Source organism: Streptomyces sp. M-16 (genome assembly GCF_052114405.1).
GTDB lineage: Bacteria > Actinomycetota > Actinomycetes > Streptomycetales > Streptomycetaceae > Streptomyces.
In genome coordinates this window covers 1-50,590 of the sequence record NZ_JBFRER010000086.1, presented here as the reverse complement: position 1 = coordinate 50,590, position 50,590 = coordinate 1, and the positions used below count along the sequence as shown (strand labels likewise).

54 protein-coding genes and 1 tRNA gene are annotated in these 50,590 nt (G+C 72.7%); 28 read left to right on the top strand and 27 right to left on the bottom strand.

The features are described from left to right. The first annotated feature begins 284 nt into the window (after positions 1-284). The 6 genes from AB4039_RS30265 to AB4039_RS30240 all read left to right on the top strand — a co-directional run bounded on the left by AB4039_RS30265 (position 285) and on the right by AB4039_RS30240 (position 4,788). A complete protein-coding gene (locus AB4039_RS30265; protein ID WP_266840050.1) occupies positions 285-698 on the top strand; it encodes a DUF3151 domain-containing protein in 414 nt (137 codons plus the stop codon). 126 nt (positions 699-824) lie between these two features. Further along, entirely contained in the window at positions 825-1,673 is an 849-nt protein-coding gene (locus AB4039_RS30260; protein ID WP_266840049.1) for a tryptophan 2,3-dioxygenase family protein, read from the top strand. Next, on the top strand, positions 1,666-2,871 hold the full coding sequence (gene kynU / locus AB4039_RS30255) for a kynureninase (protein WP_266840048.1): 1,206 nt from the start codon (positions 1,666-1,668) through the stop codon (positions 2,869-2,871). Before AB4039_RS30260 ends, kynU begins: the two co-directional genes overlap by 8 nt. Before the next feature lie 186 nt (positions 2,872-3,057). Beyond that, positions 3,058-3,933, top strand: coding sequence for an alpha/beta hydrolase family protein (locus AB4039_RS30250; protein ID WP_442272282.1), 876 nt, complete (start codon positions 3,058-3,060; stop codon positions 3,931-3,933). Between the two features lie 247 nt (positions 3,934-4,180). Continuing rightward, entirely contained in the window at positions 4,181-4,351 is a 171-nt protein-coding gene (locus tag AB4039_RS30245; protein WP_442272281.1) for a DUF397 domain-containing protein, read from the top strand. After that, a complete protein-coding gene (locus AB4039_RS30240) occupies positions 4,351-4,788 on the top strand; it encodes a hypothetical protein (protein ID WP_266840045.1) in 438 nt (145 codons plus the stop codon). Before AB4039_RS30245 ends, AB4039_RS30240 begins: the two co-directional genes overlap by 1 nt. A 112-nt stretch (positions 4,789-4,900) precedes the next feature. Here AB4039_RS30240 and AB4039_RS30235 read toward each other — a convergent pair whose 3' ends face one another. After that, positions 4,901-5,419 carry a carboxymuconolactone decarboxylase family protein gene (locus AB4039_RS30235; protein WP_266840044.1) on the bottom strand — a complete coding sequence of 173 codons (519 nt, stop codon included), beginning with the start codon at positions 5,417-5,419 and terminating at the stop codon, positions 4,901-4,903. A gap of 285 nt (positions 5,420-5,704) precedes the next feature. Here AB4039_RS30235 and AB4039_RS30230 point away from each other — a divergent pair, with 285 nt between their 5' ends. After that, a complete protein-coding gene (locus AB4039_RS30230; RefSeq protein ID WP_266840043.1) occupies positions 5,705-6,187 on the top strand; it encodes a hypothetical protein in 483 nt (160 codons plus the stop codon). 78 nt (positions 6,188-6,265) lie between these two features. On the opposite strand, the gene AB4039_RS30225 is transcribed toward AB4039_RS30230, so the two are convergent. Further along, positions 6,266-7,549, bottom strand: a complete 1,284-nt coding sequence (locus AB4039_RS30225; RefSeq protein WP_266840042.1) for an adenylosuccinate synthase — start codon at positions 7,547-7,549, stop codon at positions 6,266-6,268. 184 nt (positions 7,550-7,733) lie between these two features. Between AB4039_RS30225 and AB4039_RS30220 the strand changes: the two genes are divergently transcribed. Beyond that, positions 7,734-8,525, top strand: a complete 792-nt coding sequence (locus AB4039_RS30220; RefSeq protein ID WP_442272283.1) for a diacylglycerol kinase — start codon at positions 7,734-7,736, stop codon at positions 8,523-8,525. A gap of 57 nt (positions 8,526-8,582) precedes the next feature. Here AB4039_RS30220 and AB4039_RS30215 read toward each other — a convergent pair whose 3' ends face one another. Continuing rightward, complete coding sequence (locus tag AB4039_RS30215) at positions 8,583-9,062, bottom strand: GbsR/MarR family transcriptional regulator (protein WP_051840640.1); 480 nt, start codon at positions 9,060-9,062, stop codon at positions 8,583-8,585. A gap of 75 nt (positions 9,063-9,137) precedes the next feature. On the opposite strand from AB4039_RS30215, the gene AB4039_RS30210 reads away from it, so the two are divergent. Both AB4039_RS30210 and AB4039_RS30205 read left to right on the top strand, forming a co-directional pair. Next, positions 9,138-10,040: an ABC transporter ATP-binding protein gene (locus AB4039_RS30210; RefSeq protein ID WP_266840040.1), complete on the top strand. Its 903-nt coding sequence runs from the start codon at positions 9,138-9,140 to the stop codon at positions 10,038-10,040. Then, entirely contained in the window at positions 10,037-11,611 is a 1,575-nt protein-coding gene (locus tag AB4039_RS30205) for an ABC transporter permease (RefSeq protein WP_266840039.1), read from the top strand. Before AB4039_RS30210 ends, AB4039_RS30205 begins: the two co-directional genes overlap by 4 nt. A gap of 77 nt (positions 11,612-11,688) precedes the next feature. Here the strand turns inward: AB4039_RS30205 and AB4039_RS30200 are convergent, their stop codons facing one another. The 7 genes from AB4039_RS30200 to AB4039_RS30170 form a co-directional block, all read right to left on the bottom strand. After that, the gene (locus AB4039_RS30200; RefSeq protein WP_442272280.1) at positions 11,689-12,906 is read right to left on the bottom strand and encodes a cytochrome P450; all 1,218 of its coding nucleotides are present in this window, start codon (positions 12,904-12,906) and stop codon (positions 11,689-11,691) included. Between the two features lie 166 nt (positions 12,907-13,072). Further along, positions 13,073-13,732: a response regulator gene (locus tag AB4039_RS30195; RefSeq protein ID WP_442272279.1), complete on the bottom strand. Its 660-nt coding sequence runs from the start codon at positions 13,730-13,732 to the stop codon at positions 13,073-13,075. Continuing rightward, positions 13,729-15,057: a histidine kinase gene (locus AB4039_RS30190; RefSeq protein WP_266840036.1), complete on the bottom strand. Its 1,329-nt coding sequence runs from the start codon at positions 15,055-15,057 to the stop codon at positions 13,729-13,731. Before AB4039_RS30190 ends, AB4039_RS30195 begins: the two co-directional genes overlap by 4 nt. An 87-nt stretch (positions 15,058-15,144) precedes the next feature. Next, positions 15,145-15,816 (bottom strand): response regulator, encoded by a 672-nt coding sequence (locus AB4039_RS30185; protein ID WP_266840035.1) that lies wholly within the window; start codon positions 15,814-15,816, stop codon positions 15,145-15,147. Further along, complete coding sequence (locus AB4039_RS30180) at positions 15,813-17,114, bottom strand: sensor histidine kinase (protein ID WP_266840034.1); 1,302 nt, start codon at positions 17,112-17,114, stop codon at positions 15,813-15,815. The genes AB4039_RS30185 and AB4039_RS30180 overlap by 4 nt, the downstream gene beginning before the upstream one ends. A gap of 10 nt (positions 17,115-17,124) precedes the next feature. Next, positions 17,125-18,351 carry an acyltransferase family protein gene (locus AB4039_RS30175; protein WP_442272278.1) on the bottom strand — a complete coding sequence of 409 codons (1,227 nt, stop codon included), beginning with the start codon at positions 18,349-18,351 and terminating at the stop codon, positions 17,125-17,127. Then, positions 18,344-19,273: an alpha/beta hydrolase gene (locus AB4039_RS30170; protein WP_442272277.1), complete on the bottom strand. Its 930-nt coding sequence runs from the start codon at positions 19,271-19,273 to the stop codon at positions 18,344-18,346. The genes AB4039_RS30175 and AB4039_RS30170 overlap by 8 nt, the downstream gene beginning before the upstream one ends. A 290-nt stretch (positions 19,274-19,563) precedes the next feature. On the opposite strand from AB4039_RS30170, the gene AB4039_RS30165 reads away from it, so the two are divergent. Next, positions 19,564-20,043: an HIT family protein gene (locus AB4039_RS30165; RefSeq protein ID WP_442272276.1), complete on the top strand. Its 480-nt coding sequence runs from the start codon at positions 19,564-19,566 to the stop codon at positions 20,041-20,043. 180 nt (positions 20,044-20,223) lie between these two features. Here AB4039_RS30165 and AB4039_RS30160 read toward each other — a convergent pair whose 3' ends face one another. The 5 genes from AB4039_RS30160 to AB4039_RS30140 form a co-directional block, all read right to left on the bottom strand. Beyond that, the gene (locus tag AB4039_RS30160; RefSeq protein WP_266840030.1) at positions 20,224-20,853 is read right to left on the bottom strand and encodes a LysE family translocator; all 630 of its coding nucleotides are present in this window, start codon (positions 20,851-20,853) and stop codon (positions 20,224-20,226) included. Between the two features lie 5 nt (positions 20,854-20,858). Next, on the bottom strand, positions 20,859-21,266 hold the full coding sequence (locus AB4039_RS30155; RefSeq protein WP_266840029.1) for a nuclear transport factor 2 family protein: 408 nt from the start codon (positions 21,264-21,266) through the stop codon (positions 20,859-20,861). A gap of 81 nt (positions 21,267-21,347) precedes the next feature. Beyond that, positions 21,348-22,913, bottom strand: coding sequence for a serine/threonine-protein kinase (locus tag AB4039_RS30150; RefSeq protein WP_442272275.1), 1,566 nt, complete (start codon positions 22,911-22,913; stop codon positions 21,348-21,350). A gap of 191 nt (positions 22,914-23,104) precedes the next feature. After that, positions 23,105-23,590, bottom strand: coding sequence for a MarR family winged helix-turn-helix transcriptional regulator (locus AB4039_RS30145; protein ID WP_442272274.1), 486 nt, complete (start codon positions 23,588-23,590; stop codon positions 23,105-23,107). Beyond that, positions 23,583-24,230: a DJ-1/PfpI family protein gene (locus AB4039_RS30140; RefSeq protein WP_442272273.1), complete on the bottom strand. Its 648-nt coding sequence runs from the start codon at positions 24,228-24,230 to the stop codon at positions 23,583-23,585. The genes AB4039_RS30145 and AB4039_RS30140 overlap by 8 nt, the downstream gene beginning before the upstream one ends. 176 nt (positions 24,231-24,406) lie before the next feature. Between AB4039_RS30140 and AB4039_RS30135 the strand changes: the two genes are divergently transcribed. The 3 genes from AB4039_RS30135 (at position 24,407) to AB4039_RS30125 (ending at position 27,346) form a co-directional block, all read left to right on the top strand. Further along, positions 24,407-25,759, top strand: a complete 1,353-nt coding sequence (locus tag AB4039_RS30135; RefSeq protein ID WP_442272272.1) for an aspartate aminotransferase family protein — start codon at positions 24,407-24,409, stop codon at positions 25,757-25,759. Positions 25,760-25,890: 131 nt separating this feature from the next. Beyond that, complete coding sequence (locus AB4039_RS30130) at positions 25,891-26,562, top strand: GntR family transcriptional regulator (protein WP_266840024.1); 672 nt, start codon at positions 25,891-25,893, stop codon at positions 26,560-26,562. Positions 26,563-26,695: 133 nt separating this feature from the next. Beyond that, positions 26,696-27,346: a hypothetical protein gene (locus tag AB4039_RS30125; RefSeq protein WP_266840022.1), complete on the top strand. Its 651-nt coding sequence runs from the start codon at positions 26,696-26,698 to the stop codon at positions 27,344-27,346. Between the two features lie 95 nt (positions 27,347-27,441). Here AB4039_RS30125 and AB4039_RS30120 read toward each other — a convergent pair whose 3' ends face one another. Further along, positions 27,442-28,173, bottom strand: coding sequence for an SLATT domain-containing protein (locus AB4039_RS30120; RefSeq protein ID WP_266840020.1), 732 nt, complete (start codon positions 28,171-28,173; stop codon positions 27,442-27,444). 269 nt (positions 28,174-28,442) lie between these two features. On the opposite strand from AB4039_RS30120, the gene AB4039_RS30115 reads away from it, so the two are divergent. From AB4039_RS30115 to AB4039_RS30085, 7 genes are all read left to right on the top strand, one after another. Next, positions 28,443-28,787, top strand: coding sequence for a YbaB/EbfC family nucleoid-associated protein (locus tag AB4039_RS30115; protein ID WP_266841738.1), 345 nt, complete (start codon positions 28,443-28,445; stop codon positions 28,785-28,787). 104 nt (positions 28,788-28,891) lie between these two features. Further along, entirely contained in the window at positions 28,892-29,491 is a 600-nt protein-coding gene (recR, locus tag AB4039_RS30110; RefSeq protein ID WP_030228593.1) for a recombination mediator RecR, read from the top strand. Next, positions 29,484-30,131 carry a DUF5063 domain-containing protein gene (locus AB4039_RS30105; RefSeq protein WP_266840018.1) on the top strand — a complete coding sequence of 216 codons (648 nt, stop codon included), beginning with the start codon at positions 29,484-29,486 and terminating at the stop codon, positions 30,129-30,131. The genes recR and AB4039_RS30105 overlap by 8 nt, the downstream gene beginning before the upstream one ends. 110 nt (positions 30,132-30,241) lie before the next feature. Then, on the top strand, positions 30,242-31,516 hold the full coding sequence (locus AB4039_RS30100) for an aspartate kinase (RefSeq protein ID WP_266840016.1): 1,275 nt from the start codon (positions 30,242-30,244) through the stop codon (positions 31,514-31,516). Beyond that, positions 31,513-32,586, top strand: coding sequence for an aspartate-semialdehyde dehydrogenase (locus AB4039_RS30095; RefSeq protein ID WP_442272271.1), 1,074 nt, complete (start codon positions 31,513-31,515; stop codon positions 32,584-32,586). Before AB4039_RS30100 ends, AB4039_RS30095 begins: the two co-directional genes overlap by 4 nt. A 169-nt stretch (positions 32,587-32,755) precedes the next feature. Then, a complete protein-coding gene (locus AB4039_RS30090; RefSeq protein WP_442272270.1) occupies positions 32,756-33,574 on the top strand; it encodes a SigE family RNA polymerase sigma factor in 819 nt (272 codons plus the stop codon). After that, complete coding sequence (locus tag AB4039_RS30085; RefSeq protein WP_442272269.1) at positions 33,571-34,731, top strand: hypothetical protein; 1,161 nt, start codon at positions 33,571-33,573, stop codon at positions 34,729-34,731. The genes AB4039_RS30090 and AB4039_RS30085 overlap by 4 nt, the downstream gene beginning before the upstream one ends. Before the next feature lie 84 nt (positions 34,732-34,815). Here the strand turns inward: AB4039_RS30085 and AB4039_RS30080 are convergent, their stop codons facing one another. After that, positions 34,816-35,613, bottom strand: a complete 798-nt coding sequence (locus tag AB4039_RS30080; protein ID WP_442272268.1) for an SURF1 family protein — start codon at positions 35,611-35,613, stop codon at positions 34,816-34,818. Positions 35,614-35,714: 101 nt separating this feature from the next. Further along, entirely contained in the window at positions 35,715-37,541 is a 1,827-nt protein-coding gene (locus tag AB4039_RS30075) for a prolyl oligopeptidase family serine peptidase (protein ID WP_266840010.1), read from the bottom strand. A 119-nt stretch (positions 37,542-37,660) separates the two neighbouring features. Here AB4039_RS30075 and AB4039_RS30070 point away from each other — a divergent pair, with 119 nt between their 5' ends. The 3 genes from AB4039_RS30070 (at position 37,661) to AB4039_RS30060 (ending at position 39,915) form a co-directional block, all read left to right on the top strand. Beyond that, complete coding sequence (locus AB4039_RS30070) at positions 37,661-37,828, top strand: hypothetical protein (RefSeq protein ID WP_158740609.1); 168 nt, start codon at positions 37,661-37,663, stop codon at positions 37,826-37,828. Positions 37,829-38,013: 185 nt separating this feature from the next. Continuing rightward, on the top strand, positions 38,014-39,312 hold the full coding sequence (gene codA / locus AB4039_RS30065; RefSeq protein WP_442272267.1) for a cytosine deaminase: 1,299 nt from the start codon (positions 38,014-38,016) through the stop codon (positions 39,310-39,312). A 9-nt stretch (positions 39,313-39,321) separates the two neighbouring features. Further along, positions 39,322-39,915: an HD domain-containing protein gene (locus AB4039_RS30060; RefSeq protein ID WP_266840006.1), complete on the top strand. Its 594-nt coding sequence runs from the start codon at positions 39,322-39,324 to the stop codon at positions 39,913-39,915. Between the two features lie 26 nt (positions 39,916-39,941). On the opposite strand, the gene AB4039_RS30055 is transcribed toward AB4039_RS30060, so the two are convergent. From AB4039_RS30055 to AB4039_RS30030, 6 genes are all read right to left on the bottom strand, one after another. Next, positions 39,942-40,109, bottom strand: coding sequence for a hypothetical protein (locus AB4039_RS30055; protein WP_442272266.1), 168 nt, complete (start codon positions 40,107-40,109; stop codon positions 39,942-39,944). A gap of 257 nt (positions 40,110-40,366) precedes the next feature. Further along, positions 40,367-40,774 (bottom strand): hypothetical protein, encoded by a 408-nt coding sequence (locus tag AB4039_RS30050; RefSeq protein WP_266840004.1) that lies wholly within the window; start codon positions 40,772-40,774, stop codon positions 40,367-40,369. Beyond that, the gene (locus tag AB4039_RS30045) at positions 40,771-41,256 is read right to left on the bottom strand and encodes a potassium channel family protein (RefSeq protein ID WP_442272265.1); all 486 of its coding nucleotides are present in this window, start codon (positions 41,254-41,256) and stop codon (positions 40,771-40,773) included. Before AB4039_RS30045 ends, AB4039_RS30050 begins: the two co-directional genes overlap by 4 nt. Before the next feature lie 393 nt (positions 41,257-41,649). After that, a complete protein-coding gene (locus tag AB4039_RS30040) occupies positions 41,650-42,093 on the bottom strand; it encodes a luciferase domain-containing protein (protein WP_442272264.1) in 444 nt (147 codons plus the stop codon). 367 nt (positions 42,094-42,460) lie between these two features. Further along, positions 42,461-42,534: transfer RNA gene (locus tag AB4039_RS30035), tRNA-Pro, on the bottom strand. A 122-nt stretch (positions 42,535-42,656) separates the two neighbouring features. Next, positions 42,657-43,595 (bottom strand): metallophosphoesterase, encoded by a 939-nt coding sequence (locus AB4039_RS30030; RefSeq protein ID WP_266840000.1) that lies wholly within the window; start codon positions 43,593-43,595, stop codon positions 42,657-42,659. Positions 43,596-43,662: 67 nt separating this feature from the next. On the opposite strand from AB4039_RS30030, the gene AB4039_RS30025 reads away from it, so the two are divergent. Next, the gene (locus tag AB4039_RS30025) at positions 43,663-44,124 is read left to right on the top strand and encodes a GatB/YqeY domain-containing protein (protein WP_266839998.1); all 462 of its coding nucleotides are present in this window, start codon (positions 43,663-43,665) and stop codon (positions 44,122-44,124) included. Between the two features lie 86 nt (positions 44,125-44,210). Here the strand turns inward: AB4039_RS30025 and AB4039_RS30020 are convergent, their stop codons facing one another. Further along, positions 44,211-46,574, bottom strand: coding sequence for a transglycosylase domain-containing protein (locus AB4039_RS30020; RefSeq protein WP_266839996.1), 2,364 nt, complete (start codon positions 46,572-46,574; stop codon positions 44,211-44,213). Positions 46,575-46,971: 397 nt separating this feature from the next. Here AB4039_RS30020 and AB4039_RS30015 point away from each other — a divergent pair, with 397 nt between their 5' ends. Further along, entirely contained in the window at positions 46,972-47,322 is a 351-nt protein-coding gene (locus AB4039_RS30015; RefSeq protein WP_030228569.1) for a WhiB family transcriptional regulator, read from the top strand. Between the two features lie 28 nt (positions 47,323-47,350). On the opposite strand, the gene AB4039_RS30010 is transcribed toward AB4039_RS30015, so the two are convergent. Both AB4039_RS30010 and AB4039_RS30005 read right to left on the bottom strand, forming a co-directional pair. Then, on the bottom strand, positions 47,351-48,667 hold the full coding sequence (locus AB4039_RS30010; protein ID WP_266839995.1) for an ArsA family ATPase: 1,317 nt from the start codon (positions 48,665-48,667) through the stop codon (positions 47,351-47,353). Then, positions 48,660-49,649, bottom strand: a complete 990-nt coding sequence (locus AB4039_RS30005) for an ArsA-related P-loop ATPase (RefSeq protein WP_266839994.1) — start codon at positions 49,647-49,649, stop codon at positions 48,660-48,662. Before AB4039_RS30005 ends, AB4039_RS30010 begins: the two co-directional genes overlap by 8 nt. A 46-nt stretch (positions 49,650-49,695) precedes the next feature. Between AB4039_RS30005 and AB4039_RS30000 the strand changes: the two genes are divergently transcribed. Both AB4039_RS30000 and AB4039_RS29995 read left to right on the top strand, forming a co-directional pair. Next, entirely contained in the window at positions 49,696-49,857 is a 162-nt protein-coding gene (locus AB4039_RS30000) for a DUF4177 domain-containing protein (RefSeq protein ID WP_007264966.1), read from the top strand. Further along, the gene (locus tag AB4039_RS29995; protein ID WP_030228566.1) at positions 49,854-50,327 is read left to right on the top strand and encodes a RidA family protein; all 474 of its coding nucleotides are present in this window, start codon (positions 49,854-49,856) and stop codon (positions 50,325-50,327) included. Before AB4039_RS30000 ends, AB4039_RS29995 begins: the two co-directional genes overlap by 4 nt. The last annotated feature ends 263 nt before the right edge of the window (positions 50,328-50,590 follow it).

Here is a 50,590-nt window from a genome sequence, read left to right as displayed (position 1 = left end):
CGCCGGGGCCCCGGCACCCGGCGGCGCGCCGCCCCGGCCCGGCCGCCGTCGGCCCGGCTCCGTCCGTGCGGGCGCCCGGGGGCGGGCTCGTACCGGTGAGCTCGTGGCGGTGAGCCCCTGCCGGTGAGCGCCTGCCGGTGAGCTCGCGCCGGTGAACCCCTGCCGGTGAGCTCGCGCTGGTGAACCCCTGCCGGTGAGCTCGCGCTGGTGAACCCCTGCCGGTGAGCGCCTGCCCGTGAGCGCCCCGGCCCCCGGGCGCGCGGCCCATCGGACACACTGAAGCCATGTCGATTCACCAGAACCTGCTCGGGGGCCCCGCCCCCACCCACCTGCCCGACGAGCCCGCGCCCCGCGAGGCCCTCGCCGCCGGGACCGACCCGGCCGAGGTCGCCGCCGCGCACCCGACCTCCTCCCTCGCCTGGGCCGCCCTCGCGGACCGCGCCTTCGAGGCGGGCCACACGGTCGAGTCGTACGCGTACGCCCGCACCGGCTACCACCGGGGCCTGGACGCGCTGCGCCGGGCCGGCTGGAAGGGCCACGGGCCGGTGCCGTGGGAGCACGAGCCGAACCGCGGTTTCCTGCGCGCCCTGCACGCCCTGGCCCGCGCCGCCGGGGCCATCGGCGAGAAGGAGGAGTACGAGCGCTGCTCCACCTTCCTGCGCGACTCCTCGGCCACGGCCGCGGACACGCTCGTATAACTGCCGGCGTTCGCCCTAGAGGGCTTCCGGATCCCCTGCTTATGATGCGAGGCAGGGGACCGGGGCTCCACTTACCTCACGGAAGGAGCGGACCGCTACCCGGAAGCACGTGTCGAGGAGACAGAAATGTCGCACGCCCTTGATGCCTCCGGAGCCGGTTCGGACACCCCGAACCTCGACTTCGCCGGCACGACCCCGTACGAGGACTACGTCCAGGCAGACGTCCTCACCCACCTCCAGCACCTCCGCTCGGACGACCCCGGCGAGATGGTCTTCCTGGTCACGACCCAGGTCATGGAGCTGTGGTTCACGGTCATCGTCCACGAGTGGGAGACGGCGGCCCGCGCCCTGCGCGAGGACCGCATCCCGGTCGCGATGGACGCGCTGAAACGATCCCTCCGCGAGCTGGAGGCCCTGAACGCCTCCTGGCGGCCCCTCGCGCAGCTCACCCCCTCGCAGTTCAACGCCTACCGCTCGGCGCTGGGCGAGGGTTCCGGTTTCCAGTCGGCGATGTACCGCCGGATGGAGTTCCTGCTGGGCGAGAAGTCGGCGTCCATGCTGGTCCCGCACCGTGGCGCGCCGCGCGTCCACGGGGAGCTGGAGAAGGCCCTCCAGGAGCCCAGCCTCTACGACGAGACCCTGCGCCTGCTGGCCCGCCGCGGCCTGCCCGTCCCCCAGTCGGTCCTGACGCGCGACCTCGCGCTGCGCTACGAGCCCTCGGCGGAGGTCGAGGCGGTCTGGACGGCCCTGTACGCCGAGCCCGACGGCGGCCACGCCGACCTGCACCGGCTGGGCGAGGTCCTCACGGACGTCGCGGAACTCGTCTGGCGCTGGCGCAACGACCACCTGGTGGCGACCCGCCGCGCGATGGGGGCGAAGACGGGCACGGGCGGCTCCGCCGGGGTGACCTGGCTGGAGAAGCGCGCCACGAAGAACGTCTTCCCCGAGCTCTGGACGGCCCGCAGCCATGTCTGACACCAACGCCACGGCCGACCTGGCGGAGCGCGCGGCGCGGCTCGACGCCCTGGACGGCCTCGCCAAGCTCCGTGAGCGCTTCACCCTCCCCGACGGGGTCGTCTACCTCGACGGGAACTCCCTCGGAGCGCTTCCGGCCGCCGTCCCCGACGCGCTGACGGACGTCGTCCGCCGCCAGTGGGGCGAGCTCCTCATCCGGTCCTGGGACGAGAGCGGCTGGTGGACCGCCCCCGAGCGGATCGGCGACCTCATCGCCCCGCTCGTCGGCGCGGCCCCCGGGCAGGTGACGGTCGGCGACTCCACCAGCGTCAACCTCTTCAAGGCCCTGGTCGGCGCCGCCCGTATGGCCGTACCCGGCCGGACGAAGCTGCTGGTCGACGCGACCACGTTCCCGACGGACGGCTACATCGCCGCCTCCGCCGCCCGGCTGACCGGCCTGGAGCCGGTCCCCGTCGACCCCGCCGACGCGCCGGGCGCGATCGACGGCGACACCGCCGTGGTGCTGCTCAACCACGTCGACTACCGCAGCGGCCGGCTCCACGACCTGCCCGGTCTCACCGCGGCCGCGCACGCGGCGGGCGCCCTGATCGTCTGGGACCTGTGCCACAGCGCGGGCGCCCTGCCGGTCGGCCTCGACGAGCACGGCGTCGACCTCGCGGTGGGCTGCACGTACAAGTACCTCAACGGCGGTCCCGGCTCCCCGGCGTACGTGTACGTGGCCGCCCGCCACCAGGGTGCCTTCGACTCCCCGCTCCCCGGCTGGAACAGCCACGCCGACCCGTTCGCGATGACCCCGGGCTACGAGCCGGCCGAGGGCGCGGCCCGGGCGCGCGTCGGGACGCCGGACATCCTGTCCATGCTGGCGCTGGAGTCGGCCCTCGGGGTGTGGGAGGGCGTGGCGGTCGAGGACGTCCGCGCGAAGTCCCTCGCGCTGACGGACTTCTTCCTGGAGTGCGTGGCCCGCTACGTCCCTGAGGGGAAGGTCGAGGTGGTCACCCCGGCCGGGCACGCCGAGCGCGGCAGCCAGGTCTCGCTGCGGACCGAGGGGGCCCGCGAGGTGATGGCCGAGCTCATCTCCCGCGGGGTCGTCGGGGACTTCCGGGCACCCGACGTCCTGCGCTTCGGGTTCACCCCGCTCTACGTCGGTTTCGCCGACGCGGAGCGTGCCGCGCGCACGCTGGGTCACGTTTTCGGGTGACGCCCTAGCGAAACGTCACTTCGACGGGTGTGGCGAACGAGCGGGCGGGGCTGCGGCCCCGCCCGTTCCGCTTGTACCCGGTGCGGCCACGGGACGGCCCGTTCCAGCCTGATACGGTCCCGCTCTGGCGAAACACCGGAACATCAGTCCCCGCTGTCCCACGCGTTTACCCGAGAGGTTGAGCCGATGACGGACCCCGCAGTCGAACGGGACGCCGCCGAGGCCGCCTCGGCCTTCTCCCATCCGCCGGTCGAGCCCGACGCGAGCGCCGCGTACGGGGAACACCCCGACCAGGTCATCGACTTCTACGCCCCCCGAGGGGGCGGCGGGGCTCCCGCCCCGCTGGTCGTGGTCCTGCACGGCGGGGCCTGGCGGGCACCGTACGACCGGCAACACGTCACCCCCTTCGCGGAGTTCCTGGCCCGCCGGGGTTTCGCCGTCGCCAACGTCGAGTACCGGCGCGGGAGTTCCCTGCCGCACCAGGCCTCCCAAGGGCCGGTGGCGGGGCGCTGGCCGGAGACCTTCGACGACGTCGCCGCCGCCATGGACGCGCTGCCGGGTCTGGCGGCGCGGGCGCTGCCCGTCGCGGACCTGCACCGGGTGGTGGTGACGGGCCACTCGGCGGGCGGCCACCTCGCGCTGTGGGCGGCGGCCCGCCACGTCCTGCCGGCCGGGTCCCCGTGGCGGTTGCCCGCCCCGCCGCCGCTGCGCGGTGTGGTGGCGCTGGCCCCCATCGCGGACTTCGCGGTGGCGGAGGAACTGGGGGTGTGCGGGGGCGCGTCCGCCCAGCTGCTGGGCGGCCCGGAGCACTGGGACGCCCGCCTCCCGTCCGCCGACCCGGCGGCCCTGCTCCCGACCGGCATCGCCACCGCGGTGGTGCACGGGCGGGAGGACATCGTGGTCCCGCACGCGGTGGCGGAGTCGTACGTCGCCGCCGCGGGGGAGGCGGGCGAGCTGGTCGGCCTGACCCTGCTGGACGGCGTCGGCCACTTCCCCCTGATCGACCCGGCGGCCGACGCCTGCGCGGTGGTCTGCGAGGAGCTCGCGCAACTGGCCTGGTAGGGGCCCGTGGCACGGTGCGCCGGCAGGGAGTGGGCGAAACGGTCCTCTCCCCCGGGGGACACCGCCGGGCCGCCGCGGGGAGGTACGTGGTCCGCCGGACCCCGGAGCGGATTCAGGACGAGAGCCTCCCGAGCAGCGACCGCGGAGAGGCCGGCCCACACGTCCGGAGCCGTGCGAAGATCCGTTCGTAGGCCCTGAGCCCGGACGATCCGCCGGGCCTTGTCCGGGAGTCGGCGGGAGTCAGGCAATGAGCGTTGCGAAGCGGTGGTTCACGTCGAGCCACGGCAGCCCCGACGGCGGTGACTGCGTCGAGGCCGCCACCCGCCTTTACGCCGGCCACGTCCGGGACTCCGAGGACCCCGGCCCCACCCTCACGCCGGCAACCGGCTTCGCCGACCGGGCGGCGGGGCGGGCGTAGTGCCGACCTGGGGGTTGATCCTGGAACGGAACATCGGCGAGCACCGGGGGCTGACCTGGTCCGTCGGGGTGTTGGGGCACGTCGAGGGGACGGGCGAGGAGGCCCTGGCCGCGCTCCGGGAGCGGGTCGACGCCTTCGATCCCGGACTGTTCCGCAAGGTGGTGCGCCGCGTCGTGTACCGGGAGGGCGACGGGTTCCTCGTCGTCGTGGAGCCCCGCTTCGGACTTCCCCACCACTACCGGTTCAAGGCGGTCGAGGTCGTTTCCGACAGCGCCCCTCCCCCGCCGGAGCCCGAGCCCCTGCCCGAGCCCCGGCCCGAACCCGTACCGGTACCGCGCCGCGGGCACCCGGTCCCCCCTCCGCCGCCCCCGCCGAAGGCCTGGGACGCAGACGTACCCGACCGCCCCGCCTGGCTCGGGCGGGACGACCTCGCCTGAGGGGCCCGAGCGCACGTACACGAGCCGGGAGGCGACTTCGTTCCGGCCCCCCCCGTGGTCCGGGCACCGGAACCCTCACACCGGGGCCCGGACGGGGAGGCGGCGCGCTGACTCAGTCCCACTGCCGGTCGGCGAGGGAGGAGACCGGCGCCGGCTTGCCGATCAGCGCCAGGGCGATGAAGAAGTTGATCTGGCCGATCGCGATGGTGAGGGTGGCCAGGGCCTTCTCGTCGAAGTGCTTCGCCGCCTCCGCGTACAGCTCGTCGCAGACGCGCTCCTCGCCCCGCGGGGCGGGCTGGAGGACCGCCTCCACCAGGGCGAGGGCGGCCCGCTCGGCCGGGGTGAAGCAGTGGGCGTCCTGCCAGGAGGAGACGGCCGTGATCCGCTCCTCGGTCTCGCCCGCCTTGCGCAGGAACCCGGTGTTCAGGAGGGTCAGGTAGGTGTTGTGGACGATCTGGCCGGCCCGCAGGTGGACCAGGCTGATCGTGGTGCGCGGCACCGAGCGGTTGCCGGTGGCCCGGAAGAGGGCGGCGCTGATGTCGCTCATCTCGGGGACGAACCTGCCCGGATCGGCCATCCGGGAGAGGGGAGCGGTGGCGGTGGCGGTGGCGTTGGTGTCGGTGTTCGTCATGGGGCCCTCCGGTGGCCGGGGCCGATGCTCGCTGCGTCGGCTTCACCCCACTGACGGATGGGACGCCGCGAGTGTGACAGGTCCGGGAAAAAACTTTCCGGGGCGACACGTGCGGCCGTGCGGGGGACCATGAAGGGACGGAGACGGCCGGCATGTCCGGCCGCGCGGGCGCCGGACCGGTGCCGGACGGGCCTCGTGGCCCGGTGCACCGTCGGCGCACAGCGCCGTCGTCCCGGTCCCCGGCGACCTCCGCCCTTCCCCTTCTCCCCCGTGGGAGGCAGCACCATGAACCGACGTACGCGCCTGATCCTGCTCACCCCCGTGATGGCCGGCTCCCTCGCCCTCGGCCCCACCGCGCTCGCCCTGGCCTCGGCCCCCGCGGCCGTCCCCGCCGCCACGTGTTCCACGTCCGGCGTGCTGGCGGACGGCACGGTGAGCATCTCCGGCGGCGGGTTCCAGCCGGGGCCCGCCTTCCTGGAGTCGTCCACGGGCGTCGGCGCCGGCTTCAGCATGAATCCGGACGGCACCTTCAACATCGCCAAGGCGAAGGAGGGCCAGTACTCGGTCCGGCAGGGCTCGACGGTCACCCAGTGCAGCGGCGGCAGCGCGACGACCACTACCACCGGTACCACTCTCAAGGCCGGCATCGTCGCCGGCTGGGACGCCGTCAAGGCCGACTGCAAGGCCACCGCCCCCGCCTCGGCCAACCAGCAGTTCAGCCTGGGCTGGAACAAGGGGGCAGCCGTGGCGAAGGAGGCGTTCTGCTGAAGCCGCACACGCCCGAGCGGGGCAGCCGGCGGACGTGCCGGCTGCCCCGCTCGGGGGTGGTGCGGGTGCTGCGGGTTCCTAGAGGAACGAGTTGATCTCGATCGTCTCGGTGCGGCCGGGGCCGACGCCGATCGCGGAGATCGGGGCGCCCGACATCTCCTCCAGGGCCTTCACGTACGCCTGGGCGTTCTTCGGGAGGTCGGAGAAGGTCTTGGCCTTGGTGATGTCCTCGGACCAGCCCGGGAGGGTTTCGTAGATCGGCTTCGCGTGGTGGAAGTCGGTCTGGGAGTACGGGAGCTCCTCGACGCGCTTGCCGTCGATCTCGTACGCGACGCAGACCGGGATCTCCTCCCAGCCGGTCAGCACGTCGAGCTTGGTGAGGAAGAAGTCCGTCAGGCCGTTGACGCGGGTCGCGTAGCGGGCGATCGGGGCGTCGAACCAGCCGCAGCGGCGGTCACGGCCGGTGGTCACACCGCGCTCGCCACCGATGCGGCGCAGGGCCTCGCCGTCCTCGTCGAAGAGCTCCGTCGGGAACGGGCCGGCGCCGACGCGGGTCGTGTAGGCCTTGAGGATGCCGATGACGCGGCTGATCTTCGTCGGGCCCACGCCGGTGCCGGTGCAGGCGCCGCCGGCGGTCGGGTTCGAGGAGGTGACGAAGGGGTACGTGCCGTGGTCGACGTCGAGCAGGGTGCCCTGGCCGCCCTCGAAGAGCACGACCTTGTCCTCGTCCAGCGCGTTGTTGAGGATCAGGGTGGTGTCGGCGACGTAGCCCTTGATCTGGTCCGCGTACTGGAGCATCTCCTCCACGATCGCGCCGGCCTCGATGGCACGGCGGTTGTAGAGCTTCGCGAGGAGCTGGTTCTTGCCCTCCAGCGCCGCCTCGACCTTCTGGATGAGGATCGACTCGTCGTAGAGGTCCTGGACGCGGATGCCGACGCGGTTGATCTTGTCCGCGTAGGTCGGGCCGATGCCGCGGCCGGTCGTACCGATCTTGCGCTTGCCGAGGAAGCGCTCGCCGACCTTGTCGAGGGTGACGTTGTACGGCGTGATCAGGTGCGCGTTACCGCTGATCAGCAGCTTCGAGGTGTCGATGCCGCGCTCGTTCAGGCCGCGCAGCTCGGAGAGCAGGACGGCCGGGTCGACGACGACACCGTTGCCGATGACCGGGGTGCATCCGGGGGAGAGGATGCCGGAAGGGAGAAGGTGCAGCGCGTACTTCTGGTCGCCCACGACGACCGTGTGGCCGGCGTTGTTGCCACCCTGGTAGCGCACTACATAGTCAACGGATCCACCGAGCAGGTCGGTGGCCTTTCCCTTGCCCTCGTCACCCCACTGAGCTCCGAGCAGCACAAGAGCGGGCACAGGCGTACACCTCTTCCGGATGGGGCATGTCCAAGGTCAGGGGGCGTACGACGATGTACACCGCAGGCTGAGCCGTCGGACCGGTACCCCGGAATAGACGAAGGCCCTGGCGCAATAGCGCAAGGGCCTCTTGCACAAAGATGCTACCCGAGGAAGGACCGAGGTGTCGGCTCCAGAGCCCACCATGAGCCATGCGGGCGCGCCGGTCGGCGGCCTGCTCGTGCTCGTCGACCCGGTCGCCCGCCGTCTTGACGGCGAGTCCGTGCGAATCGCGAAGGATGTGTTGTCAGCGGGGGCCGCGGCGAAAATCTGCCTCCCCGATTCGCAGGAGGAATTTGCGCGGGCCCTCGCCCGCCGGGGTCATCGGCGGCCGGTGATCGTGGGCGACGACCGGGCGCTGGTAAGGGCCGTGGCGCTGCTGCACCGGGAGCGGGGGCCGGTGGACCGGGCGCTCTCGCTGGTTCCGGTGGGGCCCTCGGGGTCGCTGGGGCTGGCCCGCTCGCTCGGCGTGCCGCTCTCGGCGGTGCTCGGGGCGCGGGCGGCGCTGGACGGGGTGCCGCGGCCGCGGGACCTGCTGGTCGACGACAGCGACGGGGTGGTGCTGGGCGGGCTGCGGATCGCGGGTCCGCCCGCGGCGCGGCGCGGCGGCGCGTACCGCTCGCTGCTGCGGACCCTGCTGACCGGCCCGGGGGCCGCGCCGCACCGGCTGAGGGTGGAGGTGCAGGTGGACGGGGTGGTGCTCGCGGACGTGGACCAGCCCGTGGAGGACGTGGCGGTGCGGACGGGGGAGGGGGGCGGTCCGGCCGAGGTCGTCGTCCGGCTCGCGGGGGCCGCGCCGCTGACGGGGCGGGCCGAGGCGGTGACGGTGTCCGGGGCGGACTTCCGTTACCGCGCCGACCACGTCCTGACCGGCCCGGTCCGCCGCCGCACCTGGACCCGCCATCCGGCGGCCTGGGCCCTCACCCTGCCGCGCTGAGCCGGCCCCCGGCGGGTCGGGGCGGGGCGGGGTGTCGCCCCGGCCCCGCTCCCGCGGCTACGGCAGGTCTAGCGTCGCGCGGTGGGCGCGCCAGCGGTCCATCATTCCGAGCATCTCGCCCTGCAGGAACTCGAAGAACGCCGCCGTCTCCGCGATCCGCGCGCCCGCCGGGGAGCCCTCGCCGAGGCCGGCCGCGCCCTCGCGCAGGGTCTTCTCCCACAGGGTCAGGACCTGGTCCCGGCGGGTGAAGGTCTCGTACCAGAGCTCGTTGTGCAGGACGTACCGGTCGCGGCGGGAGCCCGGTTCGCGCTCCCGGCTGACCATGTTGACCTGCGTCAGGTAGGCGACGGCGCCCGATACCGCCGCCGGACTGATCTGGAGCGCCTCGCCCAGTTCCGCGGAGGTCATCGATCCCCCGTCGCTCGCGAGCAGCCGCGCGAAGACCCGGGAGGCCATGCGTTGCATGCCCGCCTCCGTCAGCTGCGCCGCGAACCGCTCCACGAAGCGGGATACCGCTTCCTCGTCCCGTACATCCATTGCATCCGCCACCCCTCAGACTTTACGCGATTCCCGAGCTTCACAATTTTGTGAAAGTAGCGTACGTTCAGAAACATGACGAAGGCAATCAGCGTCGCCGGGCTCCACAAGGCGTTCGGCCGCACCCACGCACTGGACGGACTCGACCTCGACGTCACCGCGGGCGAGGTCCACGGGTTCCTCGGCCCCAACGGCGCCGGGAAGTCCACCACCATCCGGGTCCTGCTCGGCCTGCTGCGCGCCGATGCCGGGACCGTCAGCCTCCTCGGCGGTGACCCGTGGGCCGACGCGGTGGCGCTCCACCGCCGCATCGCCTACGTGCCCGGTGACGTCACCCTGTGGCGCAACCTCTCCGGAGGCGAGGTCATCGACCTCTACGGCCGGCTCCGCGGCGGTCTCGACCGGGCGCGCCGCACCGAGCTGCTGGAGCGGTTCGAACTCGACCCGACCAAGAAGGGCCGTACGTACTCCAAGGGCAACCGTCAGAAGGTCGCCCTGGTCGCCGCCTTCGCGTCGGACGTCGAGCTGCTGATCCTCGACGAACCCACCTCCGGCCTCGACCCGCTGATGGAGGAGGTCTTCCAGAGCTGCGTCGCCGAGGCCCGTGCCGCCGGCCGCACCATCCTCCTCAGCAGCCACATCCTCAGCGAGGTCGAAACCCTCTGCGACCGCGTCAGCATCATCCGCGCCGGCCGCACCGTGGAGACCGGCACCCTCGCCGAACTGCGCCACCTCACCCGTACGTCGATCACGGCCGAACTCGCCGGACCGCCGAACGGCATCGCGCACCTGCCCGGCGTGTACGACGTCGACGTGCGCGGCCTCAAGGTCAGCCTCCAGGCCGACACCGACAAGCTGGACGCCGTGCTGCGCTCGCTCACCGCCTCGGGCGTGCGGTCGCTGACCTCGACCCCGCCCACCCTCGAAGAGCTCTTCCTCCGCCACTACACGACCGCTGACGAGGCGAACGCACGATGAACCGACAACTGGCGGGCACCGGCGCCCTGCTCCGGCTGGCCCTGCGCCGCGACCGCGTGATGATGCCGGTGTGGGTCCTCGTCACCGGCCTGCTGGTGGTGAGCATGCCCGGTTCGCTCGAAAAGGTGTACGGCACTGCCGCCGAACGCGCCGAGCTCGCCTCCTCGATGAACGCCAACGGCTCCATGCGTGCCCTGTACGGGCCGGTCTTCGGCGACTCCCTCGGCGCGCTGACCTCCTGGCGCATGGGCGTCTACGGCGCCGTCCTCGCCGCCGTGATGAGCCTGATCATCGTCATCCGGCACACCCGTGAGGAGGAGGAGACGGGCCGCCAGGAAATGCTGTCCGCCGCCATGGTGGGCCGCCGGGCCCCGCTGACGGCGGCGCTGCTCGCCGCCCTCGTCGCCAACGCGTGTGTCGTCCTGCTCGTCGCGGGCGGACTCGCCGGGCAGGGCGGGCCCGGCGCCCTCGCGCTGGGCCTGGCCATCGGCGGCGCCGGTCTGCTCTTCGCGGGGATCGCGGCCATCGCCGCCCAGCTCACCGAGAGCGCCCGCGCCGCCAAGGGGCTCACCTCCGCCGTCCTCGGCGCCGCCTTCGTGCTGAAGGCCGCCGGCGACGCCGGTACGCCGGACGGCGCCTCCGCCCTGACCTGGATCTCCCCGCTCGGCTGGGTGGAGAACGCCCGCGCCTTCGCCGCCGAACGCTGGTGGGTGCTCCTCCTGCTCGTCGCCGGGGTGGCGCTCACGACGGGAGCCGCGTACCTGCTCTCGGGCCGCCGCGACCTGGGCATGAGCTTCCTGCCCGCCCGTCCCGGACCGGCCGAGGGCCGGCTCGGCACGGCCGGGGCACTGGCCTGGCGGCTCCAGCGCGGCAGCCTCATCGGCTGGGGCGCCGCCTTCCTCGTCGCCGGGCTCGTCTTCGGCGGCATGGCGGACGGCGCCGCCGACGTCGTCGGCGGCAACGAGAAGACCCGTCAGATCATCGAGCGGATGGGCGGGCAGAGCGGGCTCACCGACGCCTTCCTCGCCGCGATGGCCGGACTGCTCGGCATGATCGCCGCGCTCTACGTGGTCTCCTCCGTGCTGCGCCTGAACGGCGAGGAGAGCGCGCAGCGCGCCGAACCGCTGCTCTCGAACGCCGTCGGGCGACTGCGCTGGGCCGGCGGTCACCTCGCCGTCGCGTTCGGCGGCTCGGCCGTGATCCTGCTGCTGGCCGGGCTCGGACTGGGCATCGGGCACGGCCGGGACGTCGGTACGGCCGTGGGTGCCTGCCTCGCGCAGCTCCCGGCGGTGTGGCTGCTCGGCGCCCTGGCGGCCCTGCTGCACGGCGCGCTCCCGAAGTACGCGGTCGCGGGCTGGGCAGTCGCCGGAGTCGCGCTGGCCCTCGGCTGGATCGGCCCGGCGCTCGACCTTCCCCAGTCGGTCATGAACGTCTCGCCCTTCACCCACCTGCCCAAGCTCCCCGGGCCGGAGGCCCTCGACTGGGCTCCGCTGCTGACCCTGACCGTCCTCGCGGGGGCGCTGGTCGCGGCAGGACTGGGCGCGCTGCGGCGCCGGGACCTGACGGCGTAGCCGCGGGCGGAGACCGTGAGGGGCCCGGGCCCCGGCCGACCGGCCGGGCCCGGGCCCCCGGGCTTTCGGCCCGTCGGCTAGAACTCCACGAGCAGTTCGCGCAGGCCCCGGATGACGTAGCCGTCCCCCCACTGCGGCTCCCTGACCAGGTGCAACGGTGGGAGTGCCGGGTCGAGCAGGGCGCCGAAGGAGGCCGCGAGCTCCAGCCGGGCCAGGGGCGCCCCCAGGCAGTAGTGGATCCCGGCGCCGAAGGTCAGGTGCGGGTTGTCGGCGCGTGAGAGGTCCAGCGCGTCGGGGTTCTCGAAGCGCGCCGGATCCCGGTTCGCAGAACCGAACAACAGTGCGACTTCTGAGCCGCGAGGGATCGGTGTGTCCCCGATCAGGATGTCGTCGAGCACCCAGCGCTCGAACATCTGGAGAGGTGTGTCGAAGCGCATGAGTTCATCCACAGCTGTGGACAACTTTTCGGGATCCACCGCTCCCGGGTCCGCGCGCAGCCGCGCGAGCTGCTCGGGATTGCGGAACAGGGCCCACCAGCCGTTGACCGTCGTGTTGACGGTCGCCTCGTGTCCGGCGTTCAGCAGGAGGACGCAGGTGGAGATCATCTCCTGCTCGCTGAGCCGGCCCTCCTCATCGTGGGCGGCGATCAGGCCGGAGATCAAATCCGTGCCGGGCCGCTTGCGCCGCTCGCCGATCAACTCCCGCAGGTACGCGCTGAACTCCACGCTCGCGGTCACCGCACGCCGGGCCGTCTCCCGGTCCGGCCGGAGCTCGAACATCCCGCAGATGTCCGCCGACCAGGGCCGCAACAGCCCCCGGTCCGCCTCCGGGACACCCAGCAGCTCCGCGATCACCGCCACCGGCAGCGGCTCGGCGACGGCAGTCAGCAGGTCCCCGCCCCCCGCCCGGCGCAGCCCGTCCGCCAACTCCCGGGCCAGCCGCTCCACCGCCGGCGCGAGCCGCTCCACGGTGCGCGGGGTGAAGGCCTTCGCCACCAGCCGCCGCACGCGCGCGTGCGCGGGATCCTCCAGGTCCAACAGCCCGTTGCCGTTGAGCACGTGGAAGGGCTCGTGCTCCGGCGGCGGCGCCTGTCGGCCGAACTCCTCGTGGCTGAAGCGGTGCAGGTAGGTCCGCCCCAGCCGCCGGTCCCGCAACAGGGCGCTCACATCGGCGTAGTGCGGCACCAGCCACTGCCCGGTCGCCGGCGACCACACGGCCCGCCCCTGCTGCCGCAGCTCCCGGTAGGCGGGGTACGGGTCGGCGACGAACTCGGCATCCCACGGATCAAAGCCCATCCCCGCAGACTAGCCCCGCCCCGCCGGGAACCCACTGGACCCGGCCCGGAACCCCGGCCCCTCCCGACCAGCCCCCGACGGTCCCCCACAGGACCTGTCCCGGACCCGGCCCGGACGGCGGCCCGCACCCGGCCCGCACCCGGCCCGCACCCGGCCCGGACGGCGCCTAAGTCGGCGTCACCAGCCGGGTCTCGTAGGCGAACACCGCCGCCTGCGTCCGGTCCCGCAGGCCCAGCTTCACCAGGATCCGGCTCACATGCGTCTTGATCGTCGACTCCGCGACCAGCAGCCGGTCCGCTATCTCCCCGTTGGACAGGCCCTGCGCGATCAGCACCAGCACCTCCGTCTCCCGTTCCGTCAGCTCCGGCACCCCCGCCGGATCGGCGGCCTGCGGAGCCTTCGCCAGCTTCGAGAACTCCACGATCAGCCGCTTCGTCACCGAAGGGGCCAACAGCGCCTCCCCGGCCGCCACCACCCGCACCCCGTCCGCCAGCTGACGGGCCGACGCGTCCTTCAACAGGAACCCCGAAGCCCCCGCCCGCAGCGCCTGGTACACGTACTCGTCGAGGTCGAAGGTCGTCAGGACCAGCACCTTCGCGTCCGCGTCGGCCGCCACGATCTTCCGGGTCGCCTCCAGGCCGTTCATCTCCGGCATCCGGATGTCCATCAACACCACGTCAGGCCGCAAGGCCGCCACCTGCGCGATGGCCTGCCGGCCGTCGACGGCCTCGCCGACGACCTCGATGCCCTCCATCGCGTTCAGCAGGACGGAGAAGCCCTCGCGGACCATCATCTGGTCATCGACGATCAGCACTCTGATCGTCATACCGGGTCCTCCTCCGACTGCGGTCGGCTGCGTACCGGTATGAACACCGCCACCTCGTACCCGCCCGAAGGGCTCTCCCCGGCCGTCATCTCCCCTTCCAGCATGGCCACCCGCTCCCGCATCCCGGTGATCCCGTGCCCGGCCCCCGGTGAAGGCGGCACGTCCCCGACAGCCGGGCCGTTGACGACCCGTATCCCCAGACCACCCAGCACGTACGACACCTCGACCTCCGCCAACGATCCCGGCGCGTGCCGCAGGCTGTTGCTCAGGGCCTCCTGGATGATCCGGTAGGCCGACAGCTCCACGCCCTGCGGCAGCTCGCGCACCGCACCCGTGACGGTCTTCTCCACGCTCAGCCCGGCCTCCCGCACATTGGCGAGCAGCCCCTCCAGCGCGGCCAGCGTCGGCTGCGGGGCGTCGGGCGCCTCGTAGTCCGCGGACCGCACCACCCCCAGCACCCGGCGCAGCTCGGTGAGGGCCGCCACCGCGTTCTCCCGGATGGTGACGAACGCGGCCTCCAGCTCCGGCGGCGGATTCTTCACCCGGTACGGAGCCGCCTCCGCCTGGATCGCCACCACCGACATGTGGTGCGCGACCACGTCGTGCAGCTCCCGCGCGATGGTCGTCCGCTCCTCCAGCAACGTCCTCCGGTCCCGCTCGAAGGCCGTCACCTCCAGCACCGCCGTGACCTCCTGCCGGGCCTCCCGGCGGGTGTTGCGCACCGTCACCAGCAGCAGCGCCACCGCCGAGGCGGAGGCCATCGGCCCGATGCTGCCCGCACGCTCCGCACCGAACAGGATCTGCACGGCAGTCCCGAACACCACGGTGACGACCCACATCCAGCCGGCCACCCGGGGCCTGGTCCGCAGGGCGACGAAGACCATCACGGAGAGGTAGGAGAGGAACGTGCCCGGAGACCAGGGCCAGGTGAAGATCCGGTCCTGCAGCACCGAGAGCACGACCGTGGCCGCCAGCGCCGCCCAGAAGGCCCCCAGGGGCCGCACCAGGGTCATCAGCACCGGCGCCGCGGCCACCAACCCCGCCACGGTGCGCGAGACCGGCGACATACCGCCCGTCCCGCTGATACCCGCCAGCATGAACACGAAGAAGGCCGTCACCCCCACCACCGCGTGCGGCAGATAGGCCATCTGCGTCCGTATCCGCGCCGGCAGGCGGCGGACGATCGGCCCGTCCGTCCGCATCGGGGCGAGCGGACGGTAAGCGAAGGCATCCGTGAACATGTCGTCACGCAGGCTCTGCATCAAGCCCGAAGCCAGCCTCAGTTCGGGCGGACGGGGAGTGGCCCCGGTGGTCGTCTGGGTCATGTTCAAACCGTAGGCCGCCTCCTCACTGGTCCGCGTCGGCGCAGAAGGGGATTTCCGGGGGTCCCTCGCAAGTACTACGTGTCCTCCTCAGTAGCCCGCGGGACGGACCAGACCCGTCTCGTACGCGAACACCGCGGCCTGCGTCCGGTCGCGCAGACCCAGCTTCACGAGGATCCGGCTCACGTGGGTCTTCACCGTCTGCTCGGCCACGGTCAGATGCCCGGCGATCTCCGCGTTGGAGAGCCCCTGGGCGATCAGCGACAGCACCTCCGTCTCCCGTTCCGTCAGCTCGTCGATCCGGGCCCGGGACGGCGCCCGCGGCGCCCCCAGCCGGGAGAACTCGGTGATCAGCCGCTTCGTGATGTTCGGCGACAGGAGGGCCTCGCCGGCGGCCACCACCCGCACCGCCTCGGCGAGCTGGTCCGCCGAGGCGTCCTTCAGCAAGAAGCCGGAGGCGCCCGCGCGCAGCGCCTCGTACACGTACTCGTCGAGGTCGAAGGTGGTCAGCACCAGCACCTTCACCCTCGACTCCGGCACACCGGTGATGACCGAGGTGGCCTCGATGCCGCCCATGCCGGGCATGCGGATGTCCATCAGCACCACGTCCGGACCGAGTTCGGCGACCTTCGCCACCGCGTCGGCGCCGTCCACGGCCTGCCCGACCACCTCTATGTCGGGCTGCGCGTTCAGGAGGACGGTGAAGCCCTGCCGGACCATCATCTGGTCGTCGGCGATCATCACCTTGATCGGAGTGCTCATGCGTCCTTCTTCGTCTCGGAGGAGCTGCCCGGCGGGTCCATGGGCAGGACCGCGCTCACCTCGTACCCGCCACCGGGACGCGGCCCGGCGGCCAGCTCGCCCCCCAGCATGCCCGCCCGCTCCCGCATGCCGAGCAGCCCGTGCCCGGCGCCGACGGAGGGCGGGGCGGCCCGGGAGGGCGCCGAGTTCGCGACGCACAGGTGCAGTTCGCGCGGTCCGTAGGCGATGCCGACCTCGACCCGAGAACCCGGCGCGTGCCGCAGACAGTTGCTCAGCGCCTCCTGGACGATCCGGTACGCGGTCAGCTCGACTCCCGGCGCCAGCGGCCGCCGTATCCCCGCCACCTCGGTGATGACGTCCAGTCCGGCCCCCCGCACGTTGTCCACGAGGCCGTCCAGCTCCGCGAGGGTGGGCTGCGGATGCTGCGGCGCCGCAGGATCACCGGGCTGCTCGGACCGCAGCACCCCCAGGACCCGGCGCAGCTCCGTCAGGGCCTCCAGGGCGTTCTCCCGGATCCCGGCGAGGTTCTCCTTCAGTTCCTCGGAGGGGTTCTCCACCAGGTGCGGGGCGACCTGGGCCTGGATGGAGATCACGGACATGTGATGGGCCACCACGTCGTGCAGCTCGCGGGCGATCCTGCTGCGCTCCTCCAGCAGGGTCCGCCGGGCCCGTTCCTCCTCGGTCAGGGTCTCCTGGACGACGAGCTGTCCCCGGGCGAGCCGCACCGCGCGCAGTGAGTACCCCAGGAGCCCCACGATGCCGAAGACCAGGCTGGACGTGAAGAAACTGGTGGTGCTGTGATCCGGTTTGAAGAGCAGCTCGGCCACCGCCGAGAGGCCGACGGGGACGGTGACGACCGCGACGGTGGCCCGCGGCGGCACGCGCAGGGCGGCCAGCAGGATCAGCGGGGCGAAGGCGAAGAATCCCGCGGGCATCCACGGCCAGGACTGGCCCTGTCCCACCTCGGAGTGGATCGTCCAGGCGATCAGGCCGGCCGCGAGCAGCCCCAGCCACCAGGCGGCGATCGGGCGCGACAGCGCCACCGCGATGGGCACCCCGGACAGGAGGGCCAGCACCAGCGAGGGGCCGCCGGTGACGTGGTAGTGCGACAGCTGCTCGTTGGTGAGGAAGCAGAAGAGCACGGCCGCGTAGAGCACCACCGCGTGCGGCAGCCGGGCCAGCCACCGGGGCCTGGACATCCGGGGGAGCGGATCCCGCCGCAGGGTCAACAGCTCGCTGACCACAAGGCCCTTGGCGAGGAGGGCGGTATCCGCCCGGGATGCGCGTTGTTCGGTCACGCGGATCACCCTAAACACGGCCGGCCTCCTCGAACCGGGCCGCCCGGGGCACCGGGACCCGCGGTGCCGCGGCGATCGCGGCGGTGCGCGCGGTGCGGGCGCGGCGGGCGATGCGGGCGGCCCGAGGCTGCTCGTGAATCCGGAAAGCGGACCAGCAGATGGTCAGGGCGGCCGCGAACACCGGCAGCCAGAGCAGTCGCGTGAAGATCCAGCCGACCGAGCCGGGCGCGGTGTGCAGTCCTGGCAGTTCGGTGGAGAACAGCAGCCCGACGGCGGTCACGGACATCATCGCGGTCTGGTGCCACAGGAAGACGGTCATCGCGGACAGGTTCAGCAGGGCCACCTTCGCCCAGGTCCGGGGCCGGCTCATGGCCTGGGCCAGCGGCCCGCGCACCAGCAGGGCCAGCCCGCATTGGGCCAGGCCGAAGGCGACGGCGGCCAGCGTCGGCGGGTTCAGGTTGGACACGGCAGCTCCCGGGACCCCCACCATGGAGGCCGGGTACCCGCCCCAGAGAACCAGCGCGGCGGTGGCGGCCCCGCCGCCGACCAGCAGGAACAGGGACTGGCGGCGCCGGGAGAAAGCCCCCCGGGACCAGGCCGCGCCCAGGGTGTAGGGGACGAGCCAGCCCGCGGCGACATTGACCCAGCCGATCCACTCCGGCCCGCCGAAGCCGAACCGCCACGCATCCACCCCGGCCACCACGGCCAGTGGCCACAGAGGACCGATCCGGGCGACGAGCGGGGTCGCCGCGGTGAGCGCGGCGAACACCAGCAGGAACCACAGGGGCGACCACACCAGCTTGAGCAGCGTCCGCACGGTCTCCGGCTCGGCGCCGCCCAGCAGCAGCCCGCCCGCCACCACGGCCCACAGCGTCAGCACCGCGGCCACCGGCCGGAACAGCCGCCCGAGGCGCTGGCGGACCCAGGCGCCGTACGAGACTCCGCGCGCCTTCGCCGAGGCGTGGCCCTGGGCGGCGACATGACCGCCGACCAGGAAGAACACGGCCAGGGTCTGGAACACCCAGGAAACCGGGGCCAGCCAGGGCATGGCGGCCAGCGGGCTCGCGCCGTGCAGGCTGCCGTCGGTGACGGTCAGGGCGGTGACCAGCCAGTGACCCAGCACCACCCCGAGGATCGCGAAGGCCCGCAGAGCGTCCACGGACCGGTCCCGGTGGGCCGGGGTCGCGCTGTCGACGCGGTCCGCGAGGGCGGACCAGCGGGTGCGGAGCTCACGCATGCGAGGCCTCCCGGCGGGTGGGGGAGGCGACGGGGCCGGTGAAACCACCGGGGCCGGCAGCCGGGCCGATGACGATGCGGGCCAGGCTGTCCAGGGACTCCGTGCCGGGCTTGAGGTAGTCGCTGTGTCCGGCGGAGCCCGCTGCGAAGAGCCGGGCACCGAAGGCGGGAGCCACCGGGTCGGTACCGAAGCCGAGACCGGCGAAGCGGACATGGGGAACCCCGCCGATCCAGTCCTCGCTGCCCCGGCCGGCCCACACCCGGGCCGCGGTCGGCATCCGGTCGGCGGACGGGAGCCCCGTGCCGGGACTCCCGTAGAGGACGACATCGCTCACGCGGGGGCCGGTCTCGGTCCGGGCGCAGACCACCGAGCCGTACGAGTGGCACAGCAGGGAGATCCGGGCGTCAGCGCCGGTCTTGTCCACCAACCGGGCCAGGAACGGCCCCAGTTCGGCGGCTGCCTCCTCGGCGCGGGCGGCCGTCAGGACAGTGGTGCTGACCGTCTCCGGGGTGTCGTACCCGAGCCACGCGACCACCGCTGAGCGGGGATGCTCCCGCTGGAGCCGCTGCTGGAGGGATCGGGCGCCGTCGCGGAAGCGCTGGTAGGTGTCCAGCGTCGTGTCCGAGCCGGGCACCAGGACGGCGATCCGGTCGGCGGTACCCAGATCGCCCAGCACCTCTATGGCACGCCCCTGCCCCCGGCCGTCGAAGGTCAGGAACTGCGCCCCGCCCTCCTGCCCCGGGGCTGCGGCCGCCATCGTCCGCAGCTTCTCGGAGCGGCCGGTCCGCCCCGCGTCCCGAGCCATGCGCGAGGCCTCGCCCATCGCGGCGAGGTTCGTCGTGTAGCGGCTCTGTATCGTCGCGGACGGGGCGAAGGACGCCGGGACGGGCGCGGGAATTTTCGGCGAGGCCGCCGCGGACACGGGGACCACGACGGCCGCGGCGACGAGGCCGGCCAGCAGAGTCCGGCGGATAGCGGGCGATCACCCGCTCTCACAACGACGTTAGGAATCAGCCCCCTTGGTCGGCGTCACGCTCCGGAGCGGCCTTTCCTCGTAGCTCTCAGGTATGACAGGCACTACCTCAGAGGCAGCCGGACGACCTCGGCCACCCACCGGGAGCCCACCGTGAGCCGACCCGTGAGCCGACCCGCGAGCCGACCCGGGGGTCGACCCCAAGGGCCGCTCACCACCGCTGCGTTAGGGTCCGTGCCATGAACAAGAACGACTGGAGGCGCGACCGCATCGGCAGCGCGCACCGCGGCGAGAACCCCACCGTCCTGCGCCGCCTCGACTCGGGGTTCGCGGCCATCGGGGACCGGCAGTTCCTGCCCGGCTACTCGGTCCTGCTGACCGACGACCCGGCCGTGACCCGCCTCTCCGAGCTGCCACGGTCCCGCCGCATCTCCTACCTCACCGACCTGGAGCGCCTCGCCGAGGCCGTCGAGCGCGCCTGCGCCCGCCTCGACCCGGCCTTCCGCCGCGTGAACATCGAGATCCTGGGCAACACCGACCCCTACCTCCACGCCCACATCTGGCCCCGCTACGAGTGGGAGCCCGCCGACCTCGTCGGGATGCCGGTCTGGCTCTACGAGGACGAGGAGTGCTGGCGCGGCGAGCGCCACGCCCTGGCTCCCCGGCACGACGGGCTGCGCGCCGCCATCACCGGGGAGCTGGAGACCCTCCTCGGGTAGCGGCCTCTCCGGCCTCTCCGGCCTCTCCGGCCTCTCCGGCCTCTTCGGCCTCTTCGGCCTCTTCGGCCTCTTCGGCCTCTTCGGCCTCTTCGGCCTCTTCGGCCTCTTCGGCCTCTTCGGCCCCTCCGGCCCCTCCGGCCTCCCCAGCCTCTCCGGCCCCGCGGCCCTCCCTCCCCGGAGCTACGCCGCCGACGTCGCCACGCGCACCCCGAAGCCGATCAGCACGACCCCCGTCACCCGGTCCATCGTCCGGCGGACGCGCGGGCGCGTGAAGAACCGCCGGGCGTGCGACAGGACGTAGACGTAGGTGCCCAGCCAGAGCAGGGTCAGCAGCACGTGGACCAGGACGAGGAGCGCCATCCCCGCCGCCGGGGGCAGGCCGTGCGGCGCGAGGGTGGGCAGCAGCCCGGTGTAGAACACGGCGATCTTCGGATTGAGGACGTTGCTGACCAGGCCGGTCCGCCAGGCGCTCCCGCTCCCGCCGCCGGCGCCGTTTCCGGCCCCGTCGGGGCCGCTCTCCGGGCCGCCCCCCGGGCGGCGCAGGGACTGGATGCCGAGGAAACACAGGTACGCCGCACCCGCGAGCTTGACCACCAGGTAGACCTCGGCCGAGGCGGCGAGCAGCGCGGCGAGACCGGCCACGGTCAGGGCGCCCCAGAGCAGCAGCCCGGCGGCGATCCCGCCGACGGTGCGCAGCCCGTCGGCCCGCCCCCGTGAGACGGCCCGCCGGGTGACGATGGCCATGTCGGGGCCGGGGACGAGGGTGAGCAGGGCCAAGACGCCGGTAGCCGCGGCGAGTTGCGTGAGCACACGGCTCAGTCTGCCACCAGCGGTTCGACGTAAACGGCCCTCCAGCGGGGCGCAGGGTCTTGTCCAGGGCTGGTCCAGTACTCCCTCGCTCCGACGATCTCCCCGTCGCGCACGGTCCACAGGGAGACGGCCCGGTAGACGACGTGCTCCTCGGGTATCTCCACCTCGGTGACGACGAGGTCCCCGTCCGCGAGGATGCGCAGCACCTCGACCGCGCCGAGGGACCTCTCGTCGTCCGCGGAGTCCTCCCCCTCGTCACGGAGCACGGCGACGAAGTTGGCCCTGCCGACGATGCGCTCGCCGCTGACCGGCCACTCGATGACCGCGTCCTCGGCGATGAGCGCGGCCACGCCGTCCCAGTCGTGTGCCTCGATCCGCTCCCACAGCTGTGCCACTACCTTCAACGGCTCCATGTGCCGCAGTGTGCGTTGGGCTCCTCGTACGCAACAAGCTTTGCTTTCAGGCTTATTGACTTCGACACAATCGGCTGCCGACTACTCCCGGTGATACGTGAGAGGGGGGTTCGATCCCCCGTCCAGCTCGCGCAGCAGGGTGCCGTCGGGCAGCAGGCGCAGCCGGCTCCGGCCGCCGGGAGTACAGGTGGGAGGGGGGCCGGAGGTGAGGGTGGAGGCGTCGAGCTCCACCGGGCCGGGGGCTCCGCGCAGGGTGGCCCGCCAGGAGCAGGAGTAGCCGGGGTCGTCCACGCGCAGGGTCATCACGGGCTCGCCGATCGCGCCGGGGGTGAGGTCCAGGCGCCAGGTCGCGCTGCCGGAGGCGGCCCGCCAGGTGCCGGCGTAGGACTGGGGGAGGCGGGCGGCCGGGCCGCCGCCCGCGGAGGTTCCGGTTGCGGGGTCCTCGGGGTCCGCGGGGCCCGCCCCGGTGGGCAGGGAGGGGGCGGAGGCGGTGACGGCCGGGCCCGGAGGGAGGGGGTCCGGGTCGCTGCTCATCACCGCGTACACGGTGCCGCCCGCCGCCGCCGCGACCACGACGGCGACGGCCACCAGGAAGGCGGTCGACGCCGCGTGGGGCCGGGGCGCCGGTTCGGCGGGCGGCCCGTAGGAGTACGACGGGGGCATGGCCGGGGGCGGTGGCGGGGGCGCCACGGCGGTGGGGGTCGGGAGGACGACATGCCGCGGACCGGAGTCCTCGCGGTCGAGGAGCTGTACGGCGTGCCGTCCGAGCCGGTCCACGAGCGGCGCCGGAAGCCACGGTTCCAGGGCGCGCCCGTTCGCCACCGTGCCGCCGGCCCCGACCCGGTCCAGGACCGCCGCCGGATCGGGCCGCGCCGCGGGGTCCTTGCGCAGGCAGTCCGCGACCAGTTCCCGCAGTTCGGCCGGTACGCCGTCCAGCTCGGGTTCCGTTTCCACGATGCGCAGCAGCAGCCCCGCGGCCCCGCCGGGGTGTTCCGCGTCGCCGAAGGGCAGCCGCCCGGTGGCCCCGTAGGCCAGCACGGCGCCGAGGCAGAAGACGTCGCAGGCCGGGGTGACCGCCTCGCCGCGGACCTGTTCGGGAGCCATGAACCCGGGCGAGCCGACCAGTTCCCCCGGCCGGGTCAGACCGGCGTCGAGGGTGTCGAGCGGGCGGGCGATGCCGAAGTCGATGACGCGGGGTCCGTCGAGGGTGAGCAGGACGTTGGACGGTTTCAGGTCACGGTGGATGAGGCCCGCGCGGTGGATGTCCTGGAGGGCGTACGCGAGTCCGGCGGCCAGGATCAGCACGGTACGGGCGGGAAGGGGGCCGAAGTCGTGCGCCACGGCCTGACGCAGGCTCGGCCCGGCGATGTACCCGGTGGCGAACCAGGGGACTTCGGCCTCGGTGTCGGCGTCGAGGACGGGAGCGGTCCACGCGCCGCCGACCCGGCGGGCGGCCGCGACCTCCTGGCGGAACCGGGCGCGGAACTCCTCGCGGAGGGCGAGTCCGGGGTGGACGAGCTTCACCGCGACGGTGCGGCCGCGGTCGGACCGGGCGAGGTAGACCTGGCCCATGCCGCCGGCGCCGAGGCGGGACAGGACGCGGTACGGGCCGACGTGCTGGGGGTCGGCGGGGTGCAGCGGTTCCATCGGCGGTTGGTCCTTCCCCCGGGGGCGGGCCGACGGGCCGAGCGTAGTTCGCCGCGCGGGGCGAGAGGGAGTATCGGGCCGGTCCGGGCTGGGCGGGGCCGGTCCGGGCGGAGGCGCTCCGGTGCAGCGGCGCCGCCGGAGGCCCCGCCGTCGGGCGCTCGCCCCGGGCGCTCGCCCCCGCCTCAACCGCCTCAACCGCCGGCGGGGCCGGATCCGGCGATGGCGGTCAGGGCCGCCGAGAGGCGGTTCAGGACGCGGGTCGTTTCGGCGAAGGCCTCGTCGCCCAGCTCCGTCGCCAGGCGGGCGGCCAGGTCGGCGTGGCCCGGGTCGATGCGGGCGATCGCGGCGCGTCCCTCCTCCGTCGGGCGCAGCAGCTTCGCGCGGCGGTGGGCCGGGTTCGGGGCGTACGCGGCGAGGCCCTTGGCCACCAGCAGGTCCGCCACCCGCTGCACGCTCTGCCGGGTGATCCCCATGGCCCGCGCGATGCCCGCCACCGGCAGCGGCTCGCGCAGCACGGCCCCCAGGACCTGCCACCAGGCCGCCGTCAGCCCGGCCGGGCGGGCCAGTTCCTCCGACAGCGCGAGGAACTGGCCGTTCAGGTGGAAGACGCCGAGCGCCGTTCCGCTGAGCAGGTCCTGCCGCTCCCGTACCGAAAGAGGAGGTAGCGGCTCAGGCATCTCCGGCCTCCGCCGCGGCCATCAGCACCGGGTAGGCGCTCGCGTCGGAGTCGTGGAACAGCCGGTACCAGGCGTCGAGCACGTCCGGCGGGTAGACGCCGAGCCGCGCGAAGACCTCGCGGGCGAAGGCCACCGGCTCGGTCGGGCCCGCCGTGATCAGGTCGCCGTCGGTGACGGCGTCGGCCTCCACGTAGTGCGCGGCGCCCCCGTACCCCGGCTGCTGTGCCAGGTGGGAGGAGGCCGCACCGGTGTGGGCGCGCCCGTCCAGGAGGCCCTCGCGGGCGAGGCCCGCCGTGGCCCCGCAGATCGCCGCGACCGGGACCCCGGCCTCCAGGAACGCGCGGGCCTTCGCGGCGAACGGGGCCAGCTCGTCGCCCGTCTCCCAGAGCGAGGCGCCGGTCAGGATCAGCAGCGAGGAGTCCTCGGGGCGCAGGTCCGCGAGGGCCAGGTCGGGCTGGATCCGGATCCCGCCCATCGTGGTGACGGGCCGCCCGGCGGCGGGGCCGACCGTACGGACCGTGTGGCCGCGCCGGGCGAGGTGCGCGGTGGTGTGGCCGGTCTCCCAGTCCGCGTACGTGTCGTAGACCGCGAGGTGGACGGGCTTCGGCTCGGGCCGGGGCCCGCTCGGGGTTCCACTCATGGTGCTCGCCTCCGGATCGCAAAGGGTCTCTGACGAGAGGCCTATGACAAGAGGCTGTCATTGTGGGAGTGTGCTGTCAATGCTCGGCTGCGGCAGACAGACTGCCGAGGGTGGGCGCCCACCCGCATACAGTCCGCCGATATCCCTTCCGACCTGCGCACTTCTAGCGTGACGGCATGACCCCTCATGTCACCGGTGCGGCCGTCAAGGCCGCCGACCGCGCTCACGTCTTCCACTCGTGGTCCGCCCAGGCCCTGATCGACCCGCTGGCCGTCGCCGGGGCCGAGGGCTCGTACTTCTGGGACTACGACGGGAACCGTTTCCTCGACTTCTCCTCCCAGCTGGTCAACACCAACATCGGCCACCAACACCCCAAGGTGGTCGCAGCGATCCAGGAGCAGGCCGCCCGGCTCTGCACCCTCGCGCCCGGTTTCGCCGTCGACGTCCGCTCCGAGGCCGCACGCCTCATCGCCGAGCGCACCCCCGGCGACCTGGACAAGATCTTCTTCACCAACGGCGGCGCCGAGGCCGTGGAGAACGCCGTACGGATGGCCCGGCTGCACACCGGCCGCCAGAAGGTGCTGTCCACGTACCGCTCGTACCACGGCGCCACCGCCGCCGCGATCAACCTGACCGGCGACCCGCGCCGCTGGCCCTCCGACACGGCCGCCGCCGGGGTCGTGCACTTCTGGGGCCCGTTCCTCTACCGCTCGCCCTTCCACGCCACGACCGAGGCCGAGGAGTGCGAGCGCGCCCTCGCCCACCTCGCCGACACCATCGCCTTCGAGGGTCCGGCGACCATCGCCGCGATCATCCTGGAGTCCGTTCCGGGCACCGCCGGGATCATGACCCCGCCGGCCGGGTACCTCGCCGGGGTGCGCGAGCTCTGCGACCGCCACGGCATCGTCTTCATCCTCGACGAGGTCATGTCGGGCTTCGGCCGCACCGGCAAGTGGTTCGCCGCCGAGCACTGGGACGTCACCCCGGACCTGATCACCTTCGCCAAGGGCGTGAACAGCGGATACGTGCCGCTGGGCGGCGTGGCCATCTCCGCCGCCATCGCCGAGACCTTCGCCACCCGCCCCTACCCGGGCGGACTGACCTACTCCGGTCACCCGCTGGCCTGCGCCGCCGCCGTCGCGACGATCAACACGATGGAGGAGGAGGGCATCGTCGGGAACGCCGCCCGCATCGGTGCCGAGGTGATCGCCCCGGGCCTGGCCGCGATCGCCGAGCGGCACCCGTCCGTCGGCGAGGTGCGCGGGCTCGGCACCTTCTGGGCGCTGGAGCTCGTACGGGACAAGGAGACGCGCGAGCCGCTCGTCCCGTACAACGCGGCCGGTGCCGCGAACGCGCCGATGGCCGAATTCGCGGCGGCCTGCAAGGCCTCGGGTCTGTGGCCGTTCGTGAACATGAACCGGACGCACGTCGTCCCGCCCTGCACGGTCACGGAAACCGAGGCCAAGGAGGGTCTGGCACTCCTCGACGAGGCCCTGGCGGTCGCCGACCGGCACACCGTGGGCGCGTAGTCCGACGAGGCCGGACGCTAGGTCGTCCGAATAACGGGCGATACGTCCGCATATCGGCCGTGGAACCGATCGGTTTCAGCCGCGCTGCCTGGCCTAAGGTGTCCGAAGATCTATGGAGGAGACGGACCCCTATGCCAGGCAGCGGAAGCGGAGCCGTCACCCGCAACACACTTCGGCAGCAGATCGCGGACGCGCTGCGCGACGAGGTGCTCGCGGGTCGTCTGCCGCCGGGGACCGAGTTCACGGTCAAGCAGATCGCCGAGCAGTACGAGGTCTCCGCGACCCCGGTGCGCGAAGCGCTGGTCGACCTCTCGGCCCAGGGGCTGCTGGAGTCGGTGCAGCACCGCGGGTTCCGGGTGCGGACCTACACCGTCGACGACTTCCGGGGCATGATCGAGGCCCGCACGCTGATCCTCGACGGCATCTTCCGCTGCCTCGTCGAACGCGGCGTCGCGCCCGGAGCGGCCGAGATGCTGGTGTCGGTGCGCCGTCGCGGGGAGGAGGCGCGCCGGGCCGCCCAGAGCGGTTCGCTCGAAGTGCTCATCGGCTACGACCTGCGGTTCTGGCGGGAGCTCAGCGGGCTGGCCGGCAACCCCTACATCTCCGAGTTCCTGCACCGGCTCCGGATCCAGTGCTGGGTCTTCTCCGTACCGCACCTCCAGGGGTCGCCGGAGCTGCGGACCGCGCTGTGGGACGGGCACAACGAGCTGGTCGACGCCGTGACCCTGGCCGACGCCGAAGAGGTGCGGCGCCTCGTGCGCGCGTACAACCAGCACGGCCTGGACTGGGCCGCCGGGCTCTGAGGGGCCGCCGTGGCCGCCCCCGGTTCCGCCCGCCCGCCGTCCCGGGTGCTCCCGGGTTCTGCGCACCCCTTCGCGGAGGGTGTCCGGAGCATTACTCTGACCGGATCGGCGCCAACGACTGATCGGAGCCCGCGTGGCCTGTGACCTGTGGCTGGTCCCCCTTGTCGACGTGCTGTGCCACAGCCCCGACAACCCCTTCGCGGAAGAGATCGCCTCGTACGACAAGGCGCTGGGCGAGGCGGGGCTGCCGTCGGTGCCCGTGTTCGCCTACATGCCGGGCCTGAGCGGGGACGTGGCCCCGGTGGCCGGCTTCGACTACGACGCCCTGCACTTCCTGCGGCGGGCGTACCTGCTCCAGATCTGCGGGCTGCCGGTGACCCCGGTGGACGAGCTGGGCGGGGACTACGAGCAGCTGCTGGAGATGTTCGAGCCGACGGCGCAGCAGTCCCACCTGGTGTGGCACTACGACCACGCCGGGGCGTACGTCCCGGTGGACTTCCCGGCTCCGCTGGCCAACGAGGAGCTGCTGGCGGGGGGCGGCCCGCTGGGATCGGCGCAGGGGCTGCTGCGGGAGCTGGCCTTCGTGGCCCCCGCGATCGGGATAGACCCGGGGAACCCGCCCGCCGCGCCGGCGCCGCCCGGCGGGCCGACGTCGCTGGAGGAGCCGGCGGGGCCCATTCCGTACGACGCGAGCCCCTTCGCGCGGGAGCGGCACGTGTGGCTGGGGCTGCACGCGGCGGCGACGCGGAGCCTCGGACAGGGATCGATGATCATCTTCAGCTGAGCGGCCACCCGGCCGCGGCCGCAGGGCACGGGGCACCGGGCGGCGCCCCGCCCCCCGGCTGCGGGCACGGGGTACCGGGCGGCACCCCCCGTGCCTCAGCGGGGCTGCTCCGGCGGCCGCTGGCGGGGCATGTTCGGGCGGGTGCCCGGCGGGAGGGGGAACCTGGCCGGGGGCACGTACGCGTCCGGGCGGGCGGGGGCCCCGGCCAGGGACTGCATCACCAGCGGCGCCGGGCCCGCGCGGAACTCCACCATCCAGTCGGCGGTCTCGGAACGCACCAGCTCCGTGATGTCCTCCGAGAAGCGGCGCAGCACCGTCAGACACCGCTCCGCGGCCTCGCCGGCGGTGCCCTCCGTCGGGCCGAGCACCTCCCGTACGTTCTCCGAGGCCCAGTCGAACTGGAGGGTCTGCAGGCGGCGCTGCACCGCCTGGGCGGTCGCGACGTCCCGCATCCAGCCCGAGGTCAGCCCGAAGAACCGGTCGCAGGCCAGGCACGCGGCGGCGAGCAGCAGCGACAGGTAGCCGTACGAGGCCGCGCCCGTCGCCGAGCCCGTCAGCTCCAGCAGGGGCATCGCGGCACCCGTGACGGCGCCCAGGGCCGCGCCGGCCCGCAGCGTCCGCGCGCCCCGGCGCTTCCAGGCCCGGTCGGAGAGGTACCACTCGGCGGTGCGCAGCGCGTCGGCCTCCACCCGGCGGTAGAGCTCGTCGAGCCGCTCGGCGGGTTCGCCCCAGTCCCCGAGCGGGAACGGCCGGCCGGTCAGGTCGCCGTCGCCGTCCCCCGCGGGATCCCGGGGTGGCCCCTCGGGCTGCATCTCCGGCTGACTCACCCGGCACTCCCTCTGCCTGCGCTGACGTCTCTGTGGTGCGCGTGTGCGCAATGATGCGCATGCTCTTCCTACCTTCGAATGACGCGCGATGGACAACGAATCCCCGGTTTTCCGCCCACAAGGAGGGCGCCATCAGGTACGCGCACGCCCCGACTCTCACTCGAAAGAGTTGGTCCTCCCGGCGTAGGGCGCGGCGCGCGGGGAGCACGTAGGCTCGGATTGACCGAGCGTTCCCGAAGGTCGTAGCGACGACGTATGGAGTGAGCACCTTGATTCCCGGTGGTGGCCAGCCCGACATGCAGCAGCTGCTCCAGCAGGCCCAGAAGATGCAGCAGGACCTTGCCGCGGCGCAGGAGGAGCTGGCTCTGGCCGAGGTCGAGGGCCAGGCCGGAGGCGGTCTGGTCAAGGCCACCGTCACCGGCTCCGGTGAACTGCGGGCGCTGGTGATCGACCCGAAGGCCGTGGACCCGGAGGACACCGAGACCCTCGCCGACCTGGTGGTCGCGGCGGTCCAGGCGGCCAACGAGAACGCGCAGGCGCTCCAGCAGCAGAAGCTGGGACCGCTGGCCCAGGGCCTGGGCGGCGGCAGCGGGATCCCCGGCCTCCCGTTCTGACCCCGGCCCGGGACCGGGCCCGAGCGGGGCCCGGCTCCCGGTGACACGGGCTCCGGAGACGTCCCGAAGACACACAGAGAAGACCAGAGAAAGAAGGCAGTCCGTTGTACGAAGGCGTGGTCCAGGACCTGATCGACGAACTGGGCAGGCTGCCCGGCGTCGGGCCCAAGAGCGCGCAGCGGATCGCCTTCCACATCCTGCAGGCCGAGCCCACCGACGTCCGCCGCCTCGCGCACGCGCTGCTGGAGGTCAAGGCCAAGGTCCGGTTCTGCGCGGTGTGCGGGAACGTGGCGCAGGAGGAGCGGTGCGGGATCTGCCGTGACCCGCGCCGCGACACGACGGTCATCTGTGTGGTCGAGGAGCCGAAGGACGTCGTCGCGATCGAGCGGACCCGCGAATTCCGGGGCAAGTACCACGTCCTCGGCGGCGCCATCAGCCCGATCGAGGGCGTCGGCCCGGACGACCTGCGCATCCGCGAGCTGCTCGCGCGCCTCGCGGACGGGACGGTCACCGAGCTGATCCTGGCGACCGACCCGAACCTGGAGGGGGAGGCGACCGCCACCTACCTCGCCCGCATGATCAAGCCCATGGGCCTCAAGGTCACCCGCCTGGCCAGCGGGCTCCCCGTCGGGGGAGATCTGGAGTACGCGGACGAGGTCACGCTCGGGCGGGCCTTTGAAGGAAGGCGACTTCTCGATGTCTGACGCAACGCTGCACGCCCTCGGACAGGATCCGGACGACTTCGCGGCCTCGATCGCGGACCAGATCGAATCCTTCATCGTCGCGGTCACCGAGGTGGCCAAGGGCGAGGACCCGGACAGCGCCGTTCCCTTCCTCCTCCTGGAGGTGTCCCAGCTGCTGCTGGCGGGCGGCCGGCTGGGCGCGTACCAGGACGTCCTGCCCGAAGAGCGCTACGAGCCCGACCTGGGCCCGGAGCCGGACGTGGACGACCTGCGCGAGCGCTTCGCCGTCATGCTGGAGCCGGTCGACGTCTACTCCGAGGTCTTCGACCCGTACGAGCCGCGCAAGGCCCCGGTCGCGCACCGGATCTCCGACGATGTGGCCGACGTGGTCGCCGACCTGCGCCACGGCCTCATCCACCACCAGGCAGGCCGGATCACCGAGGCGCTGTGGTGGTGGCAGTTCTCGTACTTCACCAACTGGGGTCCGACGGCCTCGGCCACCCTGCGCGCCCTCCAGTCGCTGATCGCGCACGTCCGGCTGGACCAGCCGCTGGCCGCCCTCGACGGCCTCGACACGGACGAGGACCTGACCGAGGAGGAGCTCGCGGAGCAGGCCGGACTGGTCATGGCCGAGGAGCTGGGGCGGCTCGGCCGCAAGTGACGGCAACCGCAGTGCTGATCTCTTCGTCTCATGATGCGGTACGGGGCGGTCGGATCCCGGCCGCTCGTTAGACTGCACCAGCAATGAGACGGACCGAGCGAGGAGCGCACGTGGGCCTTGTCGTGCAGAAGTACGGAGGCTCCTCCGTAGCCGATGCCGAGGGCATCAAGCGCGTCGCCAAGCGGATCGTGGATGCCAAGAAGAACGGCCACCAGGTGGTCGTCGTGGTTTCCGCGATGGGCGACACTACGGACGAGCTGATCGATCTCGCCGAGCAGGTATCTCCGATGCCTGCGGGGCGCGAATTCGACATGCTGCTGACCGCCGGAGAGCGCATCTCCATGGCCCTGCTGGCCATGGCGATCAAAAACCTGGGCCACGAGGCCCAGTCGTTCACCGGTAGCCAGGCAGGCGTGATCACCGACTCGGTCCACAACAAAGCGCGCATCATCGATGTGACGCCGGGCCGGATCCGCACCGCGCTGGACGAGGGCAACATCGCCATCGTCGCCGGCTTCCAGGGTGTGTCCGCGGACTCCAAGGACATCACCACCCTCGGCCGGGGCGGCTCGGACACCACCGCCGTGGCGCTCGCCGCCGCGCTGGACGCCGAGGTCTGTGAGATCTACACCGATGTCGACGGCGTCTTCACCGCGGACCCCCGCGTCGTGAAGAAGGCCCGGAAGATCGACTGGATCTCCTCCGAGGACATGCTGGAGCTCGCGGCCTCCGGCTCCAAGGTGCTGCTGCACCGCTGCGTCGAGTACGCCCGCCGCTACAACATCCCGATCCACGTCCGCTCGTCCTTCTCGGGACTGCCGGGCACCTGGGTCAGCAACGAGAATCCGCAAGGGGACGCGCAGGTGGAGCACGCCATCATCTCCGGAGTCGCTCACGACGTCTCCGAAGCCAAGATCACGGTCGTCGGCGTCCCGGACAAGCCGGGCGAGGCCGCGGCGATCTTCCGGGCCATCGCGGACGCCGAGATCAACATCGACATGATCGTCCAGAACGTGTCGGCGGCCTCCACCGGCCTGACCGACATCTCCTTCACCCTCCCCAAGGCCGAGGGCCACAAGGCCATCGACGCCCTGGAGAAGGCGAAGGGCCAGATCGGCTTCGACTCGCTGCGCTACGACGACCAGATCGGCAAGATCTCCCTGGTCGGCGCTGGCATGAAGACGAATCCGGGCGTCACCGCCTCCTTCTTCCAGGCGCTGTCCGACGCGGGCGTGAACATCGAGCTGATCTCCACCTCCGAGATCCGCATCTCGGTCGTCACCCGCCAGGACGACGTCAACGACGCCGTCCGCGCGGTGCACACGGCCTTCGGCCTGGACTCCGACAGCGACGAGGCCGTCGTCTACGGAGGCACCGGACGATGACGGCGCCCCGGTCCTCCGGCCCGGCGCTCGCCGTGGTCGGGGCGACCGGAGCCGTCGGTTCGGTCCTGCTCCAGATCCTGTCCCAGCGGGCGGACGTCTGGGGCGACATCCGCCTGATCGCCTCCCCGCGCTCGGCCGGCCGCGTGCTGGCCGTCCGTGGGGAGGAGACCGAGGTGCTCGCCCTCACCGAGGACGCCTTCGACGGCTTCGGCGTGGGCGACGTCGTGCTCTTCCTGACCCCGGCCGAGGTGTCGGCGCGCTGGGCCCCCGTGGTGACCGCGCGCGGTGCCGTCGTGGTGGACCAGTCCGCCGCCTTCCGGGAAGACCCCGAGGTGCCCCTGGTGGTGCCCGAGGTGAACGGCCACGCCGTACGGATCCGGCCGCGCGGGATCGTCGCGGGCCCGGACTGCGTGACGGCCGCCATGATCGCCACCCTGGGCGCGCTGCACGCCGAGTACGGACTGGCCGACCTGGCCGTTTCCTCGTACCAGGCCGCCAGCGCGGCCGGCCGGGCCGGTTCCGAGGCGCTGCGCCGCCAGCTGTCGCTGGTCGCCGGGAGCTCCCTGGGGGAGCAGACCGGAGACGTGCGCCGGGCCGTGGGCGAGGACACCGGCCCCTTCGCGGCTCCGCTCGCGCTGAACGTGGTGCCCTGGTCCGGGGAGCTGCGCGAGGGCGGCTGGTCCTCGCACGAGCTGGCCGTACGGGCGGAGACCCGGCGGATCCTGGGGCTGGAGACGCTGCCGATCGCGGTGACCTGCGTACAGGTTCCCGTGGTGACCGGCCATTCCCTGACGGTTCGGGCCCGCTTCGAGCGGGAAGTGGACGCCGGGCACGCCAGGGAGATCCTGGAGGCGGCGCCCGGGGTGGTGCTCGTCGACGATCCCGGGGCGGGGGAGTTCCCCACGCCCGCCGACGCGGCCGGTACGGATCCGGCCTGGGTGGGGCGGGTACGGGCCTCGCTCGACGACCCCCGCTCCCTGGAGTTCTTCGTGTGCGCGGACAATCTGCGCAAGGGTGCGGCGCTGAATGCCACGCAGATCTCGGAACTGATCGCGGGTGAATTCGCGTAATTCGCTTTGTAGGATCGGTACCGATCCCTTGATCAAGGTGATGGCCCGACTGCCGTCTGGATAAATGGGGCAATCGGGAAGAGCGGGTACGCATGAAGGCAATGGGGAAATTGCTGGTTACTCTGCCGCACGCGTACAACCCTCACGGGGGGACGCGTGTCCAACCGGCGTGGCAGAGGCACTGTTGGAATACGCCGTCGTACCGGCGCGCCCAGGGATCGTTCCCCCGCGCCGCCGCTCGCTCGCGGCAGGCGGCTCCGGCGGCTTCCCCGTGATCGTTCCCGTCCCGCCGGCAAGCGTTCCGGCCGCCGTGCCGCCCGTCCTGCCGACCCTCGGCGGGCGCGTGCCCGCGCCCCGCGACAGCGCGTCCACGGAACCGGCCGGCGGACCGGGCGGCGGACGACCGGCCGATGGACCGGACACCGCGGCGGCCGCCGCCGTTCCCGCCGGGACGCCGTCCGAGACGGCGGCCGACGGCGCTCCGGTCGTGGCCGGGACCACGGTCGACCACCTCACCGAGACCTACCAGGCCCACTACCGGTCCCTCCTGGGCCTGGCCGCGCTGCTCCTCGACGACACGGCCTCCTGCGAGGACGTGGTCCAGGAGGCCTTCATCCGCGTCCACTCGGCCCGCAACCGGGTGCGCGACCGCGACAAGACACTGGCCTATCTCCGCCAGACCGTCGTGAACCTCTCGCGTTCCGCGCTGCGCCGCCGCATCCTCGGTCTCAAGCTGCTGTCCAAGCCGATGCCGGACATGGCCAGCGCGGAGGAAGGGGCCTACGACCAGCTGGAGCGGGACGACCTGATCAAGGCGATGCGCGGGCTCCAGCGCCGCCAGCGCGAGGTGCTGGTGCTGCGCTACTTCGCGGACATGACGGAGGTCCAGGTCGCCGAGACGCTCGGGATATCGCTCGGCTCGGTCAAGGCGTACGGATCGCGGGGCATTGCCGCGCTGAGGGTGGCGATGGAGGCAGCGCAGTCATGAGGGACGACCACGAGAACCCGCTGGGTCCGGCCGCACCGGGCACCGGTGACGAGCAGGTCCTGCGGAGTCTGCTGACCGGGGCGGTGCAGGGGCTGGAACCCTCCGAGGGGGCCCTGGAGCGGCTGCGCCACGCGGTGCCCGTCCGCCGGGCCCGCAAACGGCGGGCACTCGTCGGGGCGGCCGCGGCGGCCCTGCTGGCCGGCACCGCGGTCCCGGCCGCGCTGCACCTGGGCACCGACCAGGGCGCCGCCGCCGGACACTCGGCGATGGCCGGTCACGGCGAGGCGCAGGGCGGCAAGAGCGGCGGCCCCCCCGACCCGCACCAGAACGGCTCCGGCGACGGGACCGGGACCGGCCCGAAGCCCGCGAAGCCCGCCGGCGCGGACCAGGAGGCGGGCGGCGCCGGCGGCACGCCGTCCCCGCAGGCCAGCGGCTCCCCCTCCGGCGGCACGGTGACGGGCGGCCCGTCCGACGCCGGAGCCGTCGCGGGCACCGCGAACGGAGCCGGCCACGGCCCGCCCCCGGTGGGTGCGGCCCCCGGCGTCCCCGGGTGCACCGCCGGACAGCTCGGGGTGGCCGGCAGTGCCCGTGCCCCCGGGCCCGACGGCAAGGTGCTCGGCAGTTTCAAGGTCACCAACGTCTCCGCCAAGGGCTGTACGGTCACCGGCCCGGACACCCTGACCGCCGCGGCGGTCCCCACCGGGCCGCCGCCCGCGCAGTCCGCAGGGGTGACGGTCACCGGCCACACGGCGGGCGACCCGGCGAGCGGGCTGCTGCCCGACCCGTCGGCGGAGACGCCGGTGCTGTTCCTGGAGCCGAACACGGCGTACGAGGTGCGCTTCGCCTGGGTGCCCTCGGGAGCCTCCTGCCCGCCACCCCCCGGCCCGTCGGCCAAGCCCCAGCAGGGCGACGCCGCGCGGCCGGCCGGTACGGGGACGGCCACGGGAGCGTCCGCCGCCGCGCAGGGCGGTGACGGGACCGCGGCCGCCGCCGCTCCGGGCCCGGACCCGCAGACCGGCGGTACGGACACCCGGCAGGGCGGAGTGGCGGTCTCGCACACCCCGGCCACGGGCGATCCGGTCACCCGGACCACCATTCCCGAGGCCTGCGGCGGGACGGTCTACCGGACGGGCATCCTCCCGCAGGCGACGCCGTAGCGCGGAGCCGGCCTCCGGGCCGGCCCGCCACCCCGGACCGGGCGGGGCCCGGCCCGTTTCGCGGTCTGGACCCCGGGCCCGGGCTCAGGCCTGGGCTTCGGCCCGCACGCTCGTGGGAGCGGCGTCCGACGCCGGGAGCAGTCCCGCCTCGGCGTCGCGCAGGGTCTCGACCTCGCGCCGGTAGAGCCGGAACCACATGAAGAGCACGAATCCGGCGAAGACGAACCACTCGCCGGTGTAGCCGAGGTTCTGGAAGGCCTTCATGTCGAGGCCGGTGTTGACCGGTGCCTTCGCCGGCACCGGAAGCATTCCGTCGGCCGGGGTCTGCACCGTCAGCCAGGCGTCGTAGAGCGGGTCCTGCACCAGGTTGACCAGCGTGGCCGCCCCGATCACCCCGATCTGTCCGGCCGGCAGTCCGCCCTGCGCGTGCACGCCCTTGCTCTGGGAGTTCTCCGAGGACTGCAGGGCACCCGTCACCTCGGTCCGCCCGGCCGGCGGTGCCGGAGCCTTCGCCGGGTCCGGCGTCCCGGGCAGCCAGCCGCGGACCACGGGGACGGTCTTGCCGCCGTCGGTCCGCAGCAGGGTCAGGACGTAGAAGCCCGTCTTCCCGTCGAGCACCCGGTCCGGGACCAGCAGCTGCCGCCCGTACTCACCGGCCGCCGAAGCGAGCCGTCCGGAGGTCTTCGTGTCGACCGGGAGCAGCGAGTCCAGCGGTGCGGCCGCCTGGCCGGCGGGCCGCTCCGCGTTCGCCTCCCGGTGGCTGCCGACGCGGTCCTCGAACCGGCCGAGCTGCCAGGTCCCCATGAACAGGCAGAAGGGGATGGCGAGCGCGACGAAGACGTTGATCCCCCACCAGCGCGGGGTCAGGAGAAACCGGTGCACCCCACCACCGTACGGGGGCCGTGCCCGGAGCCCGCCTCCGGGGCTCGGCGGGCTCCGGGCGCGCTACGGGCGCACCCGAGGCCCGACCGGGCCCCGCGGCATCACCTCGGCAGGTGCTTCAGCGCGAACTCCAGGTCCATCCGGACCTGCTTGATCCGCTCCTCCACGACCAGCGAGCCGTGTCCCGCGTCGTAGCGGTAGACCTCGTGGACGGCGCCGCGCGCCGCGAGCCGGTCCACGTAGTTGTCGATCTGCCGGATCGGGCAGCGCGGGTCGTTGACACCCGCCGCGATGTGGACGGGCGCCTTGACCGCGTCCACGTACGTCAGCGGTGAGGAGGCCTCGAACCGCTCCGGGACCTCCTCCGGGGTGCCGCCGAAGAGGGTGCGGTCCAGGGCCTTCAGCGCCTCCATCTCGTCGTGGTACGCCGTCACGTAGTCCGCCACCGGTACGGCGGCCAGCCCGACCGCCCAGTCGTCGGGCCGGGTGCCGATGCCGAGCAGGGTCAGGTACCCGCCCCAGGAGCCGCCCGACAGGACGAGGCGCGCCGGGTCCGCGAGGCCGGAGGCCACGGCCCACTCCCGGACGGCGGAGACGTCCTCCAGCTCGATCAGGCCGACCCGGTGCTTGAGGGCGTCGGTCCACTCGCGCCCGTAGCCGGTCGATCCCCGGTAGTTGACCCGGACCACCGCGAAGCCGTGGTCGAGCCAGGCCGCCGGAGTGGCGAGGAAGGAGTCGCTGTCGTGCCAGGTCGGGCCGCCGTGGATCTCGAAGATCGTGGGGAAGGGGCCCTCGCCGTGGCCCACCGGGCGCTGGGCGAGCGCGTGGATCCGCCCGCCGGGTCCCTCCACCCACACGTCCTCGACGGGCACCGAGCCCGGCGGCCGGAAGCCGGGCGGGTCGAGCACGACGCCGCCCGCGGTGGACCGTACGGAGGCCGGCTCGGCCGCCGAGGACCACTGGTACTCCACGGTCCCGTCGGGGCGGGCGGTCGCGCCGCTGACCGACCCCGGGGGCGTGTCGACCCGTACGAGTTCCCGCGCGGCCAGGTCGTAGCGCCACAGCTCGCTGCGCGCCTCGAAGCTGTGCGCGACGAGCAGGGCGGACCCGTCCGGGTACCACTCGGCGCTCACGTCGCCCGGCAGCTCGACCGCGAGGTCCTCCTGGGCGCCGGTGGCGACGTCCCACACCATCGGCTCCCAGCGGCCGCGACGCTGGTGGCCGACGAGCAGCCGGGTGTCCCCGGCGACCGGGGCGAAGCCGAGCACCTCCAGTCCGAGCTCCACGGTGGCGCCGCGCGAGTCGTCGAGCTCCGCGACGGTCGTCCCGTCGAGGGTGACCACGCGCAGCGCCGAGTGCATCGCGTCGCCGTGCTCGGTGTGCTCGATGGCGAGCAGGGTCCCGTCGTGGGACAGGTCGCCGACGCCGGCCGACTCGCGGTGGCGGTAGATGACGGTGGGGGCGCTGCCGTCGGGGCGCACCACGTGGATGGTGGAGCCGTCCTCGTCCGTGGACCGGCCGACGACCGCCGTGCCGTCGCGACCGATGGCGAGACCGGCCGGGTAGGAGGCCTCCAGGCCCGGGGTGGCGGGCTCGTCGGGGCCGCCCGCGAAGGGCTGGCGGACCCAGGTGCCGAACTCGTCGCCGTCGGTGTCGGAGAACCACCAGATCCACTCGCCGTCGGGGGAGAGGGTGCCGTCGGTGGTGCCGTTGGGGCGGTCGGTGGCCTGGCGCTGCGTGCCGGTGGCACGGTCCCAGGCGTAGAGCTCGTACGTCCCGGTGGCGTTCGAGACGAAGAGCGAGCGGTCCGGGGCGTCCTCCGCCCAGTCGGGGAGCCCGACGCGCGGCGCCCGGAAGCGCTTCTCCCAGTCGGGCATCTCGGGCGTCTCGGCGGCTGCGCCGGTGGTCAGATCGCTGTCGCTGGTCATGCCCTCCATTCTTGCCGCACCGGCGGGAGCGATGCGCCGGTGCGGTTCCGGGATGCCGACGGTGGCGAAGGGGAGCATCGTGGTGGGGGTACGCCCAAGGCAGCCGAGAGGTGTTGATCATGTCCAAGAAGGCTCGCACCGGTCACCACGAGCACCAGGACTCCGAGCGCGCGCTGGCGAAGAACACCGCGGCCGAGGCGCGTGCCAAGGCCGCCGTCCGGGACGTCCAGTCGGTCGCCGCCAAGACGAGGGGCATGCAGCAGAAGGCCCAGTCGAAGCGCGGCTGAGCGCGGCTGAGCGCGGCTGACCACCGCACGGGCCGCCGCCGGGCGCCGGCCGTGCCCGTCCCTGCCCGTCCCTGCCCGTCCGCCGCCGTCCCGCCTGTCCGCCGCCGTCCCCGTCCTGCGACGTCGGCCGCGCACCGGGCCGTTGTTTCACGTGAAACAGAGCGCCGCGTGCGTACGCTGACCGCATGCGGATGATCGTGCGCGGTGCCCGGCTCCTCCACACCGATGGCCTGTCCGACGTCGAGGTCGGCGAGGACGGCCGCATCGCGCGGGTGATCCCGCACGACGACCAGAAGGAGCCGCCCGCGACGGGCGTGCTCGTCGATGCCCACGGAGGGCTGCTCACCGCCCCCTTCGTCGAGCCCCACATCCACCTCGACACCGCCCTGACCGCCGGCCGGCCGCGTCCCAACGCCTCCGGCACCCTCTGGGAGGGCATCGCCTGCTGGAGCGAGCGCAAACGGACCCTCACCCGCGAGGACGTGATCACGCGGGCGACGCAGGTGCTGCGCTGGCAGGCCTCCCACGGCGTCCTCCACGTCCGAACCCACTGCGACGTCACCGACCCCTCCCTCATCGCGCTCGACGCGCTGCTGGAGGTCCGCGACCGGGTGCGGGACGTGATGACGCTCCAGATCGTGGCCTTCCCCCAGGAGGGCATCGTCTCCTTCCCCGACGGCGAGGCTCTGCTGCGCGAGGCCGTGGCGCGCGGGGCGGACGTCGTCGGGGCGATCCCGCACTTCGAGGACACCCGCGAGGACGGGATCGCCTCGCTGCGGACCGCGTTCGCGCTGGCCGAGGAGTACGGACTGCGCGTCGACGCCCACTGCGACGAGATCGACGACGAGCAGTCCCGCTTCGTGGAGGTGCTGGCGACCCTGGCGCTGCGCTCGGGCCTCGGCGGGCGCGCGACCGCCTCGCACACGACGGCGATGGGCTCCTACAACGGTGCGTACAGCTACAAGCTCCAGCGGCTCCTGGCCCGTTCCGGCATCAACCTGGTCTCCAACCCCTTCGCCAACCTCAACCTCCAGGGCCGTTTCGACGGCTATCCACGCCGCCGCGGCCTCACCCAGGTCAAGGAGATGCTGGCCGCCGGGGTCAACGTGGCCTTCGGCCACGACGACGTGATGGACCCCTGGAACGCGCTCGGAACCGGAAACCCGCTCCAGACCGCCCTCGTCGGCCTCTACGCCGCCCAGCTCACCGGAGCCGACGAGATCCCGGCCGCCTTCTCGATGGTGACGGGCCGTGCGGCCCGTGTGCTCGGCCTCGACGCCTCGGAGTACGGGATCACGGAGGGCGCCCCCGCCTCCTTCGTGCTCCTGCCCGCACCCACGCCCGAGGAGGCGATCCGCCGTCAGGTCCGGCCGCGCTACGTCGTATCGCGCGGCAGCGTGCTCGCCGAGACCCGGCCCGCGCCGACACGGCTGTCCTGGCCGGGGGAGGAGCCGTCCGAGGTGGACTTCATCCCGTCCGCCTAGGGTGCCCCCATGACGTGGACCCTTCACAACCTTGACTCCGACACGGCCCGTTCGGCCTTCGAAGCAGCCTCGGAGTACGCCGATCAGGCCCTGCTCAACCACTCCGTCCGTTCCTACGCCTTCGGCGCCGAGTACGCGCGCCGGCACGGGCTCGCCCACGACGCGGAACTCCTCTACGTCAGCGCCCTGCTGCACGACCTGGGCCTGACCCCGCCCTTCGACAGCCACACCCTCCCCTTCGAGGAGGCCGGCGGCCACGTGGCCCGGATCTTCACCGCGGGGCTGGGCTGGGCGCCGCAGCGACGGGCCCGGGCGCAGGAGGTGATCGTGCTGCACATGCGCGACGACGTCACCGCCGCCGAGGACGTCGAGAGCCACCTCCTCCAGGTGGGCACGAGCGCGGACGTGTCGGGGCTGCGCGTGGCCGACTTCGACCCCGCCTTCCGGGCCGGCCTGCTGGAGCACTACCCGCGCCTCGGCTTCGGCCCGGCCTTCCTGGCCCTGGTCGAGGACCAGGCCGTACGCAAGCCCGCCTGCGCGGCGGCCGCGTACGTGGCGGGCGGCGCGGCCCGGCGCATCGCCGCGAACCCGCTGGACGCGTAAGGGCGGGTCGGCGCGCGCCGGGTTGCTCACCCGGCGGCCCGCGGGCCGCCCGGCAGCAGCTCGGTGGTGATCATGGCGGCCACGACCGCCATGATCACCAGCGGTGTCACGGCGGCGATGCCCAGCGCCGGCGCCCAGTGCGCACAGCGCCGTCCGTACCAGCGTCCGTCCCGCGACGTAAGTCGCCACGGCACGGCCCGTGGTCATGAGCCCGTGCTGGAGGGCGGCCACGAGCACCGCGATCAGCAGCCCCCAGACCACCTCGGGGGCGTCCAGCCGGGTGAACGGCTCGGGCAGCTTCGCGGTCAGGTTGCCGGTCTGCAGGCCGGTCCACCGCCCGAAGCCGGTGAACACCAGGGACCCGATGCCGCTCGACAGCATGGCGGGCAGCATGACGGCGAACAGCCGGACCCCGCCACACCCACCAGCTCGATCAGGAGCACCCCCGCGATCAGCGGAGCCTCCGGACCCAGGACGGCGCCGAAGGGCAGGCTCGCCGCCGCCGCGAGCACCACCCCGGGCAGCACGTCCGTCGAGGCCCGCCCATGCCCGCACCCATGGACCGCACGGGGATGTGACCGCCCGCGCCCTTCATGTGCAGGGCGATCAGCCCGACCAGCACGCCCGCGACGAACAGCAGCGGCAGCGGCCACCACCAAGGGGCGGAGGACCAGCCGAGGGCGTGCGGAAGGCCGGACCACAGCGCGTGCTGGAGCTCGTGGATCCCGGCGAGGAACCAGAACGACACCAGCGACACCGGAATGCCGACGAGCGCGCAGAACAGCAGGGTCTTCAGATATCCGGGGGCCTTCAGCACGTCCGCCGGCCGGAGCGCCTCCGCGGGCTGCGCCGTGCTCACCGTTCATACCGTCCCGGGTGTCGGGTGAGCCCGATCCGCACCGCGCCGAAGAGCACCTTGGCGACGATGCCCACCACGACGAGGTCGGCCACCATCTGCAGGGTCGTCACCACCCGGCCGGTGGGGGTCGCCGGCACGATGTCGCCGAAGCCGACGGTCGCGAACACCGTCACCGTGAAGTACAGGGCGGAGGTGCGGTCCAGGGGTTCCGAGAAGGACTGCGGATTCCCGTCCGAGAGCAGGACGTACGACGCCGAGAACAGCAGCAGGAACAGGGGCACGGCGGTGGCCAGAGCCTCGATCGCCCGCAGCCGCGGATACTCCGAGCGGCTGATGGCGGATGCCTGCCAGCCCACCATGGCCCCGAACAGGACCAGCCCGCCCAGCAGGACTCCGAAGGAGAGGTCGTTGAAGCCGTGGTCGAGCGGGGCCACGTAGTAGAGCGCGGTCAGCACGGTCGGCGAGGCGACGATGCACGCCAAGTGGCACAGGACATGCAGCTGCCGCCGCCGGGAAGAGTCGTCGCCACCCATGGCCCTCCTCCCGTGCTCCGGAGCCCCGCCCCTCCGGCGTGGCCCTCCAGGCATTGCAACACCGCCGGCCCCCGGCCGCACCTCAGCCGCCGCCCCGCCGGCTCCGTCGGCAACGAAGGACTCGACCCAGGGACGACCTGCGGCGCGACCCCAGCGCGGAAGTGGACCCGCGGACCGCCATGGGCACCCGCGACCCCGAGCACCTGACGATGACGGCCGACGGAACCGAAGCCGTGCCGAGGCCGGCCAAGGGCGCGCTGAGCAGACGTGGCACCGCTCGTGACAGGGCCTGATCCGCGATCCGGATCAGGCCCTTGACCGGGTCCTACGTCCGGGCCGGGGTCACTTCGCGCCGATCGCGTACCGGTACGACGCCTGGACGATCTGCCAGACGGTCTCCAACTCCGCCGCGGTCCTGGGCCCGTAGACGAGCGTCACGTTCTGGACGGGGTGGTGTACGCCCCAGCCCGCGGCGATGACCTCGGCCTCGGTCTCCGGCGGGAGCGTGACGTGGAGCGAGCCGTCGTGGTGGGGATGGATGTGGCCCCACTCCCGGCCCCCCTGGAAGGCTTCGGCGGGGCCGTTGCCGATGCCCTCGGGCAGGAACAGCGCACGGGCGTGCGGGACCGAGACGAGCGTGGGGGCCATGTAGACGTACGGCAGCGCGCGCATCCGTTCCCACAGCTCCTCCTGCAGCATGATCGGGGAGATCTGGGAGCCCTGGCCGTGCGGGGCCGGACCGAAGACGCGCGGAGCCGCGCCTTCGCGGGGAGTCAGGGTCAGCATGAAGGGTGTCCTTTCGGGCCGGTGACCCGGCCGCGGGGTGAACGGTCGACGAAGCTGCAGCATGCGGGCTCCCGGCGTTCGCCTTGGTGGAGAGCCGGTCGAGGACGCGGCGGAGCCCGTCGGCGGCCTCACTGCCGGCTCCCCGGGCACGATGCGGGGGCAGGCCCTCGGCGGGGGCGACCGCACCGGGCCGCGAGCCACGGTTGACCGGCCGTGAGGAGGCCTCCGCGGAGGCCGAGTCGTTCCACGCGAAGGCCGGCCGCCCCTTCGAGGCGGATCCCCCTGGGTGCCTTCCGAACGATCACCCGAAACGCAGGAAGGGCTTGACCCGCGATGCGGATCAAGCCCTTGACCTGGTCTTACGAAGTCGGGGTGGCGGGATTTGAACCCACGACCTCTTCGTCCCGAACGAAGCGCGCTGCCAAGCTGCGCTACACCCCGATGTCCACCGTGCAGGCTTGCTGCCTGGCGACATCGATTACTTTAGCGGACCCTCGGCCGGAGACGAAATCCGGTTTTCGCGGGGCCCCTGCAGGGGCCCCTGCAGGAGGGGGGAGCGGACCCTAGGCCTTGGGCGTGAGGGTCAGGAGCGTGGCCTCCGGGGGGCAGGCGAAGCGGACCGGGGTGAAGCGGTTCGTGCCGCAGCCGGCCGAGACGTGCAGGTAGGACCGGTGCCCCCCGGCCTCGTACGTCGACAGTCCCTTCACCCGCTTGGTGTCGAGGTCGCAGTTGGTGACCAGCGCCCCGTAGAAGGGGATGCACAGCTGCCCGCCGTGGGTGTGGCCGGCGAGGATCAGCGGGTAGCGGTCGGCGGTGAAGGCCTCCAGGACCCGGAGGTAGGGGGCGTGCACCACGGCCAGCGAGAAGTCCGCGTCCGCCTCGGGGCCGCCCGCGACCCGCTCGTAGCGGTCCCGCTTGATGTGGGGGTCGTCCAGCCCGGTGAAGGCCAGCTCCAGGCCGTTCAGCTTCATGCGGGCCCGGGTGTTGGTCAGGTTCAGCCAGCCGGCGGCGTCGAAGGCGTCCCGCATGTCCTCCCACGGGTTGTGGACGGCTCCGACGACCGGCTTGTTGCCGTTCAGCCCGTGCCGGCCCTGCGCCTTCTCGATCAGGTAGCGCCCCGGGTTGCGCAGCCGCGGCCCGTAGTAGTCGTTCGACCCGAAGACGTACGCGCCGGGGAACTCCATCAGCGGACCCAGCGCGTCCAGGACCTCCGGCACGCCCTCCGTGTCGGAGAGGTTGTCGCCGGTGTTGACGACGAGGTCGGGGCGCAGCCCCGCCAGGGACTGGAGCCAGGCGCGCTTCTTGCGCTGCCCGCCGACCATGTGGATGTCCGACACCTGGAGTACGCGCAGCGGCCGCATCCCCGCCGGAAGCACCGGCACCGTGACCCGCCGCAAGCGGAACGACCGGGCCTCGAATCCGGCGGCATAGGCCACTCCGGCGGCCCCCACCGCCGCGAGTCCGGCCGTGACCTTCAGGGGGACTTCGTAACGCGCGCGCATGCCCCCATCGTCGCAGACCGCGAAAACCTGCGGGCGCCACCGTCCCCGCACCTGGCAGACTCAGTGCATGACCACGCTCAAGGCCAAGCTCCAGGAAGACCTCACCACCGCGATCAAGGCGCGCGACGAACTCGCTTCGTCCACCCTGCGCCTGACCCTCTCAGCCATCACCAAGGAGGAGGTCGCGGGCAAGGAAGCGCGCGTGCTCTCCGACGAGGAAGTCCTCAAGGTGATCGCCAAGGAGGCGAAGAAGCGCCGCGAGGCCGCCGAGGCCTTCGCCCAGGGCGGCCGCGGCGAGCAGGCCGCGCGGGAGACCGCCGAGGGCGAGTTCCTCGACGGCTACCTGCCCAAGCAGCTCAGCGACGACGAGCTCGTCGCGATCGTCGCGCAGGCGGTAGAGGAGGCCAAGGCGGCGGGTGCCGAGGGGCCGCGGGCCATGGGCGCCGTCATGAAGATCGTGAACCCGAAGGTGGCCGGTCTGGCCGAGGGCGGCCGCGTCGCCGCGGTCGTCAAGCAGCAGCTCTCGTAGCGGCGGACCGGACCGGGAGTACATGAAGAAGGGGAGGGCCCCGGCGGAACCGTCCGCCGGGGCCCTCCCCTTCTTCGCTTCTCCCGCTACTGCGGCTCCGGGCCGCCGATCAGACCGGCCGCGCCCGCTGCGGTGCCGCCGGTGACGGGGTCGGTCGCGCCGCCTCCCGTGGCGCCGCCGAAGAGGCCTCCGGTGGGTCCGGCCGCCGTCGCGCCGCCGGGGCGGTTGTCCCCCGGCTTGTTGTCGCCGCCGGGCTTGCCCGGCTTCCCCGGCTTGTGCGGGGTGGTCGGCTGGGTCGGGTTGTTCCGGCCGCCGTTGTTGCCGCCGGTGCCGTTGTTGCCGCCGGTGCCGCCGCCACCGCCCGGAACCGAGGGCTCCGGGATGTTGACCGTGACGAATCCGGGGGCCTCGCGGCCGGACAGCGAGCCGGAGACCGCGTCCTTCCAGATCGGGCCGGGCAGGCCACCGCCGAAGACCTTCGGGTAGTACTGACCGCCGATGGTGATGTCCTCCATCGTGATCTTCTTCGCGCCGCCCGAACCGACCCACACGGCGCCGGACAGGTTCGGCGTGTAGCCGACGAACCAGGCGTTGTAGCGGTTGTCCGTGGTACCGGTCTTGCCGGCGTTGTCGCGGTCGGTCAGACCGGCCCGCTCACCCGTACCGGAGTCGACCACTCCGCGCAGCAGCGTGTTGATCGTGTCGGCCGTGTCCTGGGACATCGCCCGGTCGCACTTGGTCTTCGGCACCGCGAGGGCCTTGCCGTGGGCGTCGGTGATCGACTCCAGCGCGATCGGGGTGCAGTAGACGCCCCGGTTGGCGAAGGTGGCGTAGGCGTTGGCCATCGTCAGCGGGGACATCTCGGCGGAGCCGAGCGCGATGGACGGCTCCTCGGGCAGCTTCACGCCGCTGGCCGGGACCACGCCGAGCTTCTGCGTCATCTCCGTGACCGGGCACAGCCCGATCTCCGAGATCATCTGCACGAAGTACGTGTTGATGGACTTCTCCATCGCCGTCTTCAGCGCGTACGGACCCTGCTCCTCCGGGGTCTCGTTCTCCGCCGTCTGCAGCTTGCCGTTGGCGAGCGGCAGGTTCTGCCAGTTCGACCCGTCGCACCGGGACACCGGGCTCGGGTACTCCATCTTGTTCGGCGCCGAGTACACCTTCGTCGGCTCCATCCCCCGCTCTATGGCGGCGGCGGCGATGAACGGCTTGAACGTGGATCCGACCTGGAAGCCGAAGTTGGAGCCGCCCATCCGCTTGTCCACGGAGTAGTTGATCTGCGTCTCGTTCTTCCCGAAGCCGTACGGCTTCGACTGGCCCATGGCCAGCACCCGTCCGGTGCCCGGCTGGACCATGGTCACGGCCGTCGCGATCGAGTCGTCCTCGTGGACGTGGTCCTTGATCGAGGCGTTGGCGGCGTCCTGCGACTGCGGGTCCAGCGTCGTACGGACCGTCAGACCGCCCTGGTTCCAGATCTTCGCGCGCTCTTCCCGTGTCTTGCCGAAGACCGGGTCGGACAGGAAGGTGTTGCGCACGTAGTCGCAGAAGAAGCCCGCGCCCTTGACCGCGGTGATGCAGCCGTTCTTCGGCCGGGTCACCTTCAGGGTCACCGGCTTCTTCTTCGCCTCGTCCGCCTCCGCCTGCGAGATGTCCTTCATGTCGGCCATCCGCTGGAGGACGGTGTTACGGCGCTTCATCGCCTCCTGCGCGTCGTTCACCGGGTCGAACCGGCTCGGCGACTGGACGACGCCCGCGAGCAGCGCCGACTCCTCCAGGGTCAGGTCCTTGGCCGGCTTGCTGAAGTAGCGCTGCGCCGCGGACTCGATCCCGTACGCCTGCTGGCCGAAGTACGTGATGTTGAGGTAGTTCTCGAGGATCTTCTTCTTCCCGAGCTCCTCCTCGACCTGGATCGAGTACTTCAGCTCGCGGATCTTGCGTCCGAGGCTCTTCTCCTGGGCCTCGCGGACCTTCGACTCGTCGTCACCCGCCTCCTCTACGAAGACGTTCTTGACGTACTGCTGCGTCAGCGTGGAGGCGCCCTGCGCGGCGCCGCCCTCCTGCGCGTTCCGGTTCACCGCGCGCAGGATGCCCTTGAGGTCGACCGCGCCGTGTTCGTAGAAACGCGAGTCCTCGATCGCGACGATCGCCTTCTGCATGTACGGCGAGATGGCCGTGAGCGGGACCACCTGCCGGTCCCGTGAATAGACGGTGGCGATCAGGCCACCTTCCGCGTCCAGAATCGTGGTGCGCTGGCTCAGCGGAGGGGTCTTCAGATTGGCCGGGATCTCGTCGAAACCCTCGACGGTCCCCTTGGCCGCGAGTCCCAGCGCGCCTGCGCCCGGGATCGCGATGCCGGCGAGTACGACTCCGGAGAGAACGGACACCCCGAGGAACTTGGCGGCCTGCTGTGGCCCCGTGAGCCCGCCGCCCGAGCGCTTCTTTCCCATGGAGGGCAGCCTACGTTCTCATTCGCCGGACACACGCGAATGCCTTGGCCTAAGCTGACCCCAACTGTCACAGGAGTGCGGTGCCACATCAACCCCCCGGCTTGATTTTCACCCTTCCCGAATGGGGTGGACGCATGTCCGAATCCCGCTCTTCCCGCTGGCGGCCCCGCACCGACACTTTCCCGATTTCACCCGAATCGCCGGAATGGTCGGGCATGTCGCCGGATCACTCCGTCGGGTGATCTGCCGCTTACCCATAGTCCGTTCGGACCATTCAAGATTGGGCCCGTCGGGGGTGTTGCACTGTGCCCACCTTCCGTAACGTCCTCAACTGGCAGCGGTGAATATGCCGCTACCGCCGTGGGGGAGCCTCGATTCGGGAGAGGACGGCGCCGGGATGGGCTGGGTTACCGACTGGAGTGCGCAGGCAGCCTGCCGCACTACCGATCCGGATGAACTGTTCGTTCAAGGAGCGGCACAGAACAGGGCCAAGGCGGTGTGCACCGGATGCCCGGTGCGGACCGAATGCCTGGCCGACGCGCTCGACAATCGTGTCGAGTTCGGAGTGTGGGGCGGAATGACCGAGCGGGAACGACGTGCCTTGTTGCGCAGGCGTCCCACCGTCACCTCGTGGCGACGATTGCTCGAAACCGCCCGCACGGAGTACGAGCGCAGTACGGGCATCCTGACCGTGGACGTCGACGCGGAGATCGACGTGTCGTACGAGACGTACGCGGCAGCCGGGTAACCACCCGGGCGCCACGTCGTACGAACGCCTATGCTCCGGCCGGAACACCGGCCGCGAGTCGCTCTCCGATGGCCCGCAGCCCGGCGAGGTCGTGTACATCGCCGGGCAGGGCGGCCACGTGAGCCACCGCCACTTCGGGGTGCAGTGAAGTGAAACGGTCGCGGGTGCGCTGTTCGCGCGCGATCACCTGCATGCGTTCGGCGTGCAGGCGCAACAACCCTGCCGTGATCTCGTCCACCTCCGTGACGACGCGCGCGTCGTCCGTGTGGTGTGCGTCGGGTGCTTCCGGGTCTCCGGAGGTCTTCGGTGCGTCGTCCACGCCGGGGGAGCCGTCGTCGGCGGCGTCACGAAGTCCAGCTTTCCCGGACTCCTGATCGACAATGCCGCCTTCTTCAAGATTCTCTGCGGCGGCCAGGGCCCGCTCGGCGGACAGCCCCGCGACATCGCTGCCGTGCACCCGGTTCAGCACCAGGCCGGCCAGCGGCATCCGCTCCGCTGCCAGCCGTTCGACGAAGTACGCGGCCTCGCGCAGGGCGTCCGGCTCGGGGGAGGCGACCACGAGGAAGGCCGTGCCGGGAGCCTGGAGCAGCCGGAAGGTCGCGTCCGCGCGGGTGCGGAACCCGCCGAACATCGTGTCCATCGCGGCCACGAAGGTCTGCACGTCCTTCAGCAGCGAGGCGCCCATCAGCTTGCTCAGCGTGCCGGTCATCATCGACATGCCGACGTTCAGGAACTTCATGCCGGCCCGCCCGCCGACCTTCGCCGGAGCCATCAGCACCCGGATGAACTTCCCGTCCAGGAAGGACCCGAGCCGCTTCGGCGCGTCGAGGAAATCCAGCGCGGACCGGCTCGGCGGGGTGTCCACCACGATCAGGTCCCAGTCGTCCTTGGACCGCAGCTGCCCCAGCTTCTCCATCGCCATGTACTCCTGCGTGCCCGCGAAACCGGCCGACAGGGACTGGTAGAAGGGGTTCGCGAGGATGGCCCGCGTCCGCTCCGCGTCCGCGTGCGATTCGACGATCTCGTCGAAGGTCCGCTTCATGTCCAGCATCATGGCGTGCAGTTCGCCGCCCCCGCCGGACACGCCCACCACCTTGCGCGGGGTGTTGTCCAGCGAATCGATGCCCATCGACTGGGCCAGCCGGCGCGCCGGGTCGATGGTCAGCACGACCACCTTCCGCCCGCGTTCGGCCGCCCGGACGCCGAGCGCCGCGGCCGTCGTGGTCTTGCCGACCCCGCCCGCCCCGCAGCACACGATGATCCGGGTCTTCGGGTCGTCCAGCAGCGCGTCGACGGCCAGTCGCGCGGGAGTGTCCAGGCCCACGGTGTTCCCACCCTCACTCATCGGCGTCCGCCTGCTTGCGGAGCTCAGTCGCCAGCTCGTACAGCCCGGCCAGCTCCATCCCCGAGCCGAGCAAGGGGAGTTCGTACGTCGGCACGTCCAGCCCCGCCAGCACCTGGCGTTGCTCCCGCTCCAGCTCCACCCGGCTCGCGTGCTCCGCGGCCTGCGCCAGCAGCGGCTCCACCAGCCGCTCGGCCAGCCCGCCCCGCCGCGCGCCCCCGAGCCCGGCCCGGGACAGGGCCCGGGCGATGTCGGCCCGGTGACCCTCGGCGGCCTCGCGCAGGGTGCCCTCGTCCACATGGTGCGGGCGCACCATGTTGACGAAGACCCGGCCCACCGGAAGCCCCGCCTCCAGGAGTTCCGCGATGCCGTCCGCGGTCTCCTGGACGGGCATCTCCTCCAGCAGGGTCACCAGGTGCACCGCCGTGTCGGGTGACTTGAGCACCTTCATCACGGCCTGCGCCTGGTTGTGGATGGGCCCGAACCGGGCCAGCCCCGCCACCTCGTCGTTGACGTTCAGGAAGCGGGTGATCCGCCCGGTCGGCGGCGCGTCCATGATCACGTGGTCGTAGACGAACCGTCCCGCCTTGTCCTTGCGCCGGACCGCCTCGCACGCCTTGCCGGTCAGCAGGACGTCCCGCAGACCGGGCGCGATCGTCGTGGCGAAGTCGATCGCCCCGAGCTTCTTGAGGGCCCGGCCGGCGGAGCCGAGCTTGTAGAACATCTGGAGGTAGTCCAGCAGCGCCCGTTCCGCGTCGATGGCGAGCGCGTACACCTCACCCCCGCCCCCGCCGGGCGCGACGGCGATCTTCCGCTCCTCGTAAGGGAGCGCCTCCGTGCCGAAAAGCTGTGCGATGCCCTGCCTGCCCTCGACCTCCACGAGAAGAGTCCGCTTGCCCTCGCGTGCGAGGGCGAGCGCGAGTGCCGCGGCGACCGTGGTCTTGCCGGTGCCGCCCTTGCCGCTGACCACCTGGAGCCTGCTCACAGCGTCCGAGCCTAACCACTCCCGCCCAGGCATTACGCTCGGGCCCATGACCAAGAAGTTCGAATACGCGACGGTGCCCCTGCTGGTGCACGCCACCAAGCAGATCCTCGACACCTGGGGCGAGGACGGCTGGGAGCTCGTCCAGGTCGTGCCCGGCCCGAACAACCCCGAGCAGCTCGTGGCCTACCTCAAGCGGGAGAAGGCATGAGCGGCGTCGTCGAGGCGAGGATCGCCGAGCTCGGCCTGACCCTCCCCGAGGTCGTTCCGCCGCTGGCCACGTACCAGCCGGCCGTGCGGTCGGGTGCCTACGTGTACACCGCCGGCCAGCTCCCGATGGTGCAGGGCAAGCTGCCGCTGACCGGCAAGGTCGGCGCGGAGGTCTCCGCGGAGCAGGCCAAGGAGCTGGCCGCGACCTGCGCGCTGAACGCGCTGGCCGCCGTCAAGTCCGTGGTCGGTGACCTCGACAAGATCGCCCGTGTCGTCAAGGTCGTCGGCTTCGTCGCCTCGGCCCCCGACTTCACGGCCCAGCCGGGCGTGCTGAACGGCGCGAGCGAGCTGCTGGGCGAGATCCTCGGCGAGAAGGGCGTCCACGCGCGCAGTGCGGTCGGCGTCGCCGTCCTCCCGCTGGACGCCCCTGTCGAGATCGAGATCCAGGTCGAGCTGACCGCTTCGGCCTGACGCGCCGCTCCCTCCGGGGACGCGTCGCTCGCACCGCTCGGCCCCGAGGGGCCTCCCCGGCTCCGCGCCGCCCCAACGGACTCCGTCCGGCGGGGCGGGTGCGGGGCCGGTGGCGTTTTCGGCCGCAGGGGGGCGCGCGGGCCGTGACGTGGTGCCGTCCGGCACTGCGGGAGCGGCCGGGCCGTGGGGCGTCGCCGGCCGTCCCGGGCCGTCCCCGGGCCGGGGACGGCGCCCGGAGGGCGGTCGGGGCCGCGGGCCAGGAG

Excerpts from the sequence above, each read along its gene's own strand:
- AB4039_RS30265 (WP_266840050.1), top strand. The coding sequence starts at position 285 with ATGTCGATTCACCAGAACCTGCTCGGGGGCCCCGCCCCCACCCACCTG.
- AB4039_RS30260 (WP_266840049.1), top strand. The coding sequence starts at position 825 with ATGTCGCACGCCCTTGATGCCTCCGGAGCCGGTTCGGACACCCCGAAC.
- kynU (WP_266840048.1), top strand. The coding sequence starts at position 1,666 with ATGTCTGACACCAACGCCACGGCCGACCTGGCGGAGCGCGCGGCGCGG.
- AB4039_RS30250 (WP_442272282.1), top strand. The coding sequence starts at position 3,058 with ATGACGGACCCCGCAGTCGAACGGGACGCCGCCGAGGCCGCCTCGGCC.
- AB4039_RS30245 (WP_442272281.1), top strand. The coding sequence starts at position 4,181 with ATGAGCGTTGCGAAGCGGTGGTTCACGTCGAGCCACGGCAGCCCCGAC.
- AB4039_RS30235 (WP_266840044.1), bottom strand. The coding sequence starts at position 5,419 with ATGACGAACACCGACACCAACGCCACCGCCACCGCCACCGCTCCCCTC.
- AB4039_RS30230 (WP_266840043.1), top strand. The coding sequence starts at position 5,705 with ATGAACCGACGTACGCGCCTGATCCTGCTCACCCCCGTGATGGCCGGC.
- AB4039_RS30220 (WP_442272283.1), top strand. The coding sequence starts at position 7,734 with ATGAGCCATGCGGGCGCGCCGGTCGGCGGCCTGCTCGTGCTCGTCGAC.
- AB4039_RS30215 (WP_051840640.1), bottom strand. The coding sequence starts at position 9,062 with ATGGATGTACGGGACGAGGAAGCGGTATCCCGCTTCGTGGAGCGGTTC.
- AB4039_RS30210 (WP_266840040.1), top strand. The coding sequence starts at position 9,138 with ATGACGAAGGCAATCAGCGTCGCCGGGCTCCACAAGGCGTTCGGCCGC.
- AB4039_RS30205 (WP_266840039.1), top strand. The coding sequence starts at position 10,037 with ATGAACCGACAACTGGCGGGCACCGGCGCCCTGCTCCGGCTGGCCCTG.
- AB4039_RS30200 (WP_442272280.1), bottom strand. The coding sequence starts at position 12,906 with ATGGGCTTTGATCCGTGGGATGCCGAGTTCGTCGCCGACCCGTACCCC.
- AB4039_RS30195 (WP_442272279.1), bottom strand. The coding sequence starts at position 13,732 with ATGACGATCAGAGTGCTGATCGTCGATGACCAGATGATGGTCCGCGAG.
- AB4039_RS30190 (WP_266840036.1), bottom strand. The coding sequence starts at position 15,057 with ATGACCCAGACGACCACCGGGGCCACTCCCCGTCCGCCCGAACTGAGG.
- AB4039_RS30185 (WP_266840035.1), bottom strand. The coding sequence starts at position 15,816 with ATGAGCACTCCGATCAAGGTGATGATCGCCGACGACCAGATGATGGTC.
- AB4039_RS30175 (WP_442272278.1), bottom strand. The coding sequence starts at position 18,351 with ATGCGTGAGCTCCGCACCCGCTGGTCCGCCCTCGCGGACCGCGTCGAC.
- AB4039_RS30165 (WP_442272276.1), top strand. The coding sequence starts at position 19,564 with ATGAACAAGAACGACTGGAGGCGCGACCGCATCGGCAGCGCGCACCGC.
- AB4039_RS30155 (WP_266840029.1), bottom strand. The coding sequence starts at position 21,266 with ATGGAGCCGTTGAAGGTAGTGGCACAGCTGTGGGAGCGGATCGAGGCA.
- AB4039_RS30150 (WP_442272275.1), bottom strand. The coding sequence starts at position 22,913 with ATGGAACCGCTGCACCCCGCCGACCCCCAGCACGTCGGCCCGTACCGC.
- AB4039_RS30145 (WP_442272274.1), bottom strand. The coding sequence starts at position 23,590 with ATGCCTGAGCCGCTACCTCCTCTTTCGGTACGGGAGCGGCAGGACCTG.
- AB4039_RS30140 (WP_442272273.1), bottom strand. The coding sequence starts at position 24,230 with ATGAGTGGAACCCCGAGCGGGCCCCGGCCCGAGCCGAAGCCCGTCCAC.
- AB4039_RS30135 (WP_442272272.1), top strand. The coding sequence starts at position 24,407 with ATGACCCCTCATGTCACCGGTGCGGCCGTCAAGGCCGCCGACCGCGCT.
- AB4039_RS30130 (WP_266840024.1), top strand. The coding sequence starts at position 25,891 with ATGCCAGGCAGCGGAAGCGGAGCCGTCACCCGCAACACACTTCGGCAG.
- AB4039_RS30105 (WP_266840018.1), top strand. The coding sequence starts at position 29,484 with ATGTCTGACGCAACGCTGCACGCCCTCGGACAGGATCCGGACGACTTC.
- AB4039_RS30095 (WP_442272271.1), top strand. The coding sequence starts at position 31,513 with ATGACGGCGCCCCGGTCCTCCGGCCCGGCGCTCGCCGTGGTCGGGGCG.
- AB4039_RS30085 (WP_442272269.1), top strand. The coding sequence starts at position 33,571 with ATGAGGGACGACCACGAGAACCCGCTGGGTCCGGCCGCACCGGGCACC.
- AB4039_RS30075 (WP_266840010.1), bottom strand. The coding sequence starts at position 37,541 with ATGACCAGCGACAGCGATCTGACCACCGGCGCAGCCGCCGAGACGCCC.
- AB4039_RS30070 (WP_158740609.1), top strand. The coding sequence starts at position 37,661 with ATGTCCAAGAAGGCTCGCACCGGTCACCACGAGCACCAGGACTCCGAG.
- codA (WP_442272267.1), top strand. The coding sequence starts at position 38,014 with ATGCGGATGATCGTGCGCGGTGCCCGGCTCCTCCACACCGATGGCCTG.
- AB4039_RS30060 (WP_266840006.1), top strand. The coding sequence starts at position 39,322 with ATGACGTGGACCCTTCACAACCTTGACTCCGACACGGCCCGTTCGGCC.
- AB4039_RS30040 (WP_442272264.1), bottom strand. The coding sequence starts at position 42,093 with ATGCTGACCCTGACTCCCCGCGAAGGCGCGGCTCCGCGCGTCTTCGGT.
- AB4039_RS30030 (WP_266840000.1), bottom strand. The coding sequence starts at position 43,595 with ATGCGCGCGCGTTACGAAGTCCCCCTGAAGGTCACGGCCGGACTCGCG.
- AB4039_RS30025 (WP_266839998.1), top strand. The coding sequence starts at position 43,663 with ATGACCACGCTCAAGGCCAAGCTCCAGGAAGACCTCACCACCGCGATC.
- AB4039_RS30020 (WP_266839996.1), bottom strand. The coding sequence starts at position 46,574 with ATGGGAAAGAAGCGCTCGGGCGGCGGGCTCACGGGGCCACAGCAGGCC.
- AB4039_RS30015 (WP_030228569.1), top strand. The coding sequence starts at position 46,972 with ATGGGCTGGGTTACCGACTGGAGTGCGCAGGCAGCCTGCCGCACTACC.
- AB4039_RS30010 (WP_266839995.1), bottom strand. The coding sequence starts at position 48,667 with ATGAGTGAGGGTGGGAACACCGTGGGCCTGGACACTCCCGCGCGACTG.
- AB4039_RS30000 (WP_007264966.1), top strand. The coding sequence starts at position 49,696 with ATGACCAAGAAGTTCGAATACGCGACGGTGCCCCTGCTGGTGCACGCC.
- AB4039_RS29995 (WP_030228566.1), top strand. The coding sequence starts at position 49,854 with ATGAGCGGCGTCGTCGAGGCGAGGATCGCCGAGCTCGGCCTGACCCTC.